Source organism: Nocardioides sp., from assembly GCF_029937575.1.
Lineage (GTDB): Bacteria > Actinomycetota > Actinomycetes > Propionibacteriales > Nocardioidaceae > Nocardioides.
In genome coordinates, this window is sequence record NZ_JAPYPS010000015.1 from 1 (window position 1) to 57,671 (window position 57,671).

Annotated in this window: 53 protein-coding genes, 1 pseudogene and 1 riboswitch (1 of these 55 running past the window's edge); of the genes and pseudogenes, 15 read left to right on the forward strand and 39 right to left on the reverse strand. The window is 71.5% G+C overall.

The window, feature by feature from the left end; all coding sequences use genetic code 11:
• Positions 1-29: 29 nt before the first annotated feature.
• Positions 30-872, reverse strand: coding sequence for a hypothetical protein (locus Q1K33_RS07590; protein ID WP_300402341.1), 843 nt, complete (start codon positions 870-872; stop codon positions 30-32).
• Positions 873-936: 64 nt separating this feature from the next.
• Here Q1K33_RS07590 and Q1K33_RS07595 point away from each other — a divergent pair, with 64 nt between their 5' ends.
• Positions 937-1,809 carry an A/G-specific adenine glycosylase gene (locus Q1K33_RS07595; protein ID WP_300402343.1) on the forward strand — a complete coding sequence of 291 codons (873 nt, stop codon included), beginning with the start codon at positions 937-939 and terminating at the stop codon, positions 1,807-1,809.
• 63 nt (positions 1,810-1,872) lie between these two features.
• Here Q1K33_RS07595 and Q1K33_RS07600 read toward each other — a convergent pair whose 3' ends face one another.
• Positions 1,873-4,479: an ATP-dependent Clp protease ATP-binding subunit gene (locus Q1K33_RS07600; RefSeq protein WP_300402345.1), complete on the reverse strand. Its 2,607-nt coding sequence runs from the start codon at positions 4,477-4,479 to the stop codon at positions 1,873-1,875.
• 439 nt (positions 4,480-4,918) lie between these two features.
• Here Q1K33_RS07600 and Q1K33_RS07605 point away from each other — a divergent pair, with 439 nt between their 5' ends.
• Both Q1K33_RS07605 and Q1K33_RS07610 read left to right on the forward strand, forming a co-directional pair.
• Positions 4,919-6,295: an MFS transporter gene (locus tag Q1K33_RS07605; RefSeq protein WP_300402347.1), complete on the forward strand. Its 1,377-nt coding sequence runs from the start codon at positions 4,919-4,921 to the stop codon at positions 6,293-6,295.
• Positions 6,210-6,785: a nucleoside deaminase gene (locus tag Q1K33_RS07610; protein WP_300402456.1), complete on the forward strand. Its 576-nt coding sequence runs from the start codon at positions 6,210-6,212 to the stop codon at positions 6,783-6,785. The genes Q1K33_RS07605 and Q1K33_RS07610 overlap by 86 nt, the downstream gene beginning before the upstream one ends.
• Positions 6,786-6,885: 100 nt before the next feature.
• Here the strand turns inward: Q1K33_RS07610 and Q1K33_RS07615 are convergent, their stop codons facing one another.
• From Q1K33_RS07615 to Q1K33_RS07655, 9 genes are all read right to left on the reverse strand, one after another.
• Positions 6,886-7,221, reverse strand: a complete 336-nt coding sequence (locus Q1K33_RS07615) for an Lsr2 family protein (protein WP_300402349.1) — start codon at positions 7,219-7,221, stop codon at positions 6,886-6,888.
• Positions 7,222-7,308: 87 nt separating this feature from the next.
• Positions 7,309-8,097: a type III pantothenate kinase gene (locus Q1K33_RS07620; protein ID WP_300402351.1), complete on the reverse strand. Its 789-nt coding sequence runs from the start codon at positions 8,095-8,097 to the stop codon at positions 7,309-7,311.
• Between the two features lie 5 nt (positions 8,098-8,102).
• Positions 8,103-9,020 (reverse strand): carboxylating nicotinate-nucleotide diphosphorylase, encoded by a 918-nt coding sequence (gene nadC, locus Q1K33_RS07625; RefSeq protein WP_300402353.1) that lies wholly within the window; start codon positions 9,018-9,020, stop codon positions 8,103-8,105.
• Positions 9,017-10,699 carry an L-aspartate oxidase gene (locus tag Q1K33_RS07630; protein ID WP_300402355.1) on the reverse strand — a complete coding sequence of 561 codons (1,683 nt, stop codon included), beginning with the start codon at positions 10,697-10,699 and terminating at the stop codon, positions 9,017-9,019. Before Q1K33_RS07630 ends, nadC begins: the two co-directional genes overlap by 4 nt.
• Positions 10,700-10,708: 9 nt before the next feature.
• Positions 10,709-11,128 carry an aspartate 1-decarboxylase gene (gene panD / locus Q1K33_RS07635; RefSeq protein WP_300402357.1) on the reverse strand — a complete coding sequence of 140 codons (420 nt, stop codon included), beginning with the start codon at positions 11,126-11,128 and terminating at the stop codon, positions 10,709-10,711.
• Positions 11,128-11,997, reverse strand: coding sequence for a pantoate--beta-alanine ligase (panC, locus tag Q1K33_RS07640; RefSeq protein WP_300402359.1), 870 nt, complete (start codon positions 11,995-11,997; stop codon positions 11,128-11,130). The genes panD and panC overlap by 1 nt, the downstream gene beginning before the upstream one ends.
• Positions 11,994-12,953 (reverse strand): Rossmann-like and DUF2520 domain-containing protein, encoded by a 960-nt coding sequence (locus Q1K33_RS07645; protein WP_300402361.1) that lies wholly within the window; start codon positions 12,951-12,953, stop codon positions 11,994-11,996. The genes panC and Q1K33_RS07645 overlap by 4 nt, the downstream gene beginning before the upstream one ends.
• Before the next feature lie 295 nt (positions 12,954-13,248).
• Complete coding sequence (locus Q1K33_RS07650; protein WP_300402363.1) at positions 13,249-14,211, reverse strand: hypothetical protein; 963 nt, start codon at positions 14,209-14,211, stop codon at positions 13,249-13,251.
• A 2-nt stretch (positions 14,212-14,213) separates the two neighbouring features.
• Positions 14,214-15,305, reverse strand: coding sequence for a sulfotransferase family protein (locus Q1K33_RS07655; protein WP_300402365.1), 1,092 nt, complete (start codon positions 15,303-15,305; stop codon positions 14,214-14,216).
• A 51-nt stretch (positions 15,306-15,356) separates the two neighbouring features.
• On the opposite strand from Q1K33_RS07655, the gene Q1K33_RS07660 reads away from it, so the two are divergent.
• The 5 genes and pseudogenes from Q1K33_RS07660 to Q1K33_RS07680 all read left to right on the forward strand — a co-directional run bounded on the left by Q1K33_RS07660 (position 15,357) and on the right by Q1K33_RS07680 (position 19,906).
• Entirely contained in the window at positions 15,357-16,484 is a 1,128-nt protein-coding gene (locus Q1K33_RS07660) for a glycosyltransferase (protein ID WP_300402367.1), read from the forward strand.
• Between the two features lie 108 nt (positions 16,485-16,592).
• The gene (locus Q1K33_RS07665) at positions 16,593-17,411 is read left to right on the forward strand and encodes an ATP-binding cassette domain-containing protein (RefSeq protein ID WP_300402458.1); all 819 of its coding nucleotides are present in this window, start codon (positions 16,593-16,595) and stop codon (positions 17,409-17,411) included.
• A 2-nt stretch (positions 17,412-17,413) separates the two neighbouring features.
• Positions 17,414-18,040: pseudogene (locus Q1K33_RS07670) on the forward strand (ABC transporter permease subunit); the annotation flags it as partial.
• 140 nt (positions 18,041-18,180) lie between these two features.
• Entirely contained in the window at positions 18,181-18,939 is a 759-nt protein-coding gene (locus Q1K33_RS07675; protein ID WP_300402371.1) for an ABC transporter permease, read from the forward strand.
• Between the two features lie 19 nt (positions 18,940-18,958).
• A complete protein-coding gene (locus Q1K33_RS07680) occupies positions 18,959-19,906 on the forward strand; it encodes an ABC transporter substrate-binding protein (protein WP_300402373.1) in 948 nt (315 codons plus the stop codon).
• A 135-nt stretch (positions 19,907-20,041) separates the two neighbouring features.
• Here Q1K33_RS07680 and Q1K33_RS07685 read toward each other — a convergent pair whose 3' ends face one another.
• The 14 genes from Q1K33_RS07685 to dacB form a co-directional block, all read right to left on the reverse strand.
• The gene (locus Q1K33_RS07685) at positions 20,042-21,172 is read right to left on the reverse strand and encodes a GNAT family N-acetyltransferase (protein ID WP_300402375.1); all 1,131 of its coding nucleotides are present in this window, start codon (positions 21,170-21,172) and stop codon (positions 20,042-20,044) included.
• Positions 21,173-21,234: 62 nt separating this feature from the next.
• On the reverse strand, positions 21,235-21,822 hold the full coding sequence (locus Q1K33_RS07690) for a hypothetical protein (protein WP_300402377.1): 588 nt from the start codon (positions 21,820-21,822) through the stop codon (positions 21,235-21,237).
• Between the two features lie 9 nt (positions 21,823-21,831).
• Complete coding sequence (locus tag Q1K33_RS07695) at positions 21,832-22,296, reverse strand: DUF3180 domain-containing protein (RefSeq protein WP_300402379.1); 465 nt, start codon at positions 22,294-22,296, stop codon at positions 21,832-21,834.
• 29 nt (positions 22,297-22,325) lie between these two features.
• Complete coding sequence (gene folK / locus Q1K33_RS07700) at positions 22,326-22,895, reverse strand: 2-amino-4-hydroxy-6-hydroxymethyldihydropteridine diphosphokinase (protein WP_300402381.1); 570 nt, start codon at positions 22,893-22,895, stop codon at positions 22,326-22,328.
• On the reverse strand, positions 22,888-23,262 hold the full coding sequence (gene folB / locus Q1K33_RS07705) for a dihydroneopterin aldolase (RefSeq protein ID WP_300402383.1): 375 nt from the start codon (positions 23,260-23,262) through the stop codon (positions 22,888-22,890). Before folB ends, folK begins: the two co-directional genes overlap by 8 nt.
• Positions 23,259-24,215: a dihydropteroate synthase gene (gene folP, locus Q1K33_RS07710; RefSeq protein WP_363319654.1), complete on the reverse strand. Its 957-nt coding sequence runs from the start codon at positions 24,213-24,215 to the stop codon at positions 23,259-23,261. The genes folB and folP overlap by 4 nt, the downstream gene beginning before the upstream one ends.
• A gap of 42 nt (positions 24,216-24,257) precedes the next feature.
• Positions 24,258-25,262, reverse strand: a complete 1,005-nt coding sequence (locus Q1K33_RS07715; protein WP_300402385.1) for an endonuclease/exonuclease/phosphatase family protein — start codon at positions 25,260-25,262, stop codon at positions 24,258-24,260.
• Positions 25,263-25,441: 179 nt separating this feature from the next.
• Entirely contained in the window at positions 25,442-27,034 is a 1,593-nt protein-coding gene (locus Q1K33_RS07720) for a sulfatase (protein ID WP_300402387.1), read from the reverse strand.
• Between the two features lie 10 nt (positions 27,035-27,044).
• Positions 27,045-27,644, reverse strand: a complete 600-nt coding sequence (gene folE, locus Q1K33_RS07725) for a GTP cyclohydrolase I FolE (protein ID WP_363319656.1) — start codon at positions 27,642-27,644, stop codon at positions 27,045-27,047.
• A gap of 63 nt (positions 27,645-27,707) precedes the next feature.
• The gene (gene ftsH / locus Q1K33_RS07730) at positions 27,708-29,780 is read right to left on the reverse strand and encodes an ATP-dependent zinc metalloprotease FtsH (RefSeq protein WP_300402389.1); all 2,073 of its coding nucleotides are present in this window, start codon (positions 29,778-29,780) and stop codon (positions 27,708-27,710) included.
• 153 nt (positions 29,781-29,933) lie between these two features.
• Positions 29,934-30,485 (reverse strand): hypoxanthine phosphoribosyltransferase, encoded by a 552-nt coding sequence (gene hpt, locus Q1K33_RS07735; RefSeq protein ID WP_300402391.1) that lies wholly within the window; start codon positions 30,483-30,485, stop codon positions 29,934-29,936.
• 22 nt (positions 30,486-30,507) lie between these two features.
• Positions 30,508-31,563 (reverse strand): tRNA lysidine(34) synthetase TilS, encoded by a 1,056-nt coding sequence (gene tilS / locus Q1K33_RS07740; protein ID WP_300402393.1) that lies wholly within the window; start codon positions 31,561-31,563, stop codon positions 30,508-30,510.
• Positions 31,560-32,636, reverse strand: coding sequence for a zinc-dependent metalloprotease (locus Q1K33_RS07745; RefSeq protein ID WP_363319655.1), 1,077 nt, complete (start codon positions 32,634-32,636; stop codon positions 31,560-31,562). Before Q1K33_RS07745 ends, tilS begins: the two co-directional genes overlap by 4 nt.
• A 356-nt stretch (positions 32,637-32,992) precedes the next feature.
• Positions 32,993-34,537, reverse strand: a complete 1,545-nt coding sequence (gene dacB, locus Q1K33_RS07750; protein WP_300402394.1) for a D-alanyl-D-alanine carboxypeptidase/D-alanyl-D-alanine-endopeptidase — start codon at positions 34,535-34,537, stop codon at positions 32,993-32,995.
• 182 nt (positions 34,538-34,719) lie between these two features.
• On the opposite strand from dacB, the gene Q1K33_RS07755 reads away from it, so the two are divergent.
• On the forward strand, positions 34,720-35,214 hold the full coding sequence (locus tag Q1K33_RS07755; protein ID WP_300402467.1) for an inorganic diphosphatase: 495 nt from the start codon (positions 34,720-34,722) through the stop codon (positions 35,212-35,214).
• Between the two features lie 86 nt (positions 35,215-35,300).
• On the opposite strand, the gene Q1K33_RS07760 is transcribed toward Q1K33_RS07755, so the two are convergent.
• Entirely contained in the window at positions 35,301-35,981 is a 681-nt protein-coding gene (locus tag Q1K33_RS07760) for a class I SAM-dependent methyltransferase (RefSeq protein ID WP_300402396.1), read from the reverse strand.
• Between the two features lie 27 nt (positions 35,982-36,008).
• On the reverse strand, positions 36,009-38,000 hold the full coding sequence (locus Q1K33_RS07765) for an acyl-CoA dehydrogenase family protein (protein ID WP_300402398.1): 1,992 nt from the start codon (positions 37,998-38,000) through the stop codon (positions 36,009-36,011).
• Between the two features lie 75 nt (positions 38,001-38,075).
• Between Q1K33_RS07765 and Q1K33_RS07770 the strand changes: the two genes are divergently transcribed.
• On the forward strand, positions 38,076-38,951 hold the full coding sequence (locus tag Q1K33_RS07770) for a hypothetical protein (protein WP_300402400.1): 876 nt from the start codon (positions 38,076-38,078) through the stop codon (positions 38,949-38,951).
• A gap of 19 nt (positions 38,952-38,970) precedes the next feature.
• Here the strand turns inward: Q1K33_RS07770 and Q1K33_RS07775 are convergent, their stop codons facing one another.
• From Q1K33_RS07775 to Q1K33_RS07795, 5 genes are all read right to left on the reverse strand, one after another.
• Complete coding sequence (locus tag Q1K33_RS07775) at positions 38,971-40,209, reverse strand: C40 family peptidase (RefSeq protein ID WP_300402402.1); 1,239 nt, start codon at positions 40,207-40,209, stop codon at positions 38,971-38,973.
• Between the two features lie 398 nt (positions 40,210-40,607).
• Complete coding sequence (locus Q1K33_RS07780; RefSeq protein WP_300402404.1) at positions 40,608-41,684, reverse strand: phosphatase PAP2 family protein; 1,077 nt, start codon at positions 41,682-41,684, stop codon at positions 40,608-40,610.
• A gap of 78 nt (positions 41,685-41,762) precedes the next feature.
• Entirely contained in the window at positions 41,763-42,770 is a 1,008-nt protein-coding gene (locus tag Q1K33_RS07785; protein WP_300402406.1) for an ABC transporter ATP-binding protein, read from the reverse strand.
• A 34-nt stretch (positions 42,771-42,804) separates the two neighbouring features.
• Positions 42,805-44,439, reverse strand: a complete 1,635-nt coding sequence (locus tag Q1K33_RS07790; RefSeq protein WP_300402408.1) for an ABC transporter permease subunit — start codon at positions 44,437-44,439, stop codon at positions 42,805-42,807.
• Positions 44,440-44,473: 34 nt separating this feature from the next.
• Positions 44,474-45,589 carry a thiamine ABC transporter substrate-binding protein gene (locus tag Q1K33_RS07795; RefSeq protein ID WP_300402410.1) on the reverse strand — a complete coding sequence of 372 codons (1,116 nt, stop codon included), beginning with the start codon at positions 45,587-45,589 and terminating at the stop codon, positions 44,474-44,476.
• Positions 45,579-45,698: riboswitch (TPP riboswitch) on the reverse strand. It overlaps the preceding gene by 11 nt.
• A 72-nt stretch (positions 45,699-45,770) precedes the next feature.
• Between Q1K33_RS07795 and Q1K33_RS07800 the strand changes: the two genes are divergently transcribed.
• Positions 45,771-46,703 carry an alpha/beta hydrolase gene (locus Q1K33_RS07800; RefSeq protein WP_300402412.1) on the forward strand — a complete coding sequence of 311 codons (933 nt, stop codon included), beginning with the start codon at positions 45,771-45,773 and terminating at the stop codon, positions 46,701-46,703.
• Positions 46,700-47,143, forward strand: coding sequence for a GNAT family N-acetyltransferase (locus tag Q1K33_RS07805; protein ID WP_300402414.1), 444 nt, complete (start codon positions 46,700-46,702; stop codon positions 47,141-47,143). Before Q1K33_RS07800 ends, Q1K33_RS07805 begins: the two co-directional genes overlap by 4 nt.
• On the opposite strand, the gene Q1K33_RS07810 is transcribed toward Q1K33_RS07805, so the two are convergent.
• The 4 genes from Q1K33_RS07810 to Q1K33_RS07825 all read right to left on the reverse strand — a co-directional run bounded on the left by Q1K33_RS07810 (position 47,128) and on the right by Q1K33_RS07825 (position 51,451).
• Positions 47,128-48,219, reverse strand: coding sequence for an MBL fold metallo-hydrolase (locus tag Q1K33_RS07810; protein WP_300402416.1), 1,092 nt, complete (start codon positions 48,217-48,219; stop codon positions 47,128-47,130). The two genes, Q1K33_RS07805 and Q1K33_RS07810, sit on opposite strands and share 16 nt — an antisense overlap.
• A 10-nt stretch (positions 48,220-48,229) precedes the next feature.
• A complete protein-coding gene (locus Q1K33_RS07815; RefSeq protein ID WP_300402418.1) occupies positions 48,230-49,060 on the reverse strand; it encodes an SDR family oxidoreductase in 831 nt (276 codons plus the stop codon).
• On the reverse strand, positions 49,057-50,184 hold the full coding sequence (locus tag Q1K33_RS07820; protein WP_300402420.1) for a diacylglycerol kinase: 1,128 nt from the start codon (positions 50,182-50,184) through the stop codon (positions 49,057-49,059). The genes Q1K33_RS07815 and Q1K33_RS07820 overlap by 4 nt, the downstream gene beginning before the upstream one ends.
• Before the next feature lie 73 nt (positions 50,185-50,257).
• Positions 50,258-51,451, reverse strand: a complete 1,194-nt coding sequence (locus Q1K33_RS07825; protein ID WP_300402421.1) for an NADH:flavin oxidoreductase — start codon at positions 51,449-51,451, stop codon at positions 50,258-50,260.
• A 61-nt stretch (positions 51,452-51,512) separates the two neighbouring features.
• Here Q1K33_RS07825 and Q1K33_RS07830 point away from each other — a divergent pair, with 61 nt between their 5' ends.
• Positions 51,513-52,355 carry a putative protein N(5)-glutamine methyltransferase gene (locus Q1K33_RS07830; protein WP_300402423.1) on the forward strand — a complete coding sequence of 281 codons (843 nt, stop codon included), beginning with the start codon at positions 51,513-51,515 and terminating at the stop codon, positions 52,353-52,355.
• 74 nt (positions 52,356-52,429) lie between these two features.
• On the opposite strand, the gene Q1K33_RS07835 is transcribed toward Q1K33_RS07830, so the two are convergent.
• Positions 52,430-53,326 carry a universal stress protein gene (locus tag Q1K33_RS07835; RefSeq protein ID WP_300402425.1) on the reverse strand — a complete coding sequence of 299 codons (897 nt, stop codon included), beginning with the start codon at positions 53,324-53,326 and terminating at the stop codon, positions 52,430-52,432.
• A 176-nt stretch (positions 53,327-53,502) separates the two neighbouring features.
• On the opposite strand from Q1K33_RS07835, the gene Q1K33_RS07840 reads away from it, so the two are divergent.
• Both Q1K33_RS07840 and Q1K33_RS07845 read left to right on the forward strand, forming a co-directional pair.
• Positions 53,503-55,146: a metallophosphoesterase gene (locus Q1K33_RS07840; RefSeq protein ID WP_300402427.1), complete on the forward strand. Its 1,644-nt coding sequence runs from the start codon at positions 53,503-53,505 to the stop codon at positions 55,144-55,146.
• Positions 55,147-55,226: 80 nt separating this feature from the next.
• The gene (locus Q1K33_RS07845; protein WP_300402429.1) at positions 55,227-56,120 is read left to right on the forward strand and encodes an oxygenase MpaB family protein; all 894 of its coding nucleotides are present in this window, start codon (positions 55,227-55,229) and stop codon (positions 56,118-56,120) included.
• Here Q1K33_RS07845 and Q1K33_RS07850 read toward each other — a convergent pair.
• Together Q1K33_RS07850 and Q1K33_RS07855 are read right to left on the reverse strand one after the other, a co-directional pair.
• Positions 56,024-57,166, reverse strand: a complete 1,143-nt coding sequence (locus tag Q1K33_RS07850; RefSeq protein WP_300402431.1) for an acyltransferase family protein — start codon at positions 57,164-57,166, stop codon at positions 56,024-56,026. The genes Q1K33_RS07845 and Q1K33_RS07850 overlap by 97 nt on opposite strands.
• A 71-nt stretch (positions 57,167-57,237) precedes the next feature.
• A protein-coding gene (locus Q1K33_RS07855; RefSeq protein WP_300402433.1) for a SpoIIE family protein phosphatase crosses the window boundary here: on the reverse strand, positions 57,238-57,671 show its final stretch. 1,873 nt of this gene lie beyond the right edge of the window; the window shows 434 of its 2,307 coding nt (coding positions 1,874-2,307); the start codon falls outside the window, past its right edge; its stop codon occupies positions 57,238-57,240.

Here is a 57,671-nt window from a genome sequence, read left to right on the forward strand (position 1 = left end):
CCACCTCGCCCAAGCAACCACTTGACAAGCTATAGAAGCGTCTCGGCGCTGGCGCTCCCCACACCTCGACCGGCGTTGCCCGAACCCTTCTTGCCCTTCTTGCCCTGCTTGCCCTTCAGCTTCTCCGCCTCGGGCTCGGGCGCCGGCTCCGGCGCCGTGGGAGCGACCAGGTCGAAGACCAGGTCGGCGGGCTCCCCGCCGTACGCCGCCGCCGTGACGCGGTAGTCGGCGGCGGGCGCGAACTCCGTGAGCCGAGGGCACCCGGCGTCGGAGCGGCGGGTGTTCCAGCGCAGGTCGTAGGTCGCGGTGACCGCACGCCGTACGACGACGGACTGCTCGGTCAGGGCGCCCGGGCACTCCCGGCTCGCCCAGACCTCGTCGTCACCGGTGGAGATCCGGACCGCGAGGGTGTCGGCCGAGACCTGCCAGGTGCAGGCCTCCGCGCTGATGGTGCGTAGCTTGAGCGTGATCAGGGCCGACCGGCCGGCGACGGCCCGCTGCACGGTCGGGGTGACGGCGATGTCGTCGTCGACGCACTCGCCCTCGGGCTCGGCCAGCGGCGGAGCGGTCGGCAGCACCACGGTCGGCTCGGGCGTCGTCGGCGACCGCTCCTTCGTGCCCTTCTTCTTGCCGGTGCCGGCAGTGGGTCCGGCCGTGGGGGCCGCGGGCGGTGCTGCGCTCTCCTGGTCTGCGCCCACGTTGCTGGCAGTGACGCCCGGGCCCGTGGAGTCCGAGCCACCTCCGACAAGGTTGACCACGATCAGGACCAGGGCGACGACGGTGCCGAGCACGAAGAGCCGACGGCGCCAGTAGACCGCGGGGCTCAGCGGCCTTCCCGTGCCGGACCGGCCGGCACCCGTCGTCGAGGTCATGGAGGCGACGCTAACGACCTGACCCTGCCCGACGGGGGTGCCACTCCGCAGGGACAATCGTCGAGTGCCTCACGCCCTGCATCCCCCGGTCCTGGACTGGTACGACGAGCACGCGCGCGAGCTCCCCTGGCGCGGCCACGACGCCTCGGCGTGGTCGGTGATGGTCTCGGAGTTCATGCTCCAGCAGACTCCGGTGGTCCGCGTGATTCCGATGCACGAGGAGTGGCTGCGTCGTTGGCCGACCCCGGCCGATCTGGCCGGTGCACCCTCCGGGGAGGCGGTGCGGTCGTGGGGACGACTCGGGTACCCGCGCCGCGCGCTGCGCCTGCACGCGGCCGCGGTCGCCATCACCGAGCAGCACGGCGGCGTCGTGCCCTCCGAGTACGACGACCTGCTCGCCCTGCCCGGCGTCGGTGACTACACCGCCTCGGCCATCGCCTCCTTCGCCTACGGCCGGCGCCACGTGGTGCTGGACACCAACGTGCGTCGGGTCTTCGCCCGGGCGGTGAGCGGCGTGGAGTACCCCGCGACCGCGGTGACGCGGGCCGAGCGCGACATGGGGGCGATGTTGCTGCCCGACGACGCACCGACGGCGGCTACCTGGGCGGTGGCGGTGATGGAGCTGGGCGCGCTGGTCTGCACCGCCGTCAGCCCGCGCTGCGCCGACTGCCCGATCCGGGAGCGGTGCGCCTGGCAGCTGGCCGGCAAGCCGCCGTACGACGGTCCTCCGCGCAAGGCGCAGACGTGGGCCGGCACCGACCGGCAGTGTCGCGGCCGGCTGCTCAGCGTGCTGCGCGACAGCGAGGTCCCGGTGACCCGGGCGAGCCTGGACGTGGTCTGGAGCGATCAGTCCCAGCGCGAACGGTGCCTGGCGAGCCTGGTCACCGACCGGCTCGCCGTACGCCTCGACGACGGTGAGCGCTACGCGCTGCCCTGACCCGGGCGTCGCCAAGAATGCGCTGACCCGTCACACATGTGTGACGGGTCAGCGACGATTCGGTCAGGCGAGCTGGGCTCCGCCGCCCTCGGCCTCGCCGCCCTTGCCACGGGGGACGTCGCGAGGTCCCTCGTCCTCGGTGCTGGGAAGGTCGGGGGTGCTGCCACCGATCTCCGCGGCGTCGAAGGGCGGCAGGTCGGGCAGCTCGCCGACCTTCTGGCCCTCGAAGGTGAAGGTCGCGCTCGGACCCTCGCCCTCGACGCCGACCAGCACGATCTGACCGGGGCCCACTTCACCGAAGAGCATCTTCTCGGCGAGGGTGTCCTCGATCTCGCGCTGGATCGTGCGGCGCAGCGGCCGAGCGCCGAGGACCGGGTCGAACCCACGCACGGCCAGCAGGTCCTTGGCGGCCTGGGTCAGCTCGATGCGCATGTCGCGGTCGCGCATCCGCAGCTCGACCGAGGCGATCATGTTGTCGACCATGTGCACGATCTGCTCCCGCGTCAGCGGCGGGAACACGACGATCTCGTCGACACGGTTGAGGAACTCGGGCCGGAAGTGCTGCTTGAGCTCGTCCTGGACCTTGCCCTTCATCCGCTCGTAGGACCCGGCGGCGTCGCCCGACTGGTTGAAGCCGAGGTGGACCGACTTGTTGATGTCCTTGGTGCCGAGGTTGGTGGTCATGATGATGACGGTGTTCTTGAAGTCGACCACCCGGCCCTGGGAGTCGGTCAGTCGACCCTCCTCCAGGATCTGCAACAGCGAGTTGAAGATGTCGGGGTGGGCCTTCTCGACCTCGTCGAAGAGCACCACGGAGAACGGCTTGCGGCGCACCTTCTCGGTGAGCTGGCCGCCCTCCTCGTAGCCGACGTAGCCCGGAGGCGAGCCGAAGAGCCGCGAGACGGTGTGCTTCTCGGAGAACTCCGACATGTCGAGCTGGATCAGGGAGTCCTCGTCGCCGAAGAGGAACTCGGCCAGCGTCTTGGACAGCCACGTCTTGCCGACGCCCGACGGTCCGGCGAAGATGAAGGACCCACCGGGGCGCTTCGGGTCCTTCAGCCCGGCACGCGTACGGCGGATCGCGCGCGAGAGCGCCTTGACGGCCTCGTCCTGGCCGATGACCCGCTTGTGGAGCTCGTCCTCCATCTTGAGCAGCCGCGAGGACTCCTCCTCGGAGAGCTTGACGATCGGGATGCCGGTCGCGACGGCGAGGACCTCGGCGATCAGCTCCTCGTCGACCTCGGCGACGTCGTCCATGTCGCCGGCGCGCCACTGCTTCTCGCGCTCGGACTTCTTGAGGATGAGCTGCTTCTCCTCGTCACGCAGCCGCGCGGCGGCCTCGAAGTCCTGGCCGTCGATCGCCGCCTCCTTGCGCTGACGGACCTCGCCGATCTGGTCGTCGTAGTCGCGCAGGTCGGCGGGCTGGGTCATCCGGCGGATCCGCAGCCGCGAGCCGGCCTCGTCGATCAGGTCGATCGCCTTGTCGGGCAGGAACCGGTCGGAGATGTAGCGGTCGGCCAGGGTCGCGGCCGAGACCAGCGCCTCGTCGGTGATCGTGACCCGGTGGTGGGCCTCGTAGCGGTCGCGCAGGCCCTTGAGCATCTCGATCGTGTGGGCGATCGACGGCTCGGCGACCTGGATCGGCTGGAAGCGGCGCTCCAGGGCGGCGTCCTTCTCGAGGTACTTGCGGTACTCGTCGAGCGTCGTCGCACCGATCGTCTGCAGCTCGCCGCGGGCCAGCATCGGCTTGAGGATGCTGGCGGCGTCGATCGCGCCCTCGGCCGCACCGGCACCGACGAGGGTGTGGATCTCGTCGATGAACAGCACGATGTCGCCGCGGGTGCGGATCTCCTTGAGGACCTTCTTGAGCCGCTCCTCGAAGTCACCGCGGTAGCGGCTGCCGGCGACGAGCGCGCCGAGGTCGAGGGTGTAGATCTGCTTGTCCTTGAGCGTCTCGGGCACGTTGCCCTTGACGATGTCCTGGGCCAGGCCCTCGACGATCGTGGTCTTGCCGACGCCGGGCTCACCGATCAGGACCGGGTTGTTCTTCGTGCGGCGCGAGAGGATCTGCATCACGCGCTCGATCTCGGACTCGCGCCCGATCACGGGGTCGAGCTTGCCCTCGCGGGCGTCCTGGGTGAGGTTGCGACCGAACTGGTCGAGCACCAGGGACGAGGACGGCGCGTCGCCGCCGGCACCCTGGGCGGCGGCCTGCGCGGTCGACTCCTTGCCCTGGAAGCCGGAGAGCAGCTGGATGACCTGCTGGCGGACCCGGTTGAGGTCGGCGCCGAGCTTCTGCAGCACTTGGGCGGCCACTCCCTCGCCCTCGCGGATCAGGCCGAGCAGGATGTGCTCGGTGCCGATGTAGGAGTGTCCGAGCTGCAGCGCCTCGCGCAGGGACAGCTCGAGCACCTTCTTGGCGCGCGGCGTGAAGGGGATGTGACCGGAGGGCGCCTGCTGGCCCTGACCGATGATCTCCTCGACCTGGGCGCGCACCGCCTCCAGGGAGATGTCGAGGCTCTCGAGCGCCTTGGCCGCGACGCCCTCACCCTCGTGGATCAGCCCGAGCAGGATGTGCTCCGTGCCGATGTAGTTGTGGGAGAGCATGCGCGCCTCTTCTTGGGCAAGCACGACCACCCGACGAGCTCGGTCAGTGAACCGTTCGAACATCCGCAACTCCTCTGCGTCACTGGGGTCCCGTCCGCTCCGGGGTGGAGAGAGGGGCACGGGAGGTCTAACCCCGCTCCCAGCCTACGCGTTCCCGTCACAGACGGAACGGCGTCCGCTATCAGCGAACATCACCGGCCAGCCGCCGGCGAGGAACGAGCGGGTGGCGTGGGGCCGGGGAGATTGAGCGAGGCGCGCGAGTGAGGGACGAACTCGCGCCGGCGGCGTCGAGATCCAGCGAGCCGAGAAGCAGCAGCACCGACGAGGCTGACGCGAAGGGTCGTGTGCCCCAGCACGACCCATCCACCGCCCTCAGGCACACGACCCCGCCCCGAGGCGAAGCCACCTCCACCCGCGGGGTCCGGCGCGACGATCGGTGCCCACCTCGCCAGGGCGGCGGCGGCGCGGGGAATGGGCGGCCCGCCCGCCCGGTTGCCCCGCGGTGAGGTCCCCCGCACAGCCGCTCGCCCCGCGCCCCGCGTTCGCCGTCGTCGTGGCCGCGTTCCTCGTGACGATGATCGGCACCACGCTGCCGACACCGATGTACGTCGAGTACCAGGCGCGCTTCGACTTCTCGCTGACCATGGTGACGGTCATCTTCGCGACGTACGCCGTGGGCGTGCTCGCCGCGCTGCTGGTCACCGGCCGCTGGTCGGACGCGATCGGGCGACGCCCGATGCTGCTCGCTGGTCTCGCCCTCTCTGCCGCGTCCGACGTCGTCTTCCTGGCCGCCGACGCGACCTGGGTGCTGCTCGTCGGTCGCCTGGTGTCCGGCGTCTCGGCCGGGATCTACGTCGGTACGGCGACCGCCGCCGTGTTCGAGTCGGCACCGACTGCCTGGCGTCGACGCGCACCGCTGGTCGCGACGGCCGCCAACATCGGGGGACTGGGCCTCGGTCCTCTCGTGGCCGCGTCGCTGATCACGATCGGGCCGTGGCCGGTGCACCTCGGCTTCGCGGTCCACCTCGCCGTGGCACTGCTGGTCGGTGCCCTGCTCCTCCGGATCCCCGAGACGGTGGACGTCGAGCCGGGCGCGCGGCTGCGCGTGGCGCGGCCCGAGGTCCCGCAGCAGGCACGGACCACGTTCGTCGGGGCGGCCGTCGTCGGCTTCGCGGGGTTCGCGGTGCTCGGCCTGATGACGGCGGTCTCGCCCCGCTTCGTCGCGGAGGCCGAGCCGGGCGCGGGCGCGATCCTCGGCGTCTCGGTGGTCACCGTGCTGTTCCTCTCGTCGGTGCTCGCCCAGGTACTCCTGAGCCGGGTGCCCCTCACCACCGCGGTCGACCTCGGCTGCGTGCTGCTCGCCGCCGGCACGGGGCTGCTGGCGCTGGCCATCGGGATCGGCACCCTGCCCCTGATGCTGGTGGCCGCCGTGGTGGGTGGTGCCGGTCAGGGCCTGTCCTTCAGCAAGGGGCTGGGCTCCGTGCTGGCCCGGGTGGAGCCACGCCAGCGGGCGGGCACGACATCGGCCTTCTTCGTGGTCGCCTACGTGGCCCTGTCGCTGCCCGTCGTGGGTGACGGGCTCGCGTCCCAGCGCTTCGGGCTGGTCCCGGCAGGGGTCGCGTTCTCACTCGTGGTGACAGGTCTGGCCCTCGCCGCCCTGCTGGTGCTGCGGCTGGACCGCCGCGCAGGCACTCAGCCACCGAGCGCCGTACGAAACATTCGGTCCCTAGCCTGGTCGGATGGCCCGGACCACCGAGGACGACCTCGCGCGCACCACCAGGCTGCTCGACGTCATCGAGCACGACATCGTGCCGCTGACCACCCGGGGTGTCGCTGCCGGCAACAAGCTGTTCGGAGCCGCGATCATCCGCAGGAGTGACTGGTCGCTGGTCGTGGCCGCCACCAACAACGAGGTCGAGAACCCGCTGTGGCACGGCGAGATCCACGCCATCAAGCTCTTCCACGAGCTGCCACGCGCCACCCGTCCGCCGGCCTCGGACTGCCTCTTCCTGGCCACCCACGAGCCGTGCTCGCTGTGCCTGAGCGGCATCACGTGGGCCGGGTTCGACAACTTCAGCTACCTCTTCAGCCACCGGGACTCCGCCGAGTCCTTCGCCATCCCCTACGACATCGCGATCCTGAAGGCCGTCTACGCCGTCCCGGACCCCGATCGGTCCGCCCCGGCGCCGGACCGTGACCTCTACAACCGCAGCAACGACTACTTCACCAGCACCGACCTGGTCGGCGTGATCGCGGCACTGGGCGAACCGCTGCTGGACGAGCGTCTCGCCCGGCTCGACGCGACGTACGACGCGCTCTCGGCGACGTACCAGTCACACAAGGGTGGCGCTGACATCCCACTGGCCTGACATCCCACTGCCTGACATCCCACTGCCTGACATCCCACTGGCCGGAGACGCAGACCGACCCGCCGCGAGGACGTCGCGACGGGTCGGTGCTGGGTGCGGATCAGTGAACGGCGTCGTAGGCCTCACGGATCTCGGCAGGGATGCGGCCACGGTCCGGCACGGAGTGACCGTTCTCGCGGGCCCACTCGCGCACGTCGGCCGCGCTGGCGCCATTGGCGCTGGCGGCGGCGCCGTTGGACTTCTTGGCCGAGCGACGACCCGACGTCACCTTGCGGGCGTGGCCGAGGAACGGGGCCAGGGCCTCACGCAGGCTCGAGGCGTGTCCGTCGTTGAGATCGATCTCGTACGACGTGCCGTCGAGGCCGAAGGCGACGGTCTCGGTCGCCTCGGTGTCGTCGATGTCGTCGACCAGAATAATGTTTACCTTCTGTGCCACGGGATTACCTCGTCTTTGAGTATGTGGTGAATAGGAGCAGTCATCATTGTGCACGATGATCGCTCAATACCCAAAGCCGCCGGACGATTATCCGCGGATATTCCGGCGGAATACCATCTCCAACCCCTGGAGCGTCAGCCACGGCGCGTGCTCGGTAAAGCAGTCGCATTCGTCGAATACCAGGGGTGATAAATAACCCGTCGCTATCACCGAGACGTCCTCGAGCGCCACGTCGAGCTCGTCGACGATCCGCTCCACCAGGCCCTCGACCTGGGCGGCCACGCCGAACACCAGTCCCGACTGCAGTGCCTCGACGGTGTTCTTGGCGATCACCGAGCGCGGCCGGATCAGTTCGACCTGCCGCAGCTGGGCTCCGCGACGCCCCAGCGCCTCGAGCGAGATCTCGATGCCCGGAGCGATAGCACCTCCGACATACTGGCCCGCGGCGTTTATCACGTCGAAGGTGGTGGCGGTACCTCCGAAATCGACGACCACCGCGGGTCCGCCGTAGATGGTTGCTGCGGCCAACGAATTGACGATCCGGTCGGTGCCCACCTCGCGGGGGTTGTCGGTGAGCACCGGAATACCGGTGCGCACGCCGGGCTCGACCACGAGATATTCGAGATCTGCGAAGTGCCGCGCAAGCATCTCGCGCCCTGCCTGGGTCACCCCGGGCACCGTCGAGCAGAGCACGATGCCCGAGATCGGGTCCGGGCCGGTGAAGTGCCGGCCGACGAGTCCGCGCAGCAGGACCGCCCACTCGTCAGCAGTGCGCCGCCCGTCGGTCGAGACCCGCCAGTGGGCCGGCACGTCCCCGTCGGAGACGATCCCGAGCACGGTGTGCGCGTTGCCGACGTCGACCGCGAGCAAGGACACCGCCCTCAGCCCTCGAGGAAGTCGAAGCCGAGGTCGAAGACGACGACCGAGTGCGTCAGCGCCCCCACCGAGATGAAGTCCACGCCGGTGCGGGCCACGGCCGACGCCCGCTCGAGGGTGAGGCCGCCCGAGGCCTCCAGGGTGGCGCCGACGCCGGAGTCGGCGGTGATGCGCACCGCCTCGGCCATCGTCTCGTCGCTCATGTTGTCGAGCAGGATCTGCGTGCAGCCCGCGGCGAGCAGATCGCGCAGCTGCCCCAGATCGGTGACCTCGACCTCCACGGGGAGGTCGGGGTACGACGCGCGCACGGCCTCGAGCGCCGGCACGACTCCCCCCGCGGCCACGACGTGGTTGTCCTTCACCATGGCCAGGTCGCTGAGGCTGAAGCGGTGGTTGACTCCTCCGCCGCAGCGCACGGCGTACTTCTGGAGGGCGCGGAAGCCGGGCAGCGTCTTGCGGGTGTCGAGCACCTTGGCTCGGGTGCCCTCCAGGGCCGCGACCCAGTGCGACGTCGCGGTGGCGATGCCGGAGAGGTGGCTGGCGAAGTTCAGGGCGGTGCGCTCGGCGGTGAGCAGACCACGGGTGCGCCCGGCGACGCGCATCACGACGTCACCGGGCGAGACGCGGGTGCCGTCGGGCACTCGCTCGGTGATCTCGACGTCGTCCCCGAGGACCAGGTGGAAGACGAGCGCGGCGACGCCCAGCCCTGCCACGACGCCCTCGTCGCGGGCCGCGAAGACACCTTCGGTCCGAGCATCGGCGGGGATCGTGGCGACCGAGGTGAGGTCGAGGGCGCCGTCGGGAAGGTCCTCCTGCAGGGCGCGGAGCACGTAGTCGACCAGGGCCTCGTAGCCGAGGTCGGCGGCCTCGAGCTCCTGCTTCAGGTCCCGTGGCGGCGGCAGGTGAAAGGGGAAGCAACTCATGCGGAGCCCCCGTCGGTCGCCGGCGCCGAGACGAACGAGACCTCCGCGACCCCGTCGCTCATCACCGTGTCGAAGTGTCCTGCCCAGGTCACGTCGTCGCGCTCGGGGAAGTCGTCGCGCCAGTGCGAGCCGCGCGTCTCCTCGCGGCCGCGCGCCGCCTCGGTCAGCGCCTCGGCGACGGTGAGCAGGTTGGTGGTCTCCCACGCGGCGAGGTCCACGCCCTCGGCGCTGCGGCTCCCGATCTTGTCGAGCATGCTGCTGGCCTCCTGGAGCCCGACCTCGTTGCGCAGCACGCCGACGCGCGAGGTCATCACCTCCTGCAGCTCGGGGCGGGCATCGCCGGGCACCAGCCCGGGCGTCCGGGTGTCGGGGGCCGGGTCGGACCACGGACGCAGCTCGTCGGGGAGGACCTGGGCGATCCGCCGCGAGTAGACGAGCCCCTCGAGCAGCGAGTTGGACGCCAGACGGTTGGCGCCGTGCACGCCCGAGCAGGCGACCTCACCGGTGGCGTAGAGGCCGGGTACGTCGGAGCGTCCGTGCAGGTCGGTGCGCACACCACCCGAGGCGTAGTGACACGCCGGGGCGACGGGGATGAGCTGGGTCGTCGGGTCGATGCCGTGGGTGCGACAGACGCCCAGGATGGTCGGGAAGCGCCGCTCCCAGAACTCCGCCCCCAGGTGACGCGCGTCGAGCCACATGTGCGGCCGGCCGGTGTCGAGCATCCGTCGCATGATCGCCTTGGCGACCACGTCGCGCGGGGCGAGGTCGGCGAGCTCGTGGACTCCCTGCATGAAGCGGTGGCCGTCGAAGTCGACGAGGACGGCGCCTTCGCCCCGGACCGCCTCGGAGATGAGGGGCTGCTGGCCCATCGAGTCGGCACCGAGGTACATCACCGTCGGGTGGAACTGCACGAACTCCAGGTCGCGCAGGGTTGCTCCCCCGCGCAGCGCCAGGGCCATTCCGTCGCCCGTCGAGACCGCAGGGTTGGTCGTCTGCGAGAACACCTGGCCGAGGCCGCCGCTGGCCAGGACCAGCGCCCGGCACAGCACCGCACCGACTCCGTCGCGCTGTCCCTCGCCCATCACGTGCACGGTCACGCCGGCGACGCCACCATCGCCCTCGACCGGGTCGGTGAGGAGCAGGTCGACGGCCAAGCCACGCTTGATGATCTCGATCTCCGGGGCGGCACCGACGGCGGCGATCAGCGCCCGTTGGATCTCGGCGCCCGTGGCGTCGCCGCCGGCGTGCGCGATCCGGTCACGGTGGTGGCCGCCCTCGCGGGTCAACGAGATCTCCCCGTGGACGTCGTGGTCGAAGTTGGCGCCCAGCGCGATCAGCTCGCGCACGGCGTCCGGCCCCTCGTCGACCAGGACTCGGACGGCCTCCTCGTCACACACCCCGGCACCGGCGACCAGGGTGTCGATCGCGTGCTCCTCGGGCGAGTCGCCCGGACCCAGCGCCGCTGCGATCCCGCCCTGCGCCCACTGCGTGGAGCCGGCGGCCAGCCGGTCCTTGGTGATCACCAGGATCTTGCCGACCCCGTTGTCGGCGGCGTTGAGGCGCAGCGCCGTCGTCAGGCCGGCGATGCCGGAGCCGACGATGACGACGTCGGCCTGGGTGGTCCAGCCGGGCGAGGGAGCGCTCAAGCGCCCCGGGACACGGCGTACGGCAGTGGGCATCTGAGGATGCTAGTTGCTGGTGGTCGCGTCGCCCCGCACGAGCCGGTCGTCACCGAACGTCTCGGCCGGGTCGAAACCAGTGGCGAGAATCTTGTTGTCGGCGTCGACGAAGACGACGTGCGGCTGGTGCTCGCGCGCCTCGGCGGTCTCCATCTGCCCGTAGGCGATCAGGATGACGAGGTCACCGGGGTGCACCAGCCTGGCGGCGGCACCGTTGATGCCGATGACACCGCTGCCGCGCTCGCCCGCGATCGTGTAGGTCTCCAGCCGCGCACCGTTGGTGATGTCGACGATGTGAACCAGCTCGCCGGACAGCAGGTCGGCCGCGTCGAGGAGGTCCTCGTCGACGGTCACCGAGCCGACGTAGTGCAGGTCGGCCTGGGTGACGGTGGCGCGGTGGATCTTGCTGGTCATCATGGTTCGCAGCATCAGGGTCTTCCGATCGTGAGGGGCAGGTTGTCGATGAGGCGGGTGGTGCCGACCTTCGCCGCGATGAGGGCACGGCCCTCGGTGCCGGGCGGCGCGTCGGCGGGCACGGGTGAGAGGTCGGGCAGGGTGATCTCGAGGTAGTCCAGGTCGACGCCCAGCGACTCGCGGAGCTCGCCGCGCGCCGCGTCGAGCGCAGCGTCGACGCCGTGCGGCGCCTCGTCGGCGGCCGCGCGCAGGGTGCGGTTGAGCGCGACCGCCTGGAGCCGTTGCTCGGGGTCGAGGAAGCGGTTGCGGCTCGACATGGCCAGCCCGTCGGTCTCGCGCAGCGTCGGAGCACCGACGACCTCGACCCCCTGGCACAGGTCCGCGGCCATCCGGCGGATCAGCACCAGCTGCTGGTAGTCCTTCTGCCCGAAGACCGCTACGTCGGGACGGACCAGGCCGAAGAGCTTGGCGACGACCGTCAGGACACCCCGGAAGTGGCCCGGGCGGGTGCGTCCCTCGAGCGTCTCGGCGAGGGGGCCGGGGTCGATGCTCACCATCGGCTCGCCGCCGGGGTAGACCTCGTCGACGCTCGGCGCGAAGACCACGTCGACCCCCTCGCGGGCACAGACAGCGACGTCGTCGTCGAGGGTGCGGGGGTAGCGGTCGAGGTCCTCGCCCGGCGCGAACTGCATCGGGTTCACGAACACCGACACCACCAACGGGCCGTCGTCGACCTCGTGGCGCGCCGCGGCCATGAGGCTGGCGTGGCCGCCGTGCAGGGCGCCCATCGTCGGCACGAAGCCGACCCGCTCCCCCGGCCGCTTCGCCAGGACGTCGGCCAGCTCGGCCCGGGTGGAGGCCAGGACGGGACGTTCGTGGGTCACGACGTCCAGCGTGCCCGCACGGGCTGCGCGAGGGCGGCCGCGTCCAGCACCTGGGTGATCGTCAGGGCCCGCATGGGCGTGAGTCGGCCGTCGGTGACCGCACGGCTCAGGGTCGCTCGCGCCAGGGCGAGGTAGGACGGCAGCGTGGTCGGCGCCTCGGCGGAGATGCCGTCGAGGTGGGCACGCACGGTGTTGAGGTCGCCGCGCACGATCGGGCCGGTCAGGGCGGCGTCGCCGTGCTCGAGGGCGTTGTCGAGGGCGGCGGTCAGCAGGGGGCGCAGGGTCGCGGCCGGGTCGTCGGCACCAGCGGCGGCCAGGAGCTCCATCGCCTCGGTCACCAGGGTCACCAGGTGGTTGGCGCCGTGGGCCAGACCTGCGTGGTAGAGCGCCCGGCGGGTCTCGGGCACCCACATGGTGTCGCCACCCAGGTCGGCGACGAGCTGGGCCGCGACCTCACGCTCCTCCACCTCGGCCGTGAGACCGAAGGTGCAGCCGCCCAGGCGCTCGAGGTCGACGCCGGTCCCGGTGAAGGTCATGGCAGGGTGCAGCGCGATGGCGCGGGCACCGACGGCGATGGCCGGCGCGAGGATCGCCAGGCCGTGGCGGCCGGACGTGTGCACGACGTACTGCCCCTCGTGCAGGGCACCGGAGTCGGCGAGCACCGACACGACGTTGCCGAGCATGTCGTCGGGCACCGTGAGCAGGAGCAGGTCGCAGTCGCGCGCGACGGCACTGGGCTTGTCGATCGACACACCCGGCAGCAGATCGGCGATCCGTCCGCGCGAGGCGTCCGACTCGCCGGCCACCGACACGACCTCGTGGCCGGCCCCGCGCAGCGACGCGGCCAGCACGGCGCCCACACGCCCGGCGCCGACGACGCCGATGCGGAACCGACGGGGACCCGAGGTCGGGGGTTGCTCGTCCGCGCGCAGGGCAGCGGTCAAGGGCTCAGACATGGTTTCGAACCTTTCGTTCCAGTCCCGCCGACCACCCTGCTGCCCCGTGTTGCTGCGGGCGGCCGGGCCGGTGTGGGTACCAGACGGTGTGCTCGTACGACTCTGACGTGTGTGCAACGTCGAATCTATCGGGTGTGCTTCCTCCGTGTGAACGGAATGTGACGTGACCCGGGCCACAGGCGTGGTTGCCGTCCGACCTCAGGTCACCGGGTTTCGACCGCTCGCACGAGTTCGTCCCTCACCCGTGTCGCTTGCTCAACCTTCGCTCGCGACGCTGCGCGCTCGTGCCTCGCGCTCAGCTGCTCGCTCGGTCGTCCGAGGTGACGACGGTGCCGACCTCGAGCGGGCGGGGGGCCTGGGGCAACCAGGTGCGGGTCACGTGATCGACGACGTGGACACCGGCGGGCGAGGAGATCTCGTGGACCCCGACCGGCACGGTGCCGTCCTGCAGGGCGTGGAAGACCTCCCACTCGCGCCGCTTGCGCTTGTTGCGGAAGCTGGTGGCGAACGACGACGGGTCGGTCCAGTGCGCGAACTCGTCGCCGTCGAGGTACTTCAGCTCCACGCACAGCCCGAACGGCAGGCCGATCGTGCGCACCGGCTTCGGTGTCGTGCGGACCTCCCACTCGAAGGCCTTGGTGAAGACGAAGTCGGGGCCGGTCGGAAAGCCCCACTCCTCCGCGTTGCGCAGCCCCAGGTCGAGCCAGCCGTGGTCGGGTCTGCTGCTGTCGAGGTAGAGGCCGTGGCGCGGGACCCTGATGATCGACTGCACGTCACCGACCTGCCAGGCGAGGTCGGCCAGCGACCACTCGCCCTCCGGAGTCAGGACCATGTCGCCGTCCCACTTGAAGGAGTAGCGCGTCTGGACCTGCGCGAAGCACCAGTTGTAGAAGTACGCCAGCGAGTGCACGGACTGCTCGTGGACCGCGAGGTGCTCGGCGCCCGCGCGCGCGACGGCGAAGGGGTACGTCGTGACGCGCAGCGTGCTGGCGTGCCCGGCCTGCTCCGCGACCGCACGAGCGACGTCGGCGCTGGCGTCGGTCGAGCCGTTGTCGACCAGCAGCACGTGGTCCATCGCGCGCAGCAGCGGCGGGAGCACCCACGGCAACGACAGTGCCTCGTCCTTGACCCGCAGGACCGCGGTGCTTCCGGGTCGCAGGCCGCCGGGCCGGGTCCACGGCCAGACGATGTCGTAGTCGGTGTGGCCCTCACGGTTGGCGATGCCGGTCCCAGCGCCGGCCCCGGACGCCGGAGCCACGGCTAGCGCTCCCGGCCGACGAGCTTGCGCAGACCACGCCGTACCGAGGGCGGTACGGCGGCGCGCAACCCGTGCGGGACCTTGTCGGCGGCGAAGCCGGAGTCAGGTGCAGGTGCAGGCTTGGGGGCTCCGGCGGCGCCCTGCCCCGGCCGCCGCCTGAGGCGGTGCTCGGTGGCGACCACCGAGGAGCGCGAGATCGCCTCGGACTCTGCGTAGAGGTCGACGTAGGCCTCGCGGAGCTGGTCGAGCGTGTCGTGCACGGCGGGGATGTCACCCTCGGGCTCGGCGAGCTTGTTGAGCTCGGCCCAGGTCTCGCCCGTGAGCTCGTGCAGGCGGGTCGGGAGCGCGAGGTCGTCGAGGCTCTGGCCCATCCGGCGCAGCGACGGGTCGACGAATCGGTGGCCGTCGCGGATCCGCTCGGAGTCGGCGTGCAGCACGTGCTGCAGGTCGAGGGTCTCGCCGACGCGCATCGTCGTGCGGGTCCAGTCCTCGAGGAGGTCGCCGTACCGGACGAAGACACGACCGGCACCCGCCTCGGCACGTGTCGCCCGCTCGGTGTGCAGGAGCATGTTGAGCCAGGATGCCGTCAGGTGTGCCGACCCGAGCTTGTTGGCGTAGTAGAGCTGCTTGGACCCCACCACCTCGGCGGGCGGACGCAGCATCGTGGCGAAGACGGGCCGCACCCCCGTGCGGATCGCCGCGACCCGCCACAGGCCGAGGAACCAGCTGAGTCGTGGGTCCTTGACGACCAGCTCCGAGTTGACCGCGAAGTGACCCTCGAGCCACTGCGACGTGGCGATCCGCTCGGGCTCGCGCGTGCTGATCCGGCCGGTCTCGAACCACGCCTCAGGGCGGGCGTCGGAGACCTGGACGTTCGCCTCCGCCAGCAGCCGGTCGTGGTGGTCGACGACCCACTGCGGCTCGCTGAAGCCCTTGGGGTTCGACGCGTCCGCCGGCACCTCGGGGCGCGGCACGTGGAGCCCGAGGATCTGCATCAGCCCGGCCATCGTGCTCGTGCCACTGCGACCGGCCCCGGCGACGAACAGCACCGTGCGCGGATGGGCGCTGGGCTCTGCGGGGGTGGGTGCGCTCACGAGGCGCGATGCTATCGCCTGTCCCGCTCTCCCCTGCCCTAACCTGGCGCCATGCGATGGCGAGGAAGACAGGGCGCCCCGCTGATCAGCGTCGTCGTCCCCGTCTTCGACGTCGAGGCCTACCTGCCGGCGTGCCTGGACAGCGTGCTCGCCCAGACCCACGAAGAGCTGCAGGTGGTCGTCGTCGACGACGGATCCACCGACACCTCCGGCGCGATCGCGGACGCGTACGCCGCCCGCGACCCGCGCGTCGAGGTCGTGCACACCGACAACCAGGGACTGGGGGCGGCCCGCAACGAGGGCCTGCGCCACGCCCGCGGCACCTTCCTCGCCTTCGCCGACTCCGACGACGTCGTCCCGCCCGCGGCCTACGCGACCCTGCTGCGCCAGCAGCAGCGCACGGGTGCCGACCTGGTCACCGGCTCCATCGTGTGGTGGTACGACGACCCGGACGGCGAGCGGCAGGTGCAGCCCCCGTGGATGAAGCGCCTGCACGCCACGCGGCAGGCCGGGATCATCGACCAGATGCCCGAGCTCCTGGGCGACGTCTTCGCGTGGAACAAGCTCTATCGCCGGGACTTCTGGGTGAGCGTCGGCCTGTCGTGGCCCGTGGGCACTCGCTACGAGGACCAACCCACCCTGACCGAGGCCTACCTCCGGGCGCGCCGGATCGGCGTCGTCCCCGACGTGGTCTACCAGTGGCGGATCCGCTCGGACGGCTCGTCCATCACCCAGCAGCGGGCATCGCTCGACGACCTGCAGGACCGCTGGGCGACCAAGCGCACCTCCCGGCAGTCGGTGCTCGACTATGGCTCGAGCAAGGTGAGCAAGACCTTCCAGGACAAGGTGCTGCCCGGCGACCTGCACCGCTACTTCGTGCTCATCCCCGACTGCGACGACGAGTGGTACGCCGTGCTGGAGTCGGGGGTGCGTGAGTTCTTCGGCGCCCGCTCCCTGGTCCACTCCGGGCTGCCGCCGATGCACCGGCTCACCGGGTGGCTCGTCGAGCAGGGACGCCGCGACGACGCCGCGCTGGTGATGCGCTTCCTGCGCGACCTCCCCCGGGGCGAGTGGGCACCGCGCGTCGAGGACGAGCACGGCCGGCGGATCGACGTACCGGGTCTGGCTGCCGGCAGCGTGCCCCGAGCAGCCCTGGCGCTGCGCGACCACGAGCGCTGATCGCCGCTCCGACCCGCCGGATGGCGGCCGACGGGCCGCCCCACCCTTCGGTGGTGGTTAGGGTTGTCGGGTTCCGGACCCTTCCCTCCGATGGATCGAGCCCAGACGATGATCGAGTTCGAGTCGGTGACCAAGCAGTTCTCCGACGGCACCGTGGCCGTCGAGGACTTCAACTTCGTGCTCTCGTCCCACCAGACGACCGTCTTCGTCGGATCCTCCGGCTGCGGCAAGACGACGCTGCTGCGGATGATCAACCGGATGATCGACCCGACCTCGGGACGGATCACGATCGACGGTGAGGACATCACCTCGCGCGACAAGGTCCAGCTGCGTCGCAGCATCGGCTACGTGCTGCAGGCGTCGGGTCTGCTGCCGCACCGCAAGGTGATCGACAACGTGGCGACGGTGCCCGTGCTCACCGGCATCCCCAAGGCGAAGGCCCGGGCCGAGGCGCTCGAGCTGCTCGACAAGGTCGGGCTCGATCGCACGCTCGCCCAGCGCTACCCACGCCAGCTCTCCGGCGGCCAGCAGCAGCGCGTCGGCGTCGCCCGTGCCCTGGCGAGCGACCCCAACATCCTGCTGATGGACGAGCCCTTCGGCGCCGTCGACCCGATCGTGCGCGCCGATCTCCAGACCGAGCTCAACCGCCTGCAGGCGGAGCTGGGCAAGACGATCGTCTTCGTGACCCACGACATCGACGAGGCGTTCCTGCTGGCCGATCAGGTCGTCATCTTCCGCAAGGGCGGGGTGATCGCCCAGGCCGGCACACCCGCAGAGATCCTCTCCGCCCCCGCCGACGACTTCGTCGCCTCCTTCATCGGGGCCGACAAGGGCAAGCGCAAGCTGCGGGTGGAGCGCGCGGACGACGGCACCGAGCTCGTCGTCGACGAGGACGGCCGCCCCATCGGCGTGCTCGGCGGGGCCTGAGCGTGGACTGGACCCGCAACAACCTCGACCTCATCGGTGAGCTGACCTGGACGCACGCCCAGCTGGCGTTCCTGCCGATCGTGCTCAGCTTCGTCCTGGCCCTGCCCCTCGGCTGGCTGGCCAACCGCAACAACGTGTCGCGCTCCATCGTGATCACCACCGGTAGCCTGCTCTACACGATCCCCTCCCTGCCGCTGTTCGTGATCCTGCCGCTGGTCCTGGGCACCAAGGTCCTCGACGCCACCAACCTGGTCGTCGCCCTCACGATCTACGGGGTGGCGATCATGACCCGCTCCGCCGCCGACGCCCTGGCCTCGGTCGACGCCGCGACGATCGACGCCTCGGTGGCGGTCGGCTTCTCCCCCGCCGCCCGCTTCCTGCGCGTCGAGCTCCCCCTGGCCGGGCCCGTCCTGCTCGCGGGGATCCGGGTCGTGTCGGTCAGCACGATCGCCCTGGTCTCGGTCGGCGTGATCATCGGCTCGCAGAACCTCGGCTTCCTCTTCCAGAACGGCAAGCAGCGCGGCATCCTCGAGGAGGTCGTCGTCGGCATCCTGGTCAGCCTGCTCCTGGCGCTCGTCTTCGACGTGGCCATCGTGCTCATCGGCCGGCTGCTCATGCCCTGGAACCGCAAGGACCGCACGACCCACGGCCGCGTCACGGTCCCCGGCCGGGAGGAGCCGCTCGCGACGTTCGAGGCTGCGCGGTCCGTCGGCGGTTCCGGCGGTTCCGGCGGTTCCGGCAGCGCGCCAGCGGGTGGCGGTGATCGCTGATGGAGTTCTTTCTCAGCGCGCTGCGCTGGATCTTCGACCCCGACAACTGGCAGCCGGGCAGCCTCAGCCCGCTGCCGATCCAGGACCGACTCGTCGAGCACCTGCAGTACACCGCGGTCTCGGTCGTGATCGCAGCCCTGATCGCCCTGCCACTCGGCTTCTACATCGGCCACACCGGCCGTGGCCGCCAGTTCGTCATCGGGTTCACCGGCGCGATGCGCGCCCTGCCCACCCTGGGCCTCCTCTACTTCCTGCTGATGGTCTTCGGCTACTGGCTCTCCTTCGACACCGCACCGATCGTCGGGGCCACCATCTCCTTCGTCATCCTGGCGATCCCGTCGATGCTGGCCGGCGCCTACGCCGGGCTGGAGTCCGTCGACCGTCAGACGATCGATGCCGCACGCGCCAACGGCATGACCGAGATGCAGATCCTCACCAAGGTCGAGATCCCGCTGGCCCTGCCCCTCATCATCGGCGGCCTGCGGGCCGCCACCCTGCAGGTGATCGCGACCGTGACGATCGCCTCGTACGCCGGACTCGGCGGCCTCGGTCGCATCATCACCAGCGGGATCGGTCTCAACGACTACGACCGCATCCTCGGCGGCGCCCTCCTGGTCACCGCCCTCGCCCTTCTGGTCGACGGGCTCTTCGCCCTCGCCCAGCGACTCACGGCCCGTCCGGGAGTCACCGAGCAACGCCCCGCGGCACGGCGCCGCACCAGTCGGTCACCACGGCCGCGCACGTCAGAGCACGTGTGACACGAAGGGAACCATCACCATGCGCAACTCCACTCCTCGGCGCCTCACCGCGGCTGCCGCCGCGGTCGGCCTCGCCGCCGCCCTGGCCGCCTGTGCCTCCGACGACCCGACCGCCAGCGACCCCGCCGGCAGCGGCGAGGGCGACGGCAGCGGCGCGGGTGGCTCGGTCACCATCGGGTCCTTCGCCTTCCCCGAGAGCGAGATCCTCGGCGAGATCTACTCCCAGGCACTCGAGAACGGCGGCTTCGACGTCACCGAGCGCTTCAACATCGGCCCGCGCCAGCAGACGATCCCGGCACTGCAGGACGGCTCGATCAACCTGATCCCCGAGTACAACGGCAACCTGCTCGCCTTCTACGACACCGAGTACACCGAGCGCACCACCGGCGACGTCGACGACGCGCTCGTCGATGCCGTCGCGGCCGACGACCTGGTGGTCTACGCCTCGGCGGCAGCCGAGGACAAGGACGCCTACGTCGTGACCCGCGCGACCGCCGAGGCCAACGATCTCACCTCGATCGGTGACCTGTCGGCGCTCGAGCCGTTCACGCTGGGCGCCAACCCGCAGTTCGGCGAGCTCGGCTACGGCATCCCCGGCCTGGCCAGCGTGTACGGCGTCGAGGACGTGAAGTTCCGCCCGATCGAGGACTTCGGCGGGCCGGACACGGTCAAGGCCCTGGTCGACGACTCCGTGCAGGTGGCCGACATCTACACCACCTCGCCGGCCCTGGTCGCCGAGGACCTCGTCGTCCTGGAGGACCCGGAGAACCTGATCTCCTCGCAGAACATCATCCCGCTGCTCTCCGCGGACATCGACACCCCGGACCTGGAGGCCATCCTCGACGAGGTCTCGGCCGCGCTCGACACCGAGGACCTGATCGCCCTGCGCGACCGGGTCGAGGGTGACGAGAAGGCGTCGGCCGAGCAGGCGGCGACCGACTGGCTGACGGAGAACGGCCTGATCTGAGGTCGCAGACGGATCGCGAGGAACGAACGAGACGTCGTGGCGACCGAAGATTGAGCAAGCGACACGGCTGAGGCACGAAGCCGTGCGAGCGCGTCGAAATCCGGTGACCTGGCAAGCGACAGGAGGAGACGCCTGTCAGGTCACCGGTACGTCCCTGTGCCAGGACTGCGTGACGTACTTCGTCTTCCAGCCCATGGACGAGTAGAGGTTGTCGGCGCCGGTCGACGAGTCGGCGTCGACCTCGAGGCCGACGCGGTCGCGGCCACGTGAGGCGGCATCGGCGATGATCGTGCGGAGCAGGCCCTTGGCCACGCCGCGGCCACGGGCGGCCTTGACGACGCCGATGTAGGAGACGTAGGAGCCGTCGGGGCTCCCTCCGCCACCCTCCGACAGCGTGCCGACCAACGCGCCGGCCGGGATCGGCTTCTCGCCCTCGGGCACGTCGACGATCTCCGCCAGCCACCACTGGTCCCAGCGGTGGCCCGGGTCCTCGCGCAGCCGGAAGACGAACTCGTCGAAGGTCTCCTCCCACGAGTTGAAGTGGTCGAGGAAGGCCTCTTCCAGGATGTCGTGGACGTCGCGCAGGTCGTCCTCGTCCGGCAGCCCGGTGCCGGCGCGCCGTACCTTGCGGAAGCGCACGCCGCGCGCCTCCCACAGGTCCGGGGACTCGACCAGCTCGACCTCGTCGGGCTCCACCGGTCGGTTCATCTGCCACCACGTGCGGACCTGCTCGAAGCCTCCGGCGCCGAGCCACGTGGCCTGGCGCTCGTCGCCCTCGAAGGCTCCGGTGTCGATCTGCTGGACGTCGAGCCCGCGGGCGCCACCGAGGACCTTGGCCTGCTCGACCGCCCAGTCGATGAGCACGTCGGAGCAGGCCCGAGCGAGCCGGTCGGGAAGATCGCGCTCGACCACGTGGACGAACAGCATCCGGCCGCCGGCGCGGTCGTGGACACTGCCCCAGGCGCGGATCTCTCCGCGCTCGTCGCGCACGACGACGTTCTCGCGGGTCAGCAGGCCCTGGGCGGAGACCTCGACGAGCACGTCGTCCACGCTCGCCCCGGCCCACCCGCGGCCGTGCCGCTCGTGGGCGCGGAGCAGGTGCGTCAGCCGCGCCAGGTCGGCCAGGTTGGCCGGGTCGGGGGTGTCGATGCTCCAGTCGTCGGCGAGCGCCGCGGGGGGCTCGACGTCGAGCTCCTCGAGATCACTCTCGAACCGAGAGTCCTCCGGCACCTGCACCCGCCACTGCTGTCGTTCGTCTCCAACCACGGACCCCACCGTACCGTCCGCGACCTGTCGCTCCGGTGGGGTCGTCCGGAAGGACGGTGGTCTCAGGCGTGCTTGCGGGTCGGCGCGCCCTGGCCGGCGCGCCACTCGGAGATCACGACGTCCAGCTCCTGCTCGAGCTCGGCGACCCGCACGATCGCGAGAGCGGCCCGCTCCTCGGCGTCGTCGCGGCTGCGCGAGAGCCGGTCGCGCTCGGCGGTCAGGCGACGGGTGCCGTTGCGCTCGGAGTCCAGGTCGCGACGCGCCTGGGCCAGCTCTGCAGCAGCCTCGGAGAGTCGCTCCTCGAGCCGGGAGATCGTCGCCTGGTGGCGGGTGATGCGACCGCTGGTCTCGGCGACGTAGATCGCCTGCTCGGCCTGCCGCTCCTCGGCGAGGCGGCGGTAGGCCTGGGCCTGCTCGGCGCGGTCGCGCCCGGCGTCGCGACGGGAGTCGACGACCTCGGCGTAGGTGATGCGGACTGCGGCCGCACCCAGGGCGGTGGCCGCGATCCCGGCGAGGACCGTGAGCACCAGCGAACCCGTCAGGGCAGCTGCAGCGACCACCACGCCCGCACCGAGGATGAGGAGGGAGGCCGTGAGGAGCCGGGTGGAGCGTTGACGACGACGGGAAGGCCGTGCAGACGGGGAAGTCATGGAGCCAAACTAATCGGCTGAACCGTCCCGACGGACGCGACACGCACGCTCGAGGAGCAGGGAGACGATCACCACCAGCGCGCCGGCCGCGGCCGCGACCAGCGACCGTCCGAGCCGCTGGTCGGCCAGCTCGGCGCCGTCCCCGACCCAGCTGAGCGCGTAGCCCAGGTAGCCGCCACCCACCAGGGAGCCCACGATGGCGCACGCGCGGGCCAGCACCAGGCGGTTGAAGGCGTGCTGCGGGTCGAGTCGCTCACGACGCGTGTGCACGACCCGCCAGGTCGCCCACGCAGCCGCCCCCACGATGGCGGCGACCAGCAGCAGGAGCACCGGCTGGGTCCAGGTGATGACCGGGGGCGTGCCGCTGCGATCCGTCAGCGGGTGCACCAACCAGCCGGCCGCCAGCCCCACGATCGCCCAGATCGCGAGGACCGCGCCCGAGGTCGGTCGCAGGGAGCCCTGGTCGTCGCTCACGACATGCCGGCAGCCGTCGGGGCCGTGCGTCAGTTGACGTCGAGCTCGAGGTCCTCGCGCAAGGTGATCGCGTCGAGGCCCAGGTTGGCCAGCAGGTCGGCCACCAGCCCGAAGCCCGGGAGCTCGGCGTCGGGCTCCAGGTCGAACCATGGCTTGAGCACGAACGCGCGCTCGGCGGCGCGGGGGTGCGGCAGGCGCAACGCCTCGGTGTCGCTGCGTCGGTCACCGACGACGATGAGGTCGACGTCCAGCGTGCGCGGGGAGTTGGGGACGTCGCTGCGCTCGCGGTCGAAGGCGTCCTCGACGGCCAGCGCCCGGTCCATCAGTCGGTTGGCGGCCAGCGTGGTGTCGGCCAGCACGACGGCGTTGAGGAAATTCTCCGAGCCGGGCGGGCAGTCGACGGGCTCGGTCTCGTAGATCGGCGAGACCCCGGTGACCCAGACGTCGGGGGTGTCGGCGATCGCGTCGACCGCGCCCTGCAGGGTGGCCAGGCGCTCGCCCAGGTTGGAGCCGAGCGCGATCACGACCCGGCGGATCGGACGCATCTCCCCCGTCAGGGTGTCGGCGTCGACGATGTAGGGGTTGGGGGTCTCAGTCACGGGTGCCCTCTTGCTCTCGGGTGATCGTCAGCGTCACGTCTGCGAACGTGGCGTCGATGGGGGCGTCCGGCTTGTGAACGCTCACCCGAGCCCATTCAACACGACCGTCGGTGAGGCAGACGGACGCGATCCGCTGGGCAAGGGTCTCGATCAGGTCGACCGGATCATTCTCCACGGCGGCTTTCACCGAGGTCACGAGACTCCCGTAGTCCACGGTGTCGCGCAAGTCGTCGCTGGCGGCCGCGGGCGACGTGTCGATGCCGAGCACGAGGTCGATCACGAACGTCTGCCCGTCGCGCTTCTCGGAGTCGAAGACCCCGTGGTGCCCGAAGCACTCGATGCCGAGGACGGCGAGCTCGTCCGTCACGTCTGCTCCCACACGCTCAGCACATCACGAGCGCCCCGAACGTCGTGCACCCGGACCCCCCAGACGCCGCGCTGGGCGAGCAGCAGGGTCAGCGCGTGCCCGGCGACCTCGCGCCCGCCGACCTCGCGCGGCGCCCCGTCCTCCCCCGCCAGCAGAACTCCCAGGAACGACTTGCGGCTCGCACCGACGAGGAACGGGAACCCCATGGCGCTCAGGTCGCCGCCGGGAGCCAGAGCCCGCAGCAGCTCCCAGTTGTGCTCCGGGCGCTTGGCGAAGCCGAGGCCGGGGTCCAGGACGATCCGGTGCTCGGCGATCCCGGCCGCGAGCAGGTCCTCGACGCGGGCGGCGAGCTCGCGGCGCACTCCCCCGACGACACCGCCCGGCCCGTCGTACGTCGTCATCTGGGCCATCCGGTCGGCATGGGCACGCCAGTGCATCGCGACGTACGTCGCGCCCGCGGCGGCGGTGACCGCCAGGATCTCGGGGTCGGCCAGCCCCCCGGAGACGTCGTTGACGATGGTGGCCCCTGCGGCGAGCGCCTCGGCGGCCACCTCGGCGCGCATCGTGTCGACCGAGACGACCGCGCCGTCGCCGGCGAGGGTCGCGATCACCGGCACCACCCGGTCGAGCTCCTCGCGCACCAGTGGCCGCGTCGCCCCCGGGCGGGTGGACTCGCCGCCGATGTCGAGCACGTCGGCACCGTCGGCCACCAGGGACCGGCCGTGGGCGACTGCCGCGTCGGTGTCGGCGTACCGACCCCCGTCGGAGAACGAGTCGGGCGTGACGTTGACGACCCCCATCACGACCGGCGCGCCTGCCCGGCGGCGGGAACCGGCACGCGAGCCGTCGTGGGCTCGGTGGGTGCCGGAAGCGCCCCGCGTCCCGTGGGTCCTGTCCACCTGCGGATCCAGCCCCTCGGTCGACAGCACGAGCTCGTCAGTCTCGCCTCTCACGCCCGGCCTCGCAAGCCGCCGCCCTCCCGCTGCTCGCCAGGATCAGGAGCGTTCGGTCACGTCCATGTCGGCCCACCCGATCAGCAGGTGGTGGTCGGAGGACGTCTTCACGACGCGCAGGCTGCGAAAGCCCCGAGCGGTCGTCCTGTTGGCCGAGAAGAAGATGTAGTCGACCTTGGCCCGACGCCCGTCGCCGGTGACCTGACGGCAGCGGCAGTCGGGCCCGCCCAGTCGCTGCTTGGTCGCCTCGCGGAAGCGACCGACCCCGTCGAAGCGGTAGAGGTGGTTCATGGTGGCGCGCTGGGGCTCGGCGTTGAAGTCGCCACCGAGCACGACCAGGTCCTGCTTGCCGACCCAGGGGCCGGTGATCCGCCGCACCTCTCGGGCCTGCTTGGTGCGCACGATCAGCTCACGACGACCGGTCGGGGAGATCAGGTGCACCGAGCACGCCCGGTGCCGCACGATCGTCGTCCACGAGACGCACGCCAGACCGGTGCGGTCCGACTTCACGCGCTGGGTGGTGAACGTGTGGGTCGTCGGCAGGCCGACGCTCCCGCCGGTCCAGATGGCGACGTTGCCGACCTGTCGCCGGACCCCCAGCAGTCCGCTGTCCCGACTCGACCCCCGCATGCACTTGTCCCGCTCCCGCTCAGGCTTGTAGGCGACCGTCCAGGTCGGGTGCCGGCGGCGCAGCTGGTCGGCCTGCCACCAGCAGACCTCCTGGAGCAGGATCACCTCGGCCCCGGTCTTGCGGGCGGCCGTGAGCGCCCGGCTCATCGCGGCGGAGCGTTTCTCGATGTTGTGGTCGACGACGCGGATCCGGCGCAGGGCCGGGGAGAAGGACGGTTCAGCGCCCTGCGCCTGCGTTCGTCGTGCCGGCAGCTCGGCGCCCGACGTGGCTGCCGGGACCTCGGCAGCGACCTCAGCCGCAGCAGGAGCCGTCAGCGGGCCGGCCAGGACCACGGGGCCGGCGAGCGCGGCGAGAGCGCCCCACAGGGTTGCTACCGCCAATGCAGCGGACCGCGACGTCCCGGTTCGCACACCCACGCAGGCAACTCCTCATCCGCTCGACCGCCGCCACGGACGCTAGCGCCCGAGGTGCCTCCGTGTCCGCAGACCGGTCAAGTCGACCCGTGACCGGGGTCACGCCCCCGGGGTCCGCGGGCGGACGGCGTCGTCGGGGACGCCGGGGCTGGTCAGGGCTGGCCAGGGCTGGTCAGGGGTCGTCAGGGGTCGGCGAGCGGCCCGGCTCCCGGGGCGGGGCCACGCTGCTGGGGACTCATCACCGGCGCCAGGTCCGGGCGGCAGTCGGAGCCGTTGCACTGCGTCAGGACGAAGGCTCGCTTGGCCAGCTCCGTGCGCACCTCGCGGTAGCGCGGATCGTCGGCACGGTTGCGCAGCTGGAAGGGGTCGCGGTCGCGGTCGTAGAGCTCCACGAAGCCGTCCCGCTCGTAGCGCACGTAGGTGTAGCGAGAGGTCCGGACACCGCGGAACCACCACCCGGTCGGGAACTTCTTCAGGTTGCTCGCACCGGCCTGGATCAGCAGGGTGCGATCGTCCACCTCGGCGGCCTCGGGGCCGGTGCGGACATGGATCGGTGCGCCGTCGACCTCGATCAGCGGCGTCGCTCCCGCCAGCTCGGCGAACGTGGGCGCGAGGTCGATCATCGCGGCGGTCTGGGCATTCTGGACGCCCTGGGGCAGGCCCAACCCGGCCATGACGAGCGGCACCCGGATCGCCTCCTCGTAGCCGAGGATCTTGCCCTGGTAGCGGTGCTCGCCCATCAGGTAGCCGTTGTCGGAGGTGAAGACGACCAGGGTGTTGTCGGCGGATCCGCTCGCGCGCAGGGCCTGCACGATCGTCTCCACGCCCTCGTCGACCGCCGCCAGGGCACCGGCGCGCGCCCGCTGCAGGGTGTCGATCCGCTTCGTCGGGATCATCGGCCGACGCCGCAGGAAGCCCGGCTTGTCGTCCATGGCCTTCTCGTTGAACGAAGGCTTGGCGCGCGCCCGCGCCACGAGGTCGGGGTGCAGCGTGCGGTGTCGACGCGCCACCACCGGTGGGAACCGGCACCCGCCGGCCTCGGCCCTCACCGGGCAGCGGCCGTGCGGACCCACGAACGAGGTCCACAGGAAGAAGGGCGTGTCCTCCGCCGCCATCTCCTCGATCAGCCTCGCACTGCGTCGGGCGACGTAGTCGGTGTGGTACGCCTGGGGGCGGAACCGGTCGCCGTTGTTGTACTGCCCGTAGCCGAGGTACTGGTAGATCGCCTTGATCGTCGGGTCCCAGTGGTCCCAGCCGACCTCGACGCCGCCCTCCTTGGCGTCGCGCCCCTTGTAGCCGTTGAGGTACTTGCCCACCATGGCCGTGTGGTAGCCGGCCTGCTGCAACCACACCGGCATCGCCGTCTCCGGCTTGAAGGCGTCGTAGCCGCCGTACCGCCCGGAGTTGGCGCGGACGCCGTTGTTCTGGGCGTACTGGCCCGTCAGCTGCTGGGCGCGGGACGGACAGCACAGCGGCTGCGGCGCCGTGAAGTCGGTGAAGGTGACCCCGGCCTGGCCGAGGAGGCGCTTGACGCGCGGCAGGTAGCGCATCTCGTCGAGTGTCATGTCGTCGGCCGAGATGAAGACGATGTTGGGCTGGGAGCCGGGTTCGTACGTCGTGCCCGGCGCGCCGGTCGTGCCCACCGCCGTGGTGTCGGCGCCGGAACCGGCCGGCTCGGTGCCGGCGAGCTCGGGACCGCCGAGGGCGTTGACCGCCATCGGGAGACCGATGAGCAGCGCGACGACCAGGAGGCCGACGTACAGGCGACGTGACATCAGCACCGGCTCAACGGTGGTGGTGGATCAGCGCCATCGCCTCGGCGCGCGTGCTGGGGCTCGTGAGCATCACACCGCGCACGGCCGACGTGATGGTCCTCGCGCCGGCCTTGCGCACCCCGCGCATCGTCATGCACAGGTGCTCGGCCTCGATCACCACGATCACGCCACGGGCGTCGAGGATGCGCATCAGGGACTCGGCGACCTGGGTGGTGAGGCGCTCCTGGACCTGCGGGCGCTTCGCGTAGACGTCGACGAGCCGGGCCAGCTTGGACAGGCCGGTGATCTTGCCGGACGCGGCCGGGATGTAGCCCACGTGAGCCACCCCGGTGAACGGCACGAGGTGGTGCTCGCACATCGACCAGAGCTCGATGTCGCGGACCAGCACCATCTCCTCGTGGCCGAGGTCGAAGGTGGTGGTCAGGACGTCCTCGGGTCGCTCGCGCAGTCCCGCGGTGAGCTCCGCGTAGGCGCGGGCCACCCGGTCCGGGGTCGCCTGAAGCCCCTCCCGGTCGGGGTCCTCGCCGATCGCGAAGAGCAGCTCGCGGACGGCCGCGGCGGCCCGGTCGTGGTCGAAGGCAGGCACCGTCGTCACATCCTGCTCGGGCAGGGCGATCTTGTCGGTCACACGGATCCTTCGGTCGAGCGTGGGTGAGGGGGCACGACGGGCAGCTCAGCTGGGCGGAGTCGGGGGCGTGGGCTGCCCGGGGCTCCCGGCACCGCCGACGCCCGGGTCGCCGTGCACGTCGCCACCGGGCCCCGGCGGTGTCACGATCACCCCGGAGCCGTTGCTGTTGCCGTTGGCCGCCACGCTGGCGGCGACCCGGTCCCGGATCTCCTGGGGGATCTCGACGGGCGGGATGGCCGACGGGTTGCGGTCGGGCGACCCCGTCCAGGCCGGCCGCTCGGGGCGCCGACGCAGGGCCTCGAACACGGCCGCCACCTGGGCCTTGTCGAGTGTCTCCTTGTCGAGCAGCTCGAGGACCAGGGCGTCGAGGACGTCGCGATTCTCCTCGAGGATGTCGAAGGCCTCCTGGTGGGCGGCGGCGAGGAACTTCTTGGTCTCCTCGTCGACGATCGCGGCGATGTCCTCGGAGTAGTCGCGCTGGTGGCCCATGTCGCGCCCGAGGAAGGGCTCGCCACCGGAGTCGCCGAGCTTGATGGCACCCAGCCGCTCGGTCATGCCGTACTGGGTGACCATGGCGCGCGCCATCGAGGTGGCCTTCTCGATGTCGTTGCCGGCCCCGGTGGTCGGGTCGTGGAACACCATCTCCTCGGCGGCCCGGCCGCCGAGCATGTAGGCCAGCTTGTCGAGCATCTCCGAGCGCGTCTGGGAGTACTTGTCCTCGTCGGGCAGCACCATCGTGTAGCCGAGGGCGCGACCGCGGGGCAGGATCGTGATCTTGTGGACCGGGTCGGTGCCCGGCAGAGCCGCTGCGACGAGGGCGTGCCCGCCCTCGTGGTAGGCGGTGATGAGCTTCTCCTTCTCGCTCATCAGGCGGGTCCGGCGCTGCGGCCCGGCGATCACCCGGTCGATGGCCTCGTCGAGCTCCTCGTCACCGATGGACTTCTTGCCGCTGCGTGCGGCCAGCAGCGCGGCCTCGTTGAGGACGTTGGCCAGGTCGGCGCCGCTGAAGCCCGGCGTACGGCGGGCGACCGAGGTCAGGTCGATGTCGTCCTCGAGCGGCTTGCCCCGTGAGTGGACCTGGAGGATCTGCCGGCGACCGCTGAGGTCGGGGGCATCGACCTGGATCTGCCGGTCGAAGCGCCCCGGGCGCAGCAGGGCGGGGTCGAGGACGTCGGGGCGGTTGGTGGCGGCGATCAGGATGACCCCGCCGCGCACGTCGAAGCCGTCCATCTCGACGAGGAGCTGGTTGAGGGTCTGCTCGCGCTCGTCGTGGCCGCCGCCCATGCCGGCGCCGCGGTGACGACCGACGGCGTCGATCTCGTCGATGAACACGATGGCCGGCGCGTTCTCCTTGGCCTGCTCGAACAGGTCGCGCACCCGGCTGGCGCCGACGCCGACGAACATCTCGACGAAGTCGGAGCCCGAGATGGAGTAGAAGGGCACCCCGGCCTCGCCCGCGACCGCGCGGGCCAGCAGGGTCTTGCCGGTGCCGGGCTGGCCGTAGAGCAGCACGCCCTTGGGGATCTTGGCGCCGACGGCCTGGAACTTCGCGGGCTCCTGGAGGAACTCCTTGATCTCGCCGAGCTCCTCGATCGCCTCGTCGCAGCCGGCGACGTCCTCGAACGTGGTCTTCGGCATGTCCTTGGAGATCAGCTTGGCCTTGGACTTGGCGAACTGCATGACACCGCGTCCGCCGCCGCCCTGCATGGAGTTCATCAGCCACAGGAAGATGACGATGATGAGCAGGATCGGCAGGAAGCTGACGAGCAGCGTGCCGAGCAGGCTGGGCTGGGGGTTCTCGGAGTTGGACTTCTCGATCGTGCCCTCGGCGACCTGGGCGTCGACCGCGGCGATGATGCCCTGCTGCTGACCGAGGACGTAGTGGGTGGTGACCTTCGCGCCCTCGTCGCGCACACCGTCGTCGAGGACCGCCTCGATGGTCTGGTCGCCGTCGATGAAGGTGATCTCCTCGATCTCACCCTGCGCGACGTACTCCTCCATCTCGGAGGTCGGGACCTCGTCGAACCCGCCTCCGGGCGCCAGGAACTGCAGGGCAAGGAGCACCCCGACGACCGCCAGGCCGATCCAGACCCACGGGCCCTTGAAAATGCGCTTCACGCCACTTCTTTCCTCGCAACTGTGAGACCGACGACGCCTACCTCCGCGTCGTGGTCAACCCATCGTCTCAGACGGGTGGGTAGGCCATCTCACCCAGTGGCGCTCACCCGGCGGCGGGCCGGTGACGGGCCGGCGACGGGCCGGCGACCTCGGTCAGGAGTAGACGTGGGGCGCGAGCGTGCCGATGTCGCGCAGGTTGCGGTAGCGCTCCTGGTAGTCGAGTCCGTAGCCGACCACGAACTCGTTGGGGATGTCCCAGCCGACGTACTTGACGTCGACAGGCATCTGGAGGGCCTCGGGCTTGCGAAGCAGGGTGCAGATCTCGACGCTCGCGGGGCTGCGCGAGGCCAGGTTGGCGGTCAGCCACGACAGCGTCAGCCCGGTGTCGATGATCTCGTCGACGATCAGCACGTGGCGACCGGAGATGTCGGTGTCGAGGTCCTTGAGGATCCGCACGACACCGCTGGACTTGGTGCCGGAGCCGTAGGAGGAGACCGCCATCCAGTCCATCTCGATGTGGCCGGAGAAGGCGCGGGCCATGTCGGCCATCACCATCACCGCACCGCGCAGGATGCCGACGATGAGGAGGTCCTCACCGGCGTAGTCGCGCTCGATCTTCTCGGCGAGCTCTCCGAGCTTGGCCTGGATCTCGGCCTCGGTGAAGAGCACGTTGACCAGGTCGCCGTCGATGTCGGAAGCATCCATGCCGGTCAGCGTAGGGGGTCGGTCAGTCCCGTGGGTGCGTCGGGCCGAAGCGCAGGTGGTCGCCCGAGCGGAACGCGGTGACGTGGCCCGGCAGCTGGATCTGTCGAGGCAGCTTGTCGCGGTTCCAGACCTGCTCCTCCAGCGCGTCGACGTGGACGGCGAAGAGCTCGCCGGCCGGGCACCCGGCACGGAGCGCGGCGAGACGGAGCATCCGGGTGCGGATCGGCTGCTCCAGCGTCTCGATGGCCCAGACGTCGAAGCCGGACGCGTCGTCGTAGTGGTCGGCGAGCGCCGCGTCGGCACAGGAATCGAGCAGCTCCATGTCGGGGCGCAGCTGCTCGGCGGTGCGGGCAAGGGTCTCGGCGACTCCGGGGCCGAGCTCGCGCTCGAGCACGGGCAGGGCGGTCGTGCGCACCCGCGAGCGGGCGAACCGCGGGTCGCTGTTGTGCGGGTCGGTCCAGAAGTCGATGCCCTCCGCGCGACACGCCGCCTCGGTCTGGGCACGCCGTACGTCGAGCAGCGGACGCAGGAAGTTGGTCGTCCAGGCGTCGTACGGCTGGCCGGCGACGGCGTCGCTGAACTCCGGGCGCATCCCGGCGATCGAGCGGCCACCCGAGCCGCGGGCCAGGCCCAGCAGCACCGTCTCCGCCTGGTCGTCGAGCGTGTGGCCCAGCAGCACCCGCTGGGCGCCGAAGCTCTCGGCGACCTGTCCGAGCACGGCGTAGCGAGCCTCGCGAGCCGCCGCCTCGACCCCGCGGCCGCCGGGGTCGACCTGCACGCGGGCACTCACCGTCTCGTCGACGCCGAGGGCCGCCATCTGCTCCACGACCCGGGCGGTGTGTCCCGCGCTGTCGTCCTGCAGTCCGTGGTCGACGACGGCGCCGATCACACGCACCGGCGCGCGGCGCAGCTCGAAGACGGTGGCGGCGAGGAGGGCGAGGGAGTCGGCGCCACCCGAGCAGGCGACCACCACAGCGTCCGTCTCGGGCACCCAGTGCCCGCCCTCGCCGTCACCGAGGACGTGGAGTCGACGCCGTACGGCGAGCCGGACCGCCGCGACGGCGGGGTCGAGGCTCACAGCACGCGGGTGACCCAGGCGTCGGGGTCGGCGAGCTCGGCCTTGGAGGGCAGGTTGTCGGCGCTCTCCCAGACCGCGTTGAACTCGGTCATCCCGACCTTGTCGACGACGCTGCGCACGAAGTGGGCGCCGTCGCGGTACTGGGCCATCTTGGCGTCGAGGCCGAGGAGCCGCCGCAGCAGCCGGTCCAGCGCGCCGACGCCCTTGCGGCGCTCGGTGAAGCGCTCGCGGATCCTCTCGACGCTCGGGATCACGCTGGGTCCGACGCCGTCCATCACGACGTCGGCGTGACCTTCGAGCAGCGACATCATCCCGGTGACCCGGTCGAGGATCTCCTTCTGCTCCGGGGTGCTCATCAGGTCGACGATCGAGGCCTTGCCCAGGCCGTCCTTCATGCCGTCACTGATCCGCTTGACCAGCTCGTCGATCCCGCTGGGGGTGACCGTGGACGACAGGGTCTCGATCTCGGAGTAGAGGTGCTCGCGCATCCACGGCACCGCGGTGAACTGCACCCGGTGCGTCTCCTCGTGCAGGCACACCCACAGGCGGAAGTCCGTCGGGTCGACGCCGAGCTCCCGCTCGACGTGGACGATGTTGGGCGCCACCAGCAGCAGCCGACCGTCGGGGGCGTGGAACGGGTCGAACTGCCCCAGCACCTTGCCGCCCAGGAAGCCCAGCAACCCGCCGACCTCGAGCCCGGTGACCCGCGAACCGATGGCGATCGCCGTGCGGGACGGGGGCTTCTTCTCGCTCAGCTTGCCCACGAGGGGCCCCATCACGTGCTTGAAGGCGTCGGCATTGGCCTGGATCCACCCCCGCCGGTCGACCACGAGAACAGGCGCCGTGTGGTCGGCGGCGACGAGCCCGGTGAAGTCGCGCACCAGCCCGGTGGACCGCTCCGCGTCGGCGCGCAGCTGGGCGACGGCTTCGTCGGCCTCGGCCCTGCTGACCACCGGGCCGTCACCGGCGAGGCGCGCCCCGACGCGTACGGCGAGGTCCCAGTCGACCATCCCGTAGGGATCGGGCGACCCGGCGCGGGTGCCTGGCTCAACTGGCCCGTCTGGCGCTGTCATGCGCCGAACCTACCGTGCGACCCGAACGACGGGACCTCGGCGGCCGCGGGGCCGTCGGCGCCCTGGGTCCCGAAAAACACGGGAAGACCCACTCAAGGCATTTCCCCCCAGAAACGCCGAGCAGGTCCTTCCGTGTCCCTCCGAGAAGCCCCCGAGACCCGCGATCCCCCCAGGGCCGCGGACCCTCCCGGGCCAGTGTGTCGAGGTCCCCCCGGACCTCTCGACACCCAGAACACTACGAGGGCCGCCGTCACGTGCGGGGCACACGATCTCCACGAGATCCCCAGCGTTCGGTAACAACGCCGGGACGGGGCCTGAGGCGCGTCACGGGCCGCTGACGGTCGACTGACAGGCGCTCACGGGGAGCAGCGGCAAGCCCCGAGCGAGGCCGCGGCACTGTCCAGGGTGGTGCGCGCCGTGGCGCTGCCGGACTCGGGGATCCGGTCGGCCATCAGGACGAACACGAAGACCGTGCCGTCGAGGTCGGTCCCGATCCCGGCCAGCGACGAGACCGACTCCAGCGTGCCGGTCTTGGCCCGGATCCTGCCCAGGCCGGCGGGCGGGCCCTCGTCCATCCGGATCGCCAACGACCCGGTGAACCCGGCGACGGGCAGACCCTCGACCACCGCGCGCAGGTCGGGACGGCTCGGGTCCGCGGCCAGGCGCAGGACGTCGACGAGCAGCCCGGGCTCGGCCCGGCTGGCCCGCGACAGCCCGCTGCCGTCGAGGAACCGGCTGGGGCCCAGGCGGATCCCCTCGGCACCGAGCACCCGACGTACGCCGCGGCGACCGGCCTCGGTCGAGCCCGCACCCACCTCGGCCAGTCCCACGTGGCGCAGCAGCACCTCGGCCGCCTCGTTGTCGCTCACGTCGATGATCCGCTGCACGATCTCGCCCAGGGGTGCGCTCTCGACCTGCGCGAGTGCCTCGCCCCGGTCGGGGGCGACGTCCGCCTCGGGACCCGCGACGACCTTGACCCCGGCGCCGCGCAGGGCAGTCGTGAACGCCGAGGCGGCGTCCGCGCTCGGATCGGCGACCCGGCCGAACCGGGTGATCGTGCGTCCCTCGTCGACCCACAGTGCCGAGGTGGGGCTGACGACGTCGATCAGGTAGTCGTCCTCCCACGTCGGGTTCTCGGCCGGACCGGTGAACAGAGCGTCGTCGTAGGAGACGCGCACCCTGCGCACCTGCGCCTCGCGGAGCGCGGCGGCGGTCTTGTCGGCGAGCGTCGTCAGGTCGGCGCGGGCCGGGTAGGGCCAGTCCTCGCCGCTCGGGGTCAGCGCGTCCCGCTCGAGGAACGGGTCCCCACCACCCACGAGGGTCAGCCGGGGAGCGCCGCGACGCGACCGCGCGAGCACCGTGGTGGTGGTGAAGACGTGGTCGGAGCCCAGGGCGAGCAGGGCTGCCGTGCTCGTGACCAGCTTGGTCGTCGAGGCCGGGATCGCGGGCTGCTCGCCCGCCGTGAAGACCGCCGGGCCGCCACCCAGCAGCGCCACCTCCGCCCGCACGTGTCGTCCGAGGTCGGCCCGTCGCAGGTACGGCGCCAGCGCTCGCCGTACGGCGGCCGGGTCCAGCGCCCCGCCGGTCGGTGACGGCTGCGCCACCGGATCCGGCCGGACCACCTCCGGCAGCTGCAGGCCCGGCGGAGGCGCCACGCTGACCGGGTCACTCGACGCCACGTCGGCCGAAGACGGGGCATCGGCCTGGTCTCCGCCCAGCAGCGAGTCCAGCGGTCCGTCGAGCAGGTCGTAGCGCCACGTGGCGACGCCACCGCCGACGAGCAGCAGGACGAGCACCAGCACGAGGGTCCCCCGCAGGGAGCCGCCCGACGCCTGGGGCGCGGATCGCGAGACGGACCTGGACGACGACCTCGACGGGGACCGGGACGACGACTTGGTCATCGTTGCCGCCTCTCCTCGTCAGGTCTGCGACCGGACCACGGGCGAGGTCTCGGTCTCCCCAGGCGATCCCGGGTGCGCGTGCCACGCCATTGTGCGGGACACTGTGCCCCGGGCCGGAGCGGCCCTCGACGTACCCGAATGAAATCCCGACCTGCCCCGATGCTGCTTGGAGGAATCACGTGCTGGAGTTCGACGTGCTGGTGGAGATCCCCAAGGGGGAGCGCAACAAGTACGAGGTGGACCACGAGTCCGGCCGGATGCGCCTGGACCGGGTGCTCTTCACCTCGACCCAGTACCCCGCCGACTACGGCTACATCGAGGACACCCTCGGCCAGGACGGCGACCCGCTCGACGCCCTCGTCCTGCTGCCGACCAAGACGTTCCCCGGCTGCCTGATCCGCTGCCGCGCGATCGGGATGTTCCGGATGACCGACGAGGCCGGCGGCGACGACAAGGTCCTGTGCGTGCCCGCCAACGACCCGCGTCAGGAGCACCTGCGCGACATCAGCCACGTGCCGAAGTTCGACCGTCTCGAGATCCAGCACTTCTTCGAGGTCTACAAGGACCTCGAGCCCGGCAAGTCGGTCGAGGGCGCCGACTGGGTCGGCCGCACCGAGGCCGAGGCCGAGGTGATGGCGTCGTTCGAGCGGGCCAAGGGCGCACCCAAGTCGCACTGACGCTGCCGCACAGCAACCGACGAAGTGGCCCCTCCCGGCGTCCGGGAGGGGCCACTTCGTCGGTTCGGGCCTCGTAGGCGGGCCAGTCAGCCCTTGACCCCTCGGAAGTACGCCATCGCGCCCGACCGGGCGAGCATCGGCGCGGCCACGCCCTGACCGTGCAGCCACTGCACGACCTCGATGCCGGTGCAGCCCGGCCCCAGGAGCCCCGCGAGCCGACCGATGCGCCGCATCGGCTCGTGGCGCAGGCCGGAGTCGTTGAGCAGCGTGCTGCCGGTGATCACGCCGCCCGGCTTGAGGACCCGCATCATCTCCATCACCGCACGCGACGGCTCCGGGAAGCAGTGCAGTCCGGTGAAGGACACCACCATGTCGAAGGAGGCGTCCTCGAAGGGCAGGCTGCCCACGTCCGCGATCCGCGGGACGACCTGGTCGTCGACGCCGCGCTCGCGCGCGGACTCCATGGTGCGCTCCAGCATCGTCCGGGCGATGTCGGCCGCGACGTACTCGATCCCCTGCCCCGGCTGGAGCCCGCGCAGGGCGACGCCGCCGCCGCAGGGCACGTCGAGCACCCGCGAGCCCGGGACCAGCGTGCCGATCTCGGCCGCGGCGGCGTACAGCTGGCGCAGGTCGCTCTGGATGGCGGCGGCCCACAGCGCACCGCCGACGGTGGGGTGCTCGACCGTCCAGTCGTAGACGCCCGCCCACAGCGGGTCGTCGCTCCAGCCACCGAGTCCGGGGATCCGCAACCCGGCTAGCCCCGCCATGGTCGCCTCCTGAGGCCCCTCATGCCCTCAGGCCACCGGACCGACGAGCTCGGGAGCACGCAGCATCGCGTGCGGGACGCCGAGCGCGTCCACGAGGTCGCCCGCCAGCGGGCGGATCTTGCGGCACAGGCTGTTGATCTCGCGACTGATCGCCTTGCTGCGCTGGATCGTGAGCCGACCGTGCTCCATGAACCACGCCCGGTCCGACTCGATGACGCACAGCGCGTGCAGGTCGCAGAGCAGCGACAGGGCGACGCGCTGGTCGCCCCCGGGCAGCGCCTGGGTCTTCTCCACGAAGGCCTCGAGGACGAGTCGCTCCATGTGGGCGTGCGCCGAGCCGATGACGTGGTCCTGCACGCGGGAGAAGACCTCGCCGGGATTCATGCCCTGGTCCATCCCGCGCTTGAGCCGCCGAGCGGCGCCCGAGAGCATGTGCTCCTCACGGAAGCGCAGCATCGTCAGCTGGTAGTCGGGGTCGAGCAGGCCGGCGTCCTGGTCCCACCCGTCGGCATCGCCGGGCAGGGCGTCCTTGATCCGCTCGAGCAGCTTGTGCACCCCGGTGCGCTCGATGATCGTCTCGACGCCGAGCTCGGCGACGAACTTCACCATGCCGAACTGGTCCATCTCCTCGAAGCCGCTCGAGTAGTCGGTGAGCAGTCCCTTGGCGACGAGCTGCATCAGGACGTGGTTGTCGCCCTCGAAGGTGGTGAACACGTCGGTGTCGGCCTTGAGCGCGGCGAAGCGGTTCTTGGCCAGGTAGCCCGCTCCCCCGCACGCCTCGCGGCACTCCTGGATGGTGCGCGTCGCGTGCCACGTGCCGAGCGCCTTGGTGCCGGCGGCCCTCGACTCCAGCTGGCGTCGGGCGATCTCCTCGTCCACGGTGCCGGAGAAGATCTCGTGCACCTGCGCGGCGACGACCTCCTGCGCGAAGTGCAGTGCGTAGGTGCGTGCCAGGAGCGGGAAGAGGCGGCGCTGGTGCATGCCGTAGTCGAGCAGCAGCTCCTCCTCGGTGTCGCTGGTCGCCTCGAACTGACGCCGGCGCAGGGCGTACTTCGTGGCGATCGTGATCGCCACCTTGGCTGCGTTGATCCCGGCGCCACCGACGCACACCCGGCCCTGGACGAGGGTGCCGAGGGTGGTGAAGAAGCGCTTGTTGTCGCTGTCGATCTCGCTCTCGTAGACCCCCTCGGGGGTCACGTCCGCGAAGCGGTTGAGCAGCGCCTCGCGGGGCACTCGGACGCCGGAGAACCACAGCCGGCCGTTGTCCACGCCGTTGAGGCCCATCTTGAGTCCGTCGTCCTCGATCCGGACCCCGTCACAGGCCTCGCCGTCCGACCGGATGGGTACGACGAACGCGTGCACGCCGTGCGAGGTGCCGGCGACCTCGAGCTGGGCGAAGACCACCGCGAGCTCGCCGTGCACCGCCGCGTTGCCGATGTAGTCCTTGCCGGCCTCCTCGGAGGTCGTCTCGATGACGAACTCCTGGGCGTCGGCGTCGTAGGTCGCCACGGTGCCGAGCGCCTGGACGTTGGAGCCGTGACCGGTCTCGGTCATCGCGAAGCAGCCCATCAGCTTGCCGGTCACGATGTCGGCCAGGTAGCGCTCGTGGTGGCGCTCGGTGCCGAGCTGGAGGATCGCGCCGCCGAACAGGCCGAACTGCACCCCGACCTTCACCAGCACCGACAGGTCGCCCAGGGCGAGGGTCTCGAAGGCCGCGAGCGACGCGCCGATGTCTCCCCCGCCGCCGTACGCCTCCGGGAAGCCGAGGCCCGTCTGGCCGGTGGCGGCCATCGCGACGGTGACGTCCTTGACGCGCTCGCGGAACTCGTCGTGACCCATCGTCTCCGCGTCGTCGAGCACCGCCGCGTAGTCGGAGAGGTTGCGGCGCACCATCTCGCGGACATCCACGTAGCGCCCGTCGAGGAGCTGGCGCAGGGAGCCGACGTCGACCTGCGGCTGCTGGTAGCCGTCGGCGTTGTCGGCGACGGTCGCGTCGGGGGGCACGGTGTCGGTAGCCATGACCCCAAACTACTGGCCGCTCGCGGGGGCGCCCACCTCCCTCGGCGCGAGGATCGTGGTTGCTACCGTGCGCCGGTGACGAGCGACGGTCGGCTGCGCTACGGCTTCGCCATCGTGGGCGTCCAGAAGGCCGGCACCTCGACGCTGTCGCGAGCGATCACCGACCACCCGCAGGTGGCGCGGGCGCCTCGCAAGGAGGCGACGTTCTTCAACAGCCTCACCGTCGACTGGGACGATCCGCCGTACGACGACCACACCGTCGTCCGCACGCGGCCCGAGGAGATCACGGCCGGTGACGCCACGCCGGCGTACCTCTGGTGGCCGAACGCCCTCGAGCGAATGCGCGACTACAACCCCGACACCCGCGTGGTCGCGGTGCTCCGGGACCCGATCGAGCGCGCCTTCTCCCAGTGGCGGATGCAACGCGAACGCTCGGCACGCAAGGTCGCGCAGGGACGCGGGCCGCTCGCCGAGGACTGGCCCGTCGTGGTCGAGCGCCATCTCGACCTCCCGCTGCCGGTGGCCCCGTCGCCCGGCTTCAAGGGGTCCGCCTCGACCTTCTCCCGCGGCCTGTACGGCGAGCAGCTCGCCCGCGGCCTCTCCGTCTTCGACGTCGACCAGTGGCTGGTGCTGGAGTTCGGCGCGATGCTCGGCGACTTCCCCGGCACCCTCGACCGACTCACCGACCACCTCGGCCTGCGCCGCTTCGGGCAGGCTCCGCCGATGCACCACGAGCTGCCCGGCGCTCCCCAGGTCAGCGGCACCGCACCCACGGGTGCCGAGCTGACCCGGATCGCCGAACGGTTCCGCGCCGACCTCACCGTGCTGTCGCGACTCCCGGTCGCCGCCGGCCTCGACCTCGGCGCGTGGCCGACCCGGCAGCTCCTCGACGGCGACCTGGACCCCGACGACCTCGCTGCACGCTTCGCCCGTCGGGTCTCGAGCGCGTGAGGAGGAGCCGATCGAGTCGTCAGGGGCGAGCGTAGAACGACGGCGTGATCCAGTAGAACAGCGAGTCCTCCGAGACCGGCCTCCCGGTGCGGGGCGCGTGGATGATCCGGTCGCCGCCGACGTAGAGCGCCACGTGGTAGATCGACGACGGGTCGTCCGAGGACGCCCAGAACACGAGATCGCCGGGTCGGCGCTCACTCGCCGAGATCGGCGTCGACGCGTCGTACTGCGCGACCGAGTAGTGCGGCAGGCTCGTGCCTCCTGCTGCCCAGGCACGCATGGTCAGGCCCGAGCAGTCCCACTGGTCCGGACCCGCGGCCGCCCACACGTACGGCTCACCGAGCTGGGCGCGGGCGAACTTCACCGCGGCCGCGGCACCTGACGCGGGGGCCGGCACCGGGGCCGGGCCGGGAGCAGGAGCAGGGGTCGGCTCGGGGGCAGGCGCCGGACTCGTCGGGCTCGGCGGGGCGCTCGACTCCGACTCGTCGTCCGCCGGGGTCGGCGCCTCGCCGGACTCCTGGGCCGGCGCGCCGGACTCCGCAGCCTCCACTGCCTCCTGCTGCGCGCGAGCCTCCGCCTCCGCGCGCTCGGCCGCGCGACGCGCCAGCCCCTCGCGGCGGCGTACGGCGACGTCGACGCTCACGCCACGCAGGCGGGCGAGCTCGGCGACCAGGCTGCGGGTACGGGCCGCCATCTTCGCGGCCTCGTCCTCGGCGCGGGTGGCAGCGGCCTCGGCGCGGTCCCGCTTCACCGCCGCGTCGCTGCGCGCCTCCTGGGCCGTGACCCGGGCAGCGGCGGCGGCGTCACTGGCCTCCTCGGCCTCCTCGCGCACCAGCGTGAGCTCGTCGTAGCGAGCGTCGAGGGTGCTCCCCACGATGCGGTAGGCGGTGGTGCGCTCCAGCATCTGGCCGAGGTCCTCGGAGGCCATGATCGACGACAGCGCCTCGAGGTCGCGGTTGGTCCCCAGCGAGCCGCGGACCACCTCGGCGTACGACGTGCGCACCCGCTCCACGCGGGCCGACGCCGCACGCTCGGCCCGACGGGCGAGCGCGGCCTCGGCACGAGCCTGCTGGGCGACGTAGCGAGCACCGTTGTACTCCTCGGCCGCCCGTGCGGCCGAGATGGCCGTCCGGTCGACCACGACCTGGGCCGCGGCGAGGTCGGCACGGACCTGGACGACGTCGCGCTCGCCCGCCTCGGCTGCCTCGCCTGCAGCGCGAACCTCGCTCCGGCTCGGCACGTCGGGGTCGTCGGCCATCGCCGGACGGGGGGCCGCGACGACCGCGGTCGCCACCATCAGCGTGGCGAGCAGAGCAGGGGCGTGGGGGGACCTTCGGGACTTTCGGGACCTTCGGAGGGCGCGCAACGTGACTCCCGAGCACAGGGGTGGGCAGGGCGATGCCGGCGAGGGAGGAGTCCCAACTGACCCAGCAGTCACTCAAGGAATCAGAAGTTCACAATAATCACAAGTGTTACGGCGTGTCGCCTTGACGAACTACACCATTGTTATTCGAGGCGGAGGTGGAGCGGCATCGTGGACTCGGCCGTGCCGGCATGACGAGGCTCGTGTCACGAAGCTCCCTGACAGGAGTGGGTGCTTCCCCGCTTCGGCGGAGAAGCTGTCGGACTCGATGAGCCGACCCGGCGGAACGACCGTCAGTCGACGCTGACCGGCACGTTGGACGACGTCGTCGTCGGATGCGACTGGAGACTGTGTCGATTGAACTTCTGCCCGGTGGCGATGCCACCCAGGTAGAAGGAGACGAACGCGATCATGATGCCGGCGATGTCGTCGGCGAGGTAGTGCCAACCGAAGTAGATCGTCGCCACGACCGTGAGCGCGAAGTTGACCCAGAAGACGACCTTGAGCAGCTGGTTGCGCAGGGTGAACTGCACCATCAGGGCGACCAGCAGGGTGATCCCGCAGTGCAGGCTGGCGAAGCCCGCGACCGAGTTGACGATGCCCTCCACGCTGCTGCCGTCGTAGTCGCCGTGCAGCACCTTGTTGCGGCTGCGACTCAGTCCCTCGATCAGGTCGGTCGTGGGGGTGTGTGCGAGCGCCGTGTAGCCGGGGGCGAAGTGGAAGACCGGGCCGAGGGTCGGCAGCGCGTAGTAGGACGCGGTGCCCAGTGACCAGGCGAGACACTGCGAGGTCGCGAACCAGTAGCCGTAGGAGATGTTGCGCGACCACACCAACCAAGCGGTGAGCGCGAGAGGCACCAGCGGCAGGAACCACAGGTAGATGTAGGACAGCCCGTGCGCGGACAGGTCGGTGCCGAGCAGGTTGTGCAGCACCGGTCCGGGCTGGTTGCCGAAGAACAGCACCCGGTCGATGGTGTTGAGCTCGCGGTCGAACATGTCGTTGGGGTTGTTGAACGAGCGCACGAACGGCAGCGCCGACTTGAGGTTGCGATAGCTCACGTAGGTCACGTAGAAGCACACGACACCCAGGGCCACCAGGGTCATCCGCTCCGGCGTCCAGTGGGTGCGGAGTCGCTCGCGCACCAGCGGGATGATCGCCGTGGGACGCAGCCGCGAGCGCCACAACGTCAGCGGAATCAGGTCCAGCAGGACCGCGCCCATCAGCAGCAGCGGCAGCCGGGCCCACGAGGGTCCGAGGAACTTGCCCTCGGGGTCGAGCAGGGGCCGGTCGTACTTCAGGGAGACGACCAGCGCCAGCGTCCCCATGACGACGGCGACGCCGACGAGGGTGACGTAGGCACGGCGATACACCCAGTCAGTCTAGGAGATAGCTGTGCCCAGGGCGATTCTGACGTTTTCCTGACGTTCACCTGCGCGTCGGAGGCGCGCTCAGGAGCGGCCCAGCACGGCCAACCGGGACGCGTCGACGCCGAGGGAGACCTGCTCCCCCACGGCCGTGCGGGCGGCCGGCGAGGCGAGTGCGTCGACCTCGCCGATGCCGGGTACGGCGACCACGACCCGGATCGCGTCGGGCGTCGCGCGCACCGTGCGCACCGTCCCGCCGAGGTCGGACCTCGGCCCCCCGCCCGCAGGCCCCTCGGAATCGACGGTGAGCGCCGAACGGCGCAACGCGACGGCCCCACCGTCCAGCCCGACGACCGCCAGCACCCGGGCTGCTGCCGCACCCTCGAGCACCCGCGCGTAGCCGAGGAACAGCGCCGTCTGCGCATCCACGGGCCGAGCCCACACGTCGGCGATGTCGCCCTGCTGGACGATGCGCCCGTCGCGCATCACGACCAGCCGGTCCGCCAGCGCGAAGGCCTCCTCCTGGTCGTGGGTGACCACGAGCGTCGTCGTGCCGGCCTCGCGCAGGATGTCGTGGAGGTCGCCGGCCAGACGCTCGCGCAGCCCGGCGTCCAACGCCGAGAGGGGCTCGTCGAGGAGCAGCAGCCGCGGCTCGGCCGCCAAGGACCGCGCGAGCGCGACACGCTGCCGCTCCCCGCCCGACAGCGTGCCGGGCAGCCGGGCGCCGTACCCCTCCAGGCCCACGAGGGCGAGCAGCCGCTCGACCCGCTGGGCCACGTCCGGCACCCGGCGCAGACGCAGGGCGTAGCCGACGTTGCGGGCGACGGTGAGGTGGGTGAAGAGCTGGCCGTCCTGGAACATCAGCGCGAACCCCCGCTTGTGGGTGGGTACGCCGGCCAGGTCCGCGCCGTCCCAGCCGATCCGACCGCTGACGGGCCGCTCCAGGCCGGCCACCGCGCGAAGCAGGGTGGACTTGCCGCACCCGGAGGGGCCCAGCACCGCGACGACCGAGCCGTCGGGCACCTCGAGGCTGGCCCCGAGCACGGCCGGGGTGCCGTCGTAGGAGATCGAGACGTCCTCCAGGCTCAGCATCCGCCCATCCTCCTCGTCGCGGTGGTCACCGGCGTCACCAGGAACCCATCGCCGGCACGCGCAACCGCTCGACGGCGAGGATCACCAGCGCCGTGGTCGCCGCGAGCACCACCGAGGCGGCCAGTGCCATCCCGTAGTTGCCCTCCCCCGGTCGGCCGATGAGCCGGAAGATGACCACCGGGACGGTCGGGTGGTCGGCGCGGGACAGGAACGACGTCGCACCGAACTCCCCCAGCGAGACCGCGAACGCGAAGCCGGCGGCCGCGACCACCGGCCTCAGCACGATCGGTACGTCGACGGTCATCGCCGTGCGCAGCGCACCGGCACCCAGCGAGGCGGCTGCCTGCCGCTGCCGGTCGTCGATCCCGGCGAGCACCGGGACCAGGGTGCGCACGACCAGGGGCAGGGCGACGAGAGCCTGGGCGACCGGGACCAGCAACGGCCAGGTGCGCAGGTCGAGGGGCTCGCGACCCAGCGTCACCAGGAACCCGAAGCCGAGCGTCACGGCCGAGACCCCCAGGGGCAGCATGAAGAAGCCGTCGAGCACGCTGCGCACCCGTCGCTCCGTGGCCGAGCGCGAGCGCCTGGTCAGCACGACCGAGACGAGGAGCCCGAGCAGCAGCGCGATCCACGTGGCGTCGAGCGCCGTCTGCAGCGAGTTGCGCAGCGCCGTGGTGACCGGCACGACGAGGACGCCGTCACCCCCGGTGGTGGCGAGGTTGCGGTAGTGGCCCAGGCTCCACCGGTCCTCGACGCGCAGCGACTCCGCCACGAGGGCGGCGATGGGCGCCGCGAGCAGGGCCAGCAGCACGCCGGTGGCGATCAGCTGCGGCGCGTCCGAGCGGCGCGGTCGCAGGGGCCGCGGTGTCGCACGCTGCACCGTCGGGTCGGGGACGCGTCGTACGCGCGCGGAGACCGCGAGGAGCGCGACCACCGCGAGCAGCTGGACGATCGAGAGCGCGGCGGCTCCCGGAAGGTCGTAGAGCACCGTGGTGAGCAGGTAGATCTCGGTCTCGACCGAGGCGTAGCGCACGCCGCCGATCGTCAGGACGACCCCGAACGCCGTCGCGCAGAAGAGGAAGACCACGCTCGCCGAGGACACGATCGCCGGACGCAGCGACGGCAGCGTGATGCTGGTGAAGACCTGCCGCGGCGTGGCGCCGAGGGCGGCGGCCGCCTCGCCCGGTCGCCGGTCGAGGCTCTCCCAGGCCGCCCCGACCGAGCGGATCACCACGGCGACGTTGAAGAAGACCAGCCCGGCGAGGATCGCCCACGGCGTCCCGTCGATGCCGAGGAAGCCCAGCGGGCCCCCCTCGCGGAGCAGCTGGCGAAAGGCCACGCCGACGACGACCGTGGGCAGCACGAAGGGCACCAGCAGGGCGGATCGGACCACCCCGCGCAGCGGGAAGTCCAAGCGGTGCAGTGCGTAGGCCGCCGGCAGTCCCAGCACCACCGCCACGACCGTGGCGACGGTCGAGGTCCAGACGGTGAACCAGATGACCCGCCCCACCCGCGGCCGCGACAGCACGTCGTACAGCGCCGCCGGGTCGAAGGAGCCGTCCGGCCACAGACCGCGACCGAGCATCCCGACGACCGGGAGGACGAAGAAGACGGTCAGGACGCCCAGCGGCAGGGTGGCCAGCGCGACCAGACCGGCGGCGCGCTTCACCGCGACGACCCGGCTGGTCCTGCTGGCGCCGCGATCAGCGGCTGATGATGTCGGTCCACTCGATCAGCCAGTCCTCACGGTTGGCCTCGATCTCGGCCGGGTCGACCTCGTAGGACTCACTCGGTCGAGCGGCGAACGTCGCCCAGTCGCTGGGCAGCTCGGTGTCGTCGGCCACCGGGAAGACGTACATCGACTCGGGCAGCGCGGCCTGCACGTCCGGGCCCACCATGAAGTCGAGCAACGCCTGCGCACCGTCGGGGTTGTCAGCGCCGTCGAGGGCCGCGGCGTACTCGACCTGCTGGTAGCAGGTGTCGAGCAGCGCGCTGGTCGTCGTGCCACCCTCGCCGTCGACGGTGAAGGCCGGCGAGGAGTCGTAGGAGACGACGATCGGCCTGTCCCCGTCGCCGCCGCCCTGGGTGAACTCGCTCTGGTAGGCCTCCGACCAACCGGCGACGATCTCGGTGTCGTTGGCGAGCAGGTCCTCCCAGTACGACGGCCACTCGTCGCCGTACTCGGCGATGGTGGAGAGCAGGAAGGCCAGCCCCGGCGAGCTGCTGGCGGCGCTGGGCACCACGAAGAGCCCCTCGTAGGCCGGGTCCGTCAGGTCGTCCAGGGTGACGGGGGGCTCGATCTCCTGCTTCGCGAACCAGACGTCGTCGACGTTGACGCACACGTTGCCGTTGTCGACCGGCACGAGGTCGCCCTCGTCGTCACCGGGCAGGGCGTACGTCGCGACACCGGGCGGCAGGTCGCCGGCGTACGACGTCAGCGCGTCGGCACCGAGCACGCGTGAGGCGAAGGTGTTGTCGACCCCGAAGACCACGTCGCCCGAGGGCTTGCCCGCCTGCTCGGAGACGAGGTTGACCAGGTTGCCCACACCGTCGGTGGGACGGACGTCGAGCTGGTAGCCGGACTCCTCCTCGAACGCCGCGACGACCTCGTCGGGCAGGAAGAAGTCGTTGTGCGTGAGGAGCACGACGGTGTCGCTCTCCCCCGAGCCGCCCTGGCCGGTGTCGTCGTCGCCACCGACGAGGGAGCACGACGTCGCCGCGAGAGCGAGGGCGCCGAGGGCCGCTGCGGCCACGGTCGTGCGCGCAGCGCGAGCGGGGCTGGCGGAGCTGGTGGTGCGAGTGGCGCGACGTGACGTCACGATGACTCCCTTCGCCGGTGCTAACCGGGGCAGGTTCGGAGGGTCTGCGGATCACGCCGCACTCTCAGCACGCGCGCCTCTCGGCCTCCGTGCTCCCCTGTCTGGTGGCGCCCAGCCTACGCACCGGCCGAGCACCGGACTCGGCGGGTCTCGTCGGTGGGGCTCGTGGCAGGCTCGGACCGTGCCCAGCCTCCGCCACCAGACCCTCGCCCGCGTCGTCCCACGCCTGCGCGGCGTCGCGCCGCTCGAGTCGGCGCGTGCGGAGCGCGCCAAGGTCCTCGAGATGCAGGCTGCTGCCGACCCTGCCCTGCCGACCGGCGCGGTCAGACAGTTCGAGCGCGACTACGCGGTGACCACGACGGCGGCCCCCTTCCCCATCCATGTGATCCGCCCGCGCGGACGCCGTCCGAAGACGACGGTGTACTACCTGCACGGCGGCGCGTACGTCGCTCCCGCCGACCCGCTGCACGTCCGCTACGCGGTGCGGCTGGCCACCGAGCTGGATGCCGAGGTCGTGCTCCCCGACTACCCCCTTGCACCCCGCCACGACTGGCGGGCCAGCCACCACCTGATGCTGCACGACCTCGCCGAGCGCTGCGCGACCCAGGACCGTGTGGTCATCGTCGGCGACTCCGCCGGAGGCGGGCTGGCCCTGGCGCTCGCCCAGTCCCTGCGCGACCAGGGCGGCGCGACCGCCGGCACGGTGAGCCACCTGCTGCTGCTGTCACCGTGGGTCGACCTGACCACCAGCACCCCGGCGACGTACGACCTCGACGACCGCGATCCCTGGCTCTCGATCGACAAGCTGGAGCTGTACGCCGAGTGGTGGGCCGGTACGCCGTCCGACCTCGGGCGCCCCGAGGTGTCCCCCGCCCTGGGCGACCTCGCCGGGTTGCCGCCCACGCTGATGCTCTGCGGCACCCGTGACCTCCTCGTGCCGGGGTGCCGGCTGCTCGCCGACCGCGCAGCGGCTCTCCCGCAGAGCCCCGACGACCCGGCCGACGGGTGGGAGCTGACCTACCTCGAGGCGCCCGACCTGATCCACGTCTTCGCGCTGATGCCGATCCCCGAGGCCCAGACGGCGTGGCGCCACACGACGGAGTTCCTGCGATGAGCACCGACTGCGTGACCCTGGCGTTCCCCGACCTCGACGCCGAGCAGGTCTACGCGATCGCCCGGCTGCGCCAGGACGCGTTCGTCGTGGAGCAGGAGTGTCCCTATCCCGATCTCGACGGCCGCGACCTCGAGCCGGGCACCGGCCACGTGCTCCTGCGTGAGGGTGGCGACCTGATCGGCTACGCCCGCGTCCTGGACGACGGTCCCCGTTGGCGCATCGGCCGCGTCGTGCTGGCGCGCAGTGCCCGCGGGCGCGGGCTGGCCGACGTCGTCATGCGCGCCGCTCTCGAGGGCGCCGCGGGTCGCGACGTAGTGCTCGACGCCCAGGCCCCGTTGGCCCCGTGGTACGGGACCCACGGGTTCGAGGTCTCCGGCCCGGAGTTCCTCGAGGACGGCATCGCGCACCTGCCGATGCGGCGTCCTCACACGGCGGAGTAGGCGACCCCGTCGGGCGAGCTCTGCGGGTCGCTGCACGTCGCCTGGCCGCGCGCGACGAGCAGGTCGAGGTGCGCCTTGGTCTCCATCGCGGCCATGCCCTGGCTGAAGACGTCGAGGGTGTCGAAGGCGTGCAGGTGGCGCGTCCACCCCAGCGCTCCGGCCACGTCGTACCCCGTCGCGGTCCGCCCGGAGCCGGCCGCCGGCAGTGCCGCGAGGCTGGCCGTCAGCCGCTCCTCGTGGAAGTCGAGCAGCGCATCGACGCGGGCGTACGACGAGGGCGCCACCGGGCCGTGGGCCGGCAGGATCCGCAGGTCGGGCAGCGACCTGACCTTGGCGAGCGAGGCCATGAAGTCGCCCAGGGGCTGGTCGGTGGGCGGCACCGTGAACCCGATGGACGGGGTGATCGTCGGCAGCACGTGGTCACCGGCGAAGAGCAGTCCGGCCGTGCGGTCGGCGAAGACGAAGTGGCCGGGGGTGTGGCCGGGCGTGTGGACCGCGTCGACCGTCCGGGCGCCGACGGCGATCTCGTGGTCGCCGTCGAGCCAGCTCGTGGGGTACTGCCACAGCTCCGCGTCAGGGCCTTCGTCGTCCCCCTCGAGCCGCTCCCACTTCTCGGCGACCGCGTGAGCCCCGGCCGAGCGCAGCACCGCGTGGAAGGGGTTCTCGGTGAGCGCGTCGGTGTTGTTGAGGAGATCGAGTGCGGGCTTGTCCCCGAGCCCCAGAGCCACGTCGATGCCGAGCTCGCGTCCGAGCACCGTCGCCATCGTGAAGTGGTCGCGGTGCACGTGGGTGACCAGGAACCGGTTGATGTCGGCGAACCCGGCACCGATGTCCTTCAGGCAGCGCTCGAGCAGGTCGCGGGCGACCGGGATCGCCCAGCCGCCGTCGACCAGGGTCAGTCCGGAGTCGGTCTCGATGACGTAGACGTTGATCGCCTTGAGCCCGTCCATCGGCAGTGGCAGCGGGATCCGGTGGATGCCGGTGTCGACCTGCCAGGCCCCCTCGGCGGTCCAGTGCTCGCCCGAGTCGGGCGAGACGGCGAATGCGGTGGGGGTGCCGGGATCGGGTGTCGTCACTCCCGCGACCTTACGACGTCGCGTCGGGCGCGCTGATGTCGGGGAATCCCAGGTCCAGGGTCGGCTGCTGGATCCCACCGTCGACCTCGAGCAGCTTGCCGGTCACGTACTGGCCCGCCTTCGACGCCAGGTAGAGCACGGCGGCCGCGATGTCCTCCGGCTCGCCGACCCGGCCCAGCGGGGTCTTGGTCTCGAGCTGGTCCATCATCTCGGGCTGGCCCGCGACGTACTCCAGGGCACTGGTCATGATCGAGCCGACGTAGATGCCGTTGACGCGGATGCTGGGTGCCAGGTCCTGCGCGGCCATCTTGGTCCAGTGCGCCAGCGCCGCCTTGGCCGTGCCGTAGGCGATGAACCCCCGGTCGGCGGTGCGCCCCATCATCGAGCTGATCGTGACGATCGACTGCTGCGCTCCCCCGTCGAGGGCGGGCGACTTCAGCATCAGCGGCACCGCAGCCACCGACAGCGCGTGCGCGGTGGTGACGTTGAAGCTGAAGGCCTCGTTGAGGAAGTCGTTGGTGGTCTTGAGGAACTCGGTCGGGAAGGTCCCGCCGACGTTGTTGACCACCGTGTCGAGGCGACCGAACTCGTCGTACGCCGCCTGGGCGAGGCCGGCGACCGCGTCGAGGTCGGAGAGGTCGGCCGGCACGACGAGGCAGCGGCGCCCGGTCGCACGGACCGCGTCGGCCACGCGGTCGAGCTGCTTCTGGGTGCGCGCCGAGATGAGGACGTCCGCGCCCGCCTCGGCGAGCGCGATCGCCGTACCGGCACCCAGTCCGCGGCCGGCGCCGGTGACGATCGCGACCTGGTCGGTGACGGCGAAGCGGTCGAGGATGCTCACCTGTTGCCTCCCGCCACACCGGCACCGCCCGCGACCAGGCCCCGCCCGGTCACGAGGGGCAGGTCGAGCGCGGTCACGATGCCCGGAGGGGCCGCAACTACGGCGGGAGCGGCGTTGATGATCCGCTGGGCGGTGGTGATCATCCCGCTGACGTTGTGGTCGCCGTGCTCGCCGTGGTGGGTGAAGTCGACCTGCATCATCGGCTCGCCGGTGATCTTGACCCGGTAGCACCCGTCGGTGCCTGCCGGCGGGGTCTCCCACTCCGGCTGGGTGGCGGCGTCGGTGCGGGTGACGTGCTCGAGGACGACCCGCGGCACGCCGTCGACCTTGCCGATCAGCTGGAACCTCACCGCGCCCATCGTGCCGGCCGGGACGTCGCCGGAGACCGAGGGCGTGTCCTTCTCGGCCGCGCGTCGGTCGACGTTCTCGGTGAGGGGTTCGTCCAGGACGACGTCGAGGCCGGCAGCGATCTGTCGTACGACGCTCCCCCACGCCATCGTGAGGATGCCGGGGTGCCAGAGCATGCCGAGCTCGTCCATCGGCTTGCCGAAGCCGAACAGCTCGCCCATCACCACCGGCTGGTAGTAGGTCGAGTAGTCGCAGATCTCCATGACGCGCACCTCGTCGATGCGCTGGCTGAGGCTCGTCATCACGAGCGGCAGCACGTCGTTGGCGAAGCCCGGGTCGATCCCGTTGACGTGCAGGCTCGCGCCCCCGTCGGCGCAGGCCGTCTCGATCCGCTCGATGAACTCCGGCGGCAGGATCTTGTCCGGCCACTGGAGCAGCACCGGTCCGCTGGAGGTGACGTTGATGCCGGCCTCCACGAAGGAGATCAGGTCCTCGATGCACTCGAAGACCCGGTCGTCGGCCATCGCGGTGTGCACGATGACGTCGGGCTTCAGCGCGATCAGCGCGTCCCGGTCGGTCGTCGCCGCCACCCCCAGCTCGCGGCCCATCTCGGCCAGGATCCCGGCGTCCTTGCCGTCCTTGTCCGGGTTGGACACCCAGACCCCGACGAGCTCGAGGTCGGGATGGGCGTCGATGCCCGCGATGGCGTGACGGCCGATGGTGCCGGTCGACCAGACGACGGCGCGGAGGGGCTGGTCCGGGATCACTTGAGACATGCGCCACAGACTAGAACAGGTTCTAGTTCTGCGGTAGGTGCGGGCCCACTGCCAGGGACGCCGCGCGGACCCGTCAGGCGGGGACCTCGGGGCAGTACGTGCCGTCGGGGGCGTAGATCGTGGGCATGCAGCGGTTGCAGTGGATGCAGACGCCCGACGGCGACGGGCCGTCGGACCCGCGCTGCGCGGCGAGCCGGTCGACGAGGCCGGGCTCGCGCAGCAGTGCGCGGCCCATCGCCACGAGCTCGAAGCCGTCGGTCATGGCCCGCTCCATGGTGTCGAGCCGGTTGATGCCGCCGAGCAGCATCAGCGGCATCGACAGCCGCTCGCGGAAGCGGAGCGCCTTCTCCCGGAAGTAGGCCTCCTCGAAGGGATAGGTCTTCATGAAGGAGCGTCCCACCGGCGTCTTCATGCCGAGCCGTACGGCGAGGGGCATGGCCGCCGCGAACTCGTCGACGGGCGCGTCCCCACGGAAGAGGTACATCGGGTTCATCAACGAGCTGCCACCCGACAGCTGCAGGGCGTCGAGGTGCCCGTCGGACTCCAGCAGACCCGCGAGCTCGAGCCCGACCGACGTGGTGACCCCACCCTTGAATCCGTCACTGAGGCTCACCTTGGCGGTCACCGCGGCCTCGTCGCCGACCTCCTCGCGCACCGCGCGGGCGACCTGCCGAGCGAGCCGGGCCCGGTTCTCGAGCGGGCCGCCCCACCGGTCGCGGCGCTTGTTGAGACCGGGCGCGAGGAAGGAGGAGATCAGGTAGCTGTGGGCCATGTGCAGCTCGAGCACGTCGAACCCGGCGTCCACCAGGATCCGCGCCGACGACACGTACGCGCGCGTGATCCGAGTGAGGTCGCGCTCGGTGGCCGCGCCGATCATCTGCAGCGACAAGGGACTCGGCATCCGGCTCGACGACAGGGCGCGGACCCCGTTCGAGCGACCGTTGGCGACCGGGCCCGCGTGACCGACCTGGCCGGCGATCTTGGCCCCCGTCTCGTGCACGGCGTCGGCCAGCCGTGTCAGTCCCGAAGCCGTCTCGGGTCCGACCACGATCACCTCGGCGTGCGTCCGACCCTCCGGGGCGACGGCGAGATAGGCCACCGTGGTGAGTCCGACGCCACCTCGCGCCGGAGCGAGGTGGTAGTCGATCAGCTCGTCGGTGACCTGCCCGTGCGGCGTCCGGCCCTCGAAGGTCGCCGCCTTGACCGTCCGATTGCGCAGCCGGACCGGGCCGAGGACGGTGGGGGCGAAGACGTCGGGAGCGCTCACCGAGAAACTGTAACGCGTTCTAGTTCGACCGTGCCCGACGCCGAAGCACGAGGATGGCCCCGTGCCCGACCCGCCGCCCGACCCGTCGGCCGACCAGCCGGCCGACCAGCTGCCCGACCTGACCGCTCGCCTCCGAGCGGCCGGCTCGGTCTTCGCCGAGGACGAGGCCGCCCTGCTCCTCGACGCCGCCTCCCCGGATCACGAGACCGCCCAGACCGCCGAGACCGCCGAGGCCCTCGAGACCCTGGTCGTACGGCGTCTCGGCGGCGAGCCCCTGGAGCAGGTCCTCGGCTGGGTCGACTTCGCAGGGGTGCGCGTCCGTCTGCTGCCGGGTGTCTTCGTGCCCCGGCAACGCACCGCCCTGCTCGTCGAGCTCGCCGCGGCGGTGCTGGCCCCTGCCGACATCGTGGTCGACCTGTGCTGCGGAAGCGGAGCCCTGCTCGCGGCCGTCCTCCGACGACACCCCACCGCGACCGGTCACGCCGCCGACCTGGACCCCGCGGCGGTCGCGTGCGCCCGGCTCAACCTCTCGCCGGACCGCGTCCACCAGGGCGACCTGTACGCCGCCCTGCCGGACCACCTGCGCGGGCGGATCGACGTGCTGGTGGTGAACGCGCCCTACGTCCCCACCGCCGCGATCGCACAGCTGCCGCCGGAGGCCCGCGACCACGAGCCCCACCTGGCCCTGGACGGCGGGGCCGACGGCCTGGACCTGCACCGCCGGGTGGCCCGCGGGGCGTGCGAGTGGTTGGCGCGCGACGGGATGCTGCTGATCGAGGTCTCCGTCGGCCAGCTGGCCGCGGCGATGGCGATGCTGACGCGGGCCGGACTCACGCCGGAGGTCGTCGAGGACGAGGAGCGCGGAGCGCTCGCCGTGCGGGCCCGGCCCCGCACGATCGACTGACTCCCCGTCCTGCCGGCACGCGCGATCGACCGGCTGGATCGTCCGGCCCGACCGACCCGGACGGGCGGCGACTTCTAGGCGCCCCGGACCAGCCGCAGCCGACGACGCGAGGCGAGCACCTGCGTGGGCTGGGAGTCGGCGACGACCAGCACCGGGCAGGCCGCCTCGTAGAGGGCCGCGCGCGTCGCGGGCGAGAGCGCGCGGGCGTCGTCCGCGTCGGCACGGCGCGCGGTCACGATGAGCTCGCTGCCACGCGAGACCTCCACCAGCACCTCCGCGGCACGCCGCGGGGAGAGGACCTGGTCGGCGACGCCGTCGACCGGCTCGGCCTCGCCGTCCACGTGCCACCAGGAGTGCACGAAGCGCAGCCGCGCATCCAGCGACTCGCTGGCGGCCATCGCCGCACCGATCACGACACGCGAGTGCGACGGGTCGTCGATCGACGCCACCACGACGGGGGGACGGGCCTCCTGCGGCGCGTGCGCGCCGCGACGCCCGGTCCAGGCATCGGCCCGGTCCGCCTCGGGGCCACGCCACACGGCGGGGACGGTGACGACGGGAGCCGTGGCGCGGGCGGCCAGTCCCCGGGTGACCGACGGCGCCGGGTCGTGCTCGAGCACCACGAGGGCGGGACGCTCGATCACGACCAGACGAGCAGACGAGCTCGCGCCGAGGAGTGCCTCCACGACGGGTCCGTGCGCGATCGCAGACGTGACCTCGACTGCCCCGACGGAGTGCTCGCGGGCGCAGCGGGTGGCGATCTGCAACCGGTAGGCACCGACCGTCTCGAGCCGTGACTGCTCCTCGGCGGGGACGTCGCCGAGCGCCGGGACGACGTGGACCAGGTGCAGGCCCACTCCGGCTCGCGACGCCTCCGTGGCGGCGTACGTCAAAGCGGCCTCGGGCACGCCGCTGGTGCCCACCGCGACGAGCACGTGCCCGTCGGGTCGTTGGTCTGCTTGGTCAGTCATCACGCGGTAGCTCCCTCCGTCCCGATCCTACTGGCCCCCGCTGTCTCAACGCGGCAGGCGCTCGAAGGTCACTCCGGGGGCGCGGATCCCTTAGGATCGGTGCTGGACATGGGGTCGTCCGGCTGATCTTCGGATCCGCGCATCGCGGCTCTCCGGCGACGAGGAAGGGACGACACGTGTCACCCCGTCATCTCGCCCGCACCCCGGCGGTCGTGGTCGCCCTGCTCGGCGCCCTCGTGCTGCCGGTCGCGTGCACAGGAGACGTCGCCTCCGACGGGGCCGGCACCGACACCTCGGCGAGCAGCCCGGAAGCGGCCGCAGCCGACGCGGCGACCTCCAGCACCTGGCTCGACGGGGGCGCCGACACCGACGCGCCCGTCACCTCGACGTCGCTCATCCGTGGACGCATCGACTTCGCCGAGCCTACCGACGAGCTACGCATCGGCCTCAGCCACGCCCGGATGGTCTCGATCCCGCGCCAGTGCGTGTCCAGCACCGTGACCCGCACGATGTCGTCCCTCGAGGACGCCGACCTGGTCTGCCTGCTCGAGCCCGGCACGGACCGGGTCGCCTTCACCGTGATCGCCCTGGGCTCCAGCGGTGACGCGATCCAGGCCGAGGTGCGCACCCGTCGCGGTGTCGACGTCGCCACCAGCAGCCTGCCGACACGCACGATCTCGGGGGGCCAGCCCCGGCTGAGCCCCGACCTGCGGCTCGTCTCGAGCCCCGACTTCCTCAACGGCGACATCGGCGACCTGCGCGACGGACCGGGCTTCTGGAAGAAGATGCCGCGCGAGGAGCGCACGACCAACTCGATCAACCGCGACTACCGCGTCGCGCTCGATCGCATCCTCGACGACTGGGAGGCGCTGGAGCCCGCCGGGGTGCTGATCGCAGGTGACCTGGTCGATGGTCGCTGGGGGTACGACGAGCAGGACTCCGGCAACTTCGGCCCCGTCGACACCCGGGCCGAGCAGCGTCTGGCCCTGCGTCGGGCGGCCCGCACCTATTACCCGCAGTGGTCCGAGCGCTTCGCCGACCACGGTCTCGCGGTCTTCCCGGCCATGGGCGACCACGAGTACGGCGACAACCCGTGGCCGCGGCGCAAGCGGGCGCTGGCCAAGGACTTCGACGCGGAGTGGGCGCGCGAGTTCACCACCGACTCCACGGGCGCGCCGCTCTTCGCCGACCGTCCCCAGGGACCCGCACGGCTGACGGCGTACGCCGGGCGTCCCAGCCGCGACGTGCAGGTCGTGACCCTCGACGTCTTCGACATCACCCGGGAGCGGGCCACGATCAAGGTCGACAAGCAACAGCTGTCGTGGTTGCGCGGCGTGCTCCGCAAGGCGCAGCGCGACGACGTGCAGTGGACGATCGTGCAGGCCCACGTGCCGATCCTGGGCCCGGTCCGCACCCGCGCCTCGAGCGGGCTGAGCTATCCGCGGGGCACCTCGTCGCGACTGTGGAAGGTCTTCAAGCGCTTCGGCGTCGACCTCTACCTGACCGGAGAGGTCCACGACACCACGGCTCGCGAGGCCGACGGGATCGTGCAGATCTCGCACGGCGGGATCTTCCACGTCGGGCTGACGACGGCCCTGCTGCTCGACTTCTACGACGACCGCCTCTACGTGACCCTGCGCGACTACCACGTGGAGCGCTCGCTGTCCGAGGACGACGAGCGGCTGTGGGAGACGCGCCGCGACGGCCTGCCCAGTCGGATCGAGGTGGTCGGCGAGCCCTCGACGATCGGCACGGCGACCATCGTCGACGGCGAGCTGAGCGGCGAGAGCGGCATCCTCGTGCCGCCGAGCGACGACTGAGCCTGGATCCGTAAGTTCTTGGGTGGCCCGGGAGGGTCGGACCGGCGACAGCGCGGACCTGACGGGCTACCGTGGCGCGCATGCACAAGAGCTACTGGCGAGAGGCCAACGATCGTCTCGACCCGGAGGCCGACTACGTCCAGATCTACCGCACGATCGCGCTGCACGAGTTTCCCTGGGACTTCAACCAGTCGCTGAGCTTCGCACTCTTCCGCACCTATGCCGTGCCCAGCATCGGTCGCCTGCTCGACGAGACCGGTCAGTTCACCGGCGAGTGCCAGAAGCGCTACGACGACACCGGGCTGCTGCTCGAGGCACCGCTCACGCACGGCTTCGACTCCGTCGAGGGCCGTGCCGCCACCCGCCGGATCAACCAGATGCACGCGATGTACGACATCAGCAACGACGACCTGCGCTACGTCCTCTCGACCTTCGTCGTCGTGCCGAAGCGCTGGATCGACGACTACGGCTGGCGCCCGCTCACCAGGGTCGAGGTGGACGCATCGGTGGCCTACTACCGCCAGCTCGGCATGCGGATGAACATCAAGGACATGCCGACGACGTACGCCGGCTTCGCCGACCTGATGGACGATTACGAGCGCGGACACTTCGCCTTCGACGCCGGTGCTCGTCGCGTGGCCGACTCCACCCTCGCGCTGCTGTGCTCGTTCTACCCGCGTCCGGCCAAGGGCGTCGTGGATCTCTTCAGCCGGGCCCTGATGGACGAGCCGCTCCTCGCCGCCTTCGCCTACGACGTGCCCGCACCGTCGGTGCGGCGCGCCTCCGCGGCCGCCCTGCGTGCCCGCGCCCGGCTGCTGCGCAGGCTCCCCCCGCGGAAGAAACCGCGGATGGCGATCGACACCCCGCGAATCCGCTCCTACTCGGTGCTGCCCGACCTCGCGTCGTTGGGGACCTTCCCCGCGTCCGCCGGGGCCGGCTGCCCGGTGCCGGACGCCAGCGTCGCCAGCCGCTGATCCAGGGGCGCGGGCAGCGCGAAGAGCCACCCGCACCGCAGCCGCACCAGGGCCTCGTGGAGCCCGAAGCAGGCCAGCACGACCAGCCCGGTCATCAGCACCGGGTAGCCGAGGGCCGCGAGCAGTCCGAGAGCGCCGCCCTCGCCCAGCGCCAGAGGCAGCTGGACGACGGCGACCAGCACGATCAGGTGCAGCACGTAGACGCGCAGCGTCCGCCGTCCCACCCAGGCGAGCCCGTCAGCGACCCGCGAGCCGCTGGCCCGGACCGCGAGGAGGATCCCGAGCGGGATGCCGATCAGAGACGCGGCGAAGGCCGTCGGGCTCCACGGCAGACCGCTGTAGAGCACCACGGCAGCAGCGCCTGCGTAGGCGAGGAAGAGCCCCAGCAGGGCGGCGCCCGACAGCCGGAGGGCCGCGATGCGCCTCAGCACGTGGGGGTAGTAGGCGCCGGCGAGGAAGTAGACCAGGTGCACCAGCACCGAGAACCGGTTGTTCTCCTCGATGCCCAGTGCCGAGACGGAGACGGACAGCGCGGCGGCAGCGCCCACCACCGCCGCCGGCGGGACGCGGCGCAGCAGCCTGGCGACGACGAAGTACACGGCCAGGGCGTAGAGGAACCACATGCTCGACGCCGCCCAGGCCAGCTCACCGAAGAGGTCGGCGACGCTGACCACGCGGTTGGCCGGGATGTCGCGCTCCAGGCTGTAGACGCCGACGTAGACGCCCAGCCACACGACGTACAGGTAGTAGCCGGAGGCGATCCGACGCCACGACGAGCGCCAGGGGCGGGCCACGGCGGAGGCCGCGAAGAAGCCGCTGACGGCGAAGAAGAGCGGCATCCGCACCGGCTTGAGCGCATAGGTCAGGTCGTGCCAGATGTCCTCGATGGGGTCGTAGGCAGCGCCGACGAGGAAGATGTAGTCCTTGAGGATCACGTGGTACAGCACCACGAGGAGGATGCAGGCACCCTTGGCCACGTCCGGCCACGAGAGTCGCTCGAGCCTCGGCGCGACAGGGGGCGCGGACGGCGCCTCGGACGGGGTCATGGCACCTTGCAGCGTAGGCGCGAGGAGCCCGGTGGTCGATTCGACGGCGGTGCCGCAGCGCCGGCGCGAGGTCAGAGCAGGCGCACGGCGAGCAACGTCGTGTCGTCGTCGGGGGTGTCCAGCTCGGCCAGCACCAGGTCGGCCCAGGCGGAGACGTCGGCGCGCACCGCGGCCACCCCCGCGCCGGACGCGAGGTCCAGCAGCCGGTCCGTCTGCACCTCGGTGTCACTGCCGCGACGCTCGACCAGGCCGTCGGTGAAGAGCACGAGCAGCTCTCCGTGCGAGAGGTCGATGGTCGCGGACGGCGCTGTGCCAGTGCCGACACCCAGGAGCGGGCGGCGCTCGAGGGCCAGCTCCTCGGCGGCACCGTCGGCGCGCACGAGAAGGGGGTCCGGGTGGCCCGCGCTGGCGATCTCCACGAGCCCGGTGTCCCGGTCGAGCACCGCGACCAGGGCGGTGGCCACCCCGACGCCGAGGAGACCGTCCATCAGCCGGTCGAGCCGGT

Bases quoted from the DNA above. Each gene is read 5' to 3' on its own strand.
- Q1K33_RS07820 (WP_300402420.1), bottom strand. From the start codon at position 50,184: ATGTCTCAAGTGATCCCGGACCAGCCCCTCCGCGCCGTCGTCTGGTCG.
- panD (WP_300402357.1), bottom strand. From the start codon at position 11,128: ATGCTGCGAACCATGATGACCAGCAAGATCCACCGCGCCACCGTCACC.
- Q1K33_RS07645 (WP_300402361.1), bottom strand. From the start codon at position 12,953: ATGTCTGAGCCCTTGACCGCTGCCCTGCGCGCGGACGAGCAACCCCCG.
- Q1K33_RS07665 (WP_300402458.1), top strand. From the start codon at position 16,593: ATGATCGAGTTCGAGTCGGTGACCAAGCAGTTCTCCGACGGCACCGTG.
- Q1K33_RS07600 (WP_300402345.1), bottom strand. From the start codon at position 4,479: ATGTTCGAACGGTTCACTGACCGAGCTCGTCGGGTGGTCGTGCTTGCC.
- Q1K33_RS07675 (WP_300402371.1), top strand. From the start codon at position 18,181: ATGGAGTTCTTTCTCAGCGCGCTGCGCTGGATCTTCGACCCCGACAAC.
- Q1K33_RS07835 (WP_300402425.1), bottom strand. From the start codon at position 53,326: ATGACTGACCAAGCAGACCAACGACCCGACGGGCACGTGCTCGTCGCG.
- Q1K33_RS07590 (WP_300402341.1), bottom strand. From the start codon at position 872: ATGACCTCGACGACGGGTGCCGGCCGGTCCGGCACGGGAAGGCCGCTG.
- Q1K33_RS07850 (WP_300402431.1), bottom strand. From the start codon at position 57,166: ATGACCCCGTCCGAGGCGCCGTCCGCGCCCCCTGTCGCGCCGAGGCTC.
- Q1K33_RS07775 (WP_300402402.1), bottom strand. From the start codon at position 40,209: ATGGCCGACGACCCCGACGTGCCGAGCCGGAGCGAGGTTCGCGCTGCA.
- Q1K33_RS07745 (WP_363319655.1), bottom strand. From the start codon at position 32,636: ATGACAGCGCCAGACGGGCCAGTTGAGCCAGGCACCCGCGCCGGGTCG.
- Q1K33_RS07765 (WP_300402398.1), bottom strand. From the start codon at position 38,000: ATGGCTACCGACACCGTGCCCCCCGACGCGACCGTCGCCGACAACGCC.
- Q1K33_RS07785 (WP_300402406.1), bottom strand. From the start codon at position 42,770: ATGCTGAGCCTGGAGGACGTCTCGATCTCCTACGACGGCACCCCGGCC.
- Q1K33_RS07680 (WP_300402373.1), top strand. From the start codon at position 18,959: ATGCGCAACTCCACTCCTCGGCGCCTCACCGCGGCTGCCGCCGCGGTC.
- Q1K33_RS07720 (WP_300402387.1), bottom strand. From the start codon at position 27,034: ATGTCACGTCGCCTGTACGTCGGCCTCCTGGTCGTCGCGCTGCTCATC.
- Q1K33_RS07845 (WP_300402429.1), top strand. From the start codon at position 55,227: ATGCACAAGAGCTACTGGCGAGAGGCCAACGATCGTCTCGACCCGGAG.
- Q1K33_RS07630 (WP_300402355.1), bottom strand. From the start codon at position 10,699: ATGCCCACTGCCGTACGCCGTGTCCCGGGGCGCTTGAGCGCTCCCTCG.
- nadC (WP_300402353.1), bottom strand. From the start codon at position 9,020: ATGAGTTGCTTCCCCTTTCACCTGCCGCCGCCACGGGACCTGAAGCAG.
- Q1K33_RS07690 (WP_300402377.1), bottom strand. From the start codon at position 21,822: ATGACTTCCCCGTCTGCACGGCCTTCCCGTCGTCGTCAACGCTCCACC.
- hpt (WP_300402391.1), bottom strand. From the start codon at position 30,485: ATGGATGCTTCCGACATCGACGGCGACCTGGTCAACGTGCTCTTCACC.
- Q1K33_RS07760 (WP_300402396.1), bottom strand. From the start codon at position 35,981: ATGGCGGGGCTAGCCGGGTTGCGGATCCCCGGACTCGGTGGCTGGAGC.
- Q1K33_RS07805 (WP_300402414.1), top strand. From the start codon at position 46,700: ATGAGCACCGACTGCGTGACCCTGGCGTTCCCCGACCTCGACGCCGAG.
- Q1K33_RS07660 (WP_300402367.1), top strand. From the start codon at position 15,357: ATGCGATGGCGAGGAAGACAGGGCGCCCCGCTGATCAGCGTCGTCGTC.
- dacB (WP_300402394.1), bottom strand. From the start codon at position 34,537: ATGACCAAGTCGTCGTCCCGGTCCCCGTCGAGGTCGTCGTCCAGGTCC.